We start from the raw sequence: 57,671 nt of genomic DNA on the forward strand, positions 1-57,671 counted from the left end.
TATGCGATGTTCATGCCAATCTCCTGCATGGTACGGCGCAGCGAGGGGATGCCGTACAGGTGCTGGATGAACACAATTTTGAACAATACCACCGGGTCAATGCTGGGACGGCCGTTGTCGCGGCTGTAAAGCGCATCCACCAAGTCGTACAGATGCGTAAAATCCACCGCGCTGTCAATCTGCCGCAGCAGATGCTCCGATGGAACCAGCTCCTCCAAACATAGGATTTCTACTACATTTCTGCGCAATTCCTGCTCTTTTGCTAGCACACGCCGTCCCTCCCCAGTCTTTTCTTATCTTTATTTTACCACACATACGCAAAAAAGCCCAGTGTATACTGGACTTTTTCGACAGGCTGTAACTTAAAATTGTTTTGAACAATTTTAAGTTATTTTATATAAAAACAGCTAGCGATGGAAACGTTCCTTTGCTATGCTGTTTTTTTTGGGGTAATCATTAGGGGGCCGAACCCCATATGGGGTTCGGCCCCCTAATGATTAAACAACTTTTTTATTGATGATACCTTGCAAACCGATGATTTCCGATATCCCTTACCACCGGAAGGGAATGCATAAATGCGTTGCTGGTCTTTTTCGGATTAAAAAAATAGACGCTTCCATAACAAGGATCCCAGCCGTTCATTGCATCTTTTGCCGCTTTTTTTGCGGAATCGGTAGGTTGCATGTTGATCTGCCCGTCCAAAACCGAAGAAAATGCGTAAGGCTGATAGATAACTCCCGCAATGGTATTTGGAAAAGAGGGATGCTTTACACGGTTTAAAATAACAGCAGCCACCGCAACTTGTCCCTCATAGGGTTCCCCCCTTGCCTCGGCGCTGACACATCTGGCCAGAATGTCCAAATCAGCTGTGCTGGAACCCGTGCCGGAGCTCGTATAAATTCCCAGCGCTTTTAGCGTTTCCGGCCCCGCTTTTCCATCTACCCTCAATTTTTTCTGCTGCTGGAACCGAATGACGGCTTTTTCTGTTTTTACTCCGTAGACACCATCAATTTTATCCCAGAAGAAGCCCAGTTCTGTCAGTTTTTGCTGAATCTTCCGAACCTCTTCCCCTTTCGAGCCATATTGTGAGAAGGTTTCCTCTGAAACCGGAGGATGAAAAGCGGAAAAAATGATTCCTGCGCTTAGAAGAAGGCAGCAAGCGATTGAAAAGAATCGAATTTGTTTTTTTCTCTTCTGCGCATATTCCTCTCTGATATCCTCTAAATACTTTTTATATTTCATCAAAAATCACCCTCTTTTCTTTGATGCTATTAGCTTCCGACAAAAGAGGGTGATTTATACATTCCTTTTTTATTATTCCATTAGAATGATGCCTTTTTTATTTCGTACAAATAAAGAAAAAAGCAAATTATTTGCATCGAAAACAGAAATATTTCAGAGACAAGCAACGCATGATAATAGACCTATGAAAAAACTCATTCAAGTTCCCTTTGTATCATATCCCGCAAAATACCTTTTGTATGAATCAAAGCAGTATTTACCCAATTGCGAAAACCAAAGCAATACATTTTTTGAGCTATATCAATTAATGCTGCACGGCCAATATTAGGAATGCAGGAGAGTTCGTTAAAACTGGTATAGCGCATATTTCACCGCATTTGAATATTCCTTCCGCTACAAGCGCGTTGTATGTCCGTGACGAGAAAGGTATTTCTACAATATTGAATGGAGTAGATTCGAAATCTTTTTTTGCTATGGAGACGTCTTTCCTCTGTGTCTCTTTCATTAAATTTTGCAATGAAGAAACTGGTTTTCTATTTTCATTCTTCATGGCTTCCATCATAGCGTCTTGTTCTTCAATCTTAGCTTTTTGATCCATAATGGTTTTTTTCTGTTCGTCAATGACAGCATTTTTTTCTTTCAGCATACTTCTGAGATTATCGCATTTTTCAACAATCTGTGAAACACTCATACAAATACTGGGCGATAAATGGCGCAGTTTTCGCATTGCCATCTGAATGATATACCGCGCCCTTTCCGTACAAACTCCGCCTATGTTTTGCCCCACCAATTTGTAAGTCATCCCTTCACGATAACGCAGTTCCAAAGCGAGCTGCTCCCGTTCAGACAAAGTATGCAAAGCCTCTTGTATGCCTGGTATATAAAGGTCACCGTTGTCATTATCAAGATTCCATGTGGCACAATAAACGCGGGACATATACTCCATATCCGTCATTAAAATCACTCCGTTTCCTTTATATGATTTTATTTATTTTGTTTTTATATGGAATTCATGGCGGTGCGTGTCATTTTATTTTGCCATGATTATCATTTATTGCAGATGAAACGGTCAAATTCTGTATGACTTTCTAACAACAAAGAATATTCTGAATTAACAATTTTCACAAACTATGTAACCAGAGAATATTAGTCTAAGCATTGACATAGCATAAATTCGTAGTTTTCATTGCCTTTGATTTTTATACAAATAAAAACTTTAGAAATCATAATTTTTCATTGTTTTTAAGTTTTCTAATAACATCTTTTTTTTATTATCGGTTATATTTTGTGTAAGCAAATTTAGTTGATTTAGAAAATCGTCCTCTGTATTCTTTGCATTGCCGATTAAATCATATAGCGTTATATCTAATGCAATCGCAATTTGAACATAGACATGTAAGCGTCCTTTATAATGATTATTTTCAAGGCGAGAAAGATATTTTGTTGATATGTGACTTTTTTCAGCTAACTGCGCTTGCGTAAGTTCCGCTTTTTCTCGATATTTTCTAATATTTGAATTAACAATAGAATAATCAACAAAATTGTCGTAATACTCATCTGCAATTATTGTTTTTTTCAAAAAAACCACCTGCTTTACTCGTCAGCTATTTGTTTTTTATTTTAGCAAAGTCTTTACCATAAATAAACTAAGCAGGCTATGAATATTTATCTGCGTATTGGCAGATAATAGGCAATAGTATGAAATAATACAAAGAGCAATTATAAAGACTAATTATTTTAGAACCAATATATAATTGATTATGCAGTTGTTAATGCAAACATTTAAAAAAATCTATTTCGCCTTGAAAATAATTATTATAACGGTCATTTGCATATCTATGTTCAAATTGCCGTGGCATTAAATATCACCATATACGATTTAATCGGGAATACAATTGATACAGAACATGATTTCGCAAATCAAATCGAATTACTTACGCGGGACATGACGGAAAATCAAAAAGATGCGATCTTTGAAAGTATTAAGTTGATAAAAAAATATAATTTTTAAATAAGAAACAAATAAAACCGTGATACAGCCTCCAAGTGAGTTGTATCACGGTTTTTCATTTTTCGTAACGATTAATTAGAGCAAATTTTGTTTTATCATATTGTCTACGGCCAGCATGACTCCCATCTTTCCATAGGTATATGTCACGCCGCCCTGCATATAGGCTACGTAAGGATCCTTCATCGGCGCATCCGCAGACAATTCAATTGATGAACCCTGCACAAAAGCGCCTGCCGCCATGATGACCGGATCACCATATCCCGGCATATCCCAAGGCTCCGGCACGACAAAGGAATCGATTGCGGCGCCTTTTTGGATTCCCTGGCAAAACGCTACCACCAATCTCGGATCGCCGAAACGAATCGCTTCAATAATACAGGAGCGTTTCTCACCGATTGCCGGTGACGTCTGAAAACCAAGTTCCGCAAAAACATAGGCAGCCAGAACAGCTGTTTTGACCGCTTGGCAAACAATGTGGGGTGCAAGATAAATTCCCTGGAACATACTGCGGTTCAAATCAAAAGTTGCGCCGCACTCCTTGCCAATTCCAACGGCATTGAGCTTATAGGAACACAGCTCTACGTATTCCCGCTTTCCGGCAATATAGCCGCCGGTCAACGCGAGAGAACCACCCGGATTTTTGATTAAGGAACCTGCCATTAAATCAGCCCCCACCTGGGTTGGCTCTATCACATCCACAAATTCGCCATAACAGTTGTCCACAATGACAATGACATCCTGCTTTTTCCGCTTTACCGCGGTGACAATATCGCCGATTTCCTCCACAGAAAGAGATTTCCGGAAATCGTAGCCCTTGGAGCGCTGAATGATAACCGCTTTCACACTTTCATCCAAGCAATTCAAAATGCCGTCTATATCCGGTTTATTGTCCCTTAAATCGACTTGACGGTATGAGATCCCAAAATCTTTCAGAGAACCATTTCCCTCTCCGCGGATTCCAATGGTTTCCTCCAGTGTATCATAGGGTTTTCCCGTTGCGGCAAGCAATGTATCTCCCGGACGCAGTACGCCGAACAGACAGAGGGAAAGCGCATGGGTTCCTGAAATGATATTATGCCGTACAAGCGCATCCTCGGCACCAAAAATATCGGCATAGAGCCGGTCGAGTGTCTCCCGTCCTGCGTCATCATAGCCATAACCGGTACTTCCTATGAAATGTGTTTCGGAAATTTTATTTTTCTGAAAGGCCTGAAGTACTTTCAGCTGATTGTATTCTGCAATCTCTTCCGCCTGTTTCATTTCATCTTTTGCTTTTTTTTCTGCCAGACATACCAAATCGACGGTCCTGCCGTCGATTTGGAACAGCTTTTTATATTCCTTTTTCATATCGCATAAAACTCTTCTTCTGATAATAGTTCAATTCCGCCGCCGCTTAATACCTTGCAGGCATTTTCGTGATCTTCTGTTCGCAGGACTAAAATGGCATTCAACCCTTTTTCCTTGTTTACGGCATATAAGTACTCTACAGACACTTCCGCGTCATTTAACAGTTGAAATGCCTGTGCCATAGCTCCCGGCTTATCCGCGATGCGCATGGCGATCACTTCCGTCAGCTCCACTACAAAACTGTTTTCCTTCAAAACCTTGACGGTTTCATACGGGTCGTTTACGATGAGCCTCAAAATACCAAAATCCGTTGTATCGGCAAGGGAAATTCCATTGATATTGATGCCGGTTTTTGCCAGTGTGTTGGAAACTTCAAAAAGCCTTCCTTTTGCATTTTCCAGAAATACAGATACCTGTTTTACCATCTTTCCGACCTCCTGATTTGATTATTTGTTTTTACAGCTTGTTTTCCTATTTATTTATGATGATAGCCCGCCTGGAAAGCTTTGATATTGATATCAACAAACTTTTCCGGCACAGTCTTTTTGATTGCTTCCGTCCATTCTTCCTCCGAAAATTCCATATCCTGCGCCATCACACCGATAAGCACCACGTTAACCGCTTTTGCATTTCCTGCTTCAACGGCAAGCTTTAAGGCGTCCAGTTCAATGAAGGAATCCGTGTATTTCTTTAGTTTGGCTGAAATATCAGCCGGATATTCCGCTGCGCCCGTGATAACCGGCATCGGCTCCATCCTCTGGCTGTTCATGATCATTTTTCCGTTTTCTTTTAAATAAGGTACCCAGCGGTATGCTTCCAGCTGTTCAAAGGCAAGAATAATATCCGCCTCGCCCATCGTGACAATTGGGGAGTGAACTTTTTCTCCGAATCTTACATAGGTAACAACACTGCCGCCTCGCTGCGCCATGCCGTGCACCTCAGAAACCTTTAAGTCATATCCTTTCGTAACGATCAGATTTCCAAGAATCCTGCTGGCAAGCAAGGTTCCCTGTCCGCCAACGCCAACTATCATAATTGATTTCGTCATAGCCATCCTCCTACTTCTCCACCTTAATTGCGCCGAACTTACAAACATTTGCACATAAGCCGCAATTATTGCACAAGGTCTTGTTGATTTCCATCTTTTTACCCTTCATCGTGATGGCAGGACAGCCCAGTCTCATACACATTTTACAGCCGGTACATTTATCCTGATCAACTGTGACATTCTGATCATACTTCACATTTTTCAGCAGAGCGCAGGGACGCCTTGCGATAATAACCGAAGGTTCATCGACCGCGGTTTCCTCTTTGACCGCTTTTTCGCATGCCTCCAAATCAAAGGGATCTACAACACGGATACGGTTGATCCCAACTGCCTGCACCAGCTTTTCCAAATTGACGCTGACGGTCGGATCTCCCTTTAACGTATAACCGGTTGTCGGGTTTTGCTGATGGCCCGTCATTCCCGTAATCGAATTATCCAGAATAATAACGGTGGAAGCCCCTTGATTATATGCGATATCAATCAAACCGGTTATCCCGGAATGAATGAAAGTGGAGTCGCCAATTACCGCAACCGTCTTTTTCGCCATTTCCTTGTTCGCCTTGTAAATGCCGTGGGAACCGCTGACAGACGCCCCCATACACACACAGATATCAATGGAAGAAAGGGGAGCCATAGCCCCCAACGTGTAACAGCCAATGTCTCCGCTGACATGCAGCTTCAGCCTGTTTAAAGTATAGAAGATTCCCCGATGCGGACATCCAGGGCAAAGGACTGGAGGACGGACCGGAATCGTTTCTTCCAGCAGTTTCAATTTAGGAGTAACTCCCAGGATCTTTTCCCGAATAATCGCTACATTTAACTCGCCTTGGAGGGAGAAGATATCTTTGCCATGAACGTTTAAAATACCGATTTTTTTCACAAACGTTTCAATAAAATCATCTAACTCTTCAATTACATACAACGTTTCCACATTTTCCGCAAATTCCCGAATCATTTTTTCCGGAAGAGGATGGATCATGCCGAGTTTTAAGAATGATGCATCCGGCAGCGCTTCCTTTGCGTATTCATAAGAGATACCGGAGGTGATCACTCCAATTTTCCTATCATTGTATTCAACGGTGTTCACTTTGGCTGTCTCTGCATACTCAGCCAGACTGGCCATTCTGTCCTCTACTACGATATGGCGCTTTTTGGCCATACCGGGCATCATGACATATTTATTTACATCTTTTTCATAGGGCTTGTTTTCCAGCTCATTTCTGTCACAAATTTCTACCAGACTCTGAGAATGGGAAACTCTTGTGGAAAGCCGCAGCAAAAACGGTGTATCGAACTGTTCCGAAAGCGCAAAGGCTAGCTTTGTAAAATCTTTTGCCTCCTGCGAATCGGAAGGTTCCAGCATTGGAACTTTCGAAGCCTTGGCATAATTTCTGGAATCCTGTTCATTCTGAGAGGAATGCATTCCCGGATCATCCGCAACTGCGATAACCATCCCCGCATTCACGCCTGTATAGGAAGCCGTAAACAATGGATCTGCGGCAACATTCAGACCGACATGCTTCATCGCTGTAAAGCTTCTGGCACCTGCAATACATGCACCTACCGCAACCTCTGTCGCAACCTTTTCATTGGATGCCCATTCTGCATCAATCTCGTTATACTTCGCGGCAAATTCCGTGATCTCCGTGCTCGGGGTTCCCGGATAACTGGATACCACTTTCACACCGGCCTCATAGAGCCCTCTGGCAACCGCCTCATTGCCTAACATTAATTTTTTCATACTTAAGATACCTCTATTATTTTCTTAATAAATATTTTATCATAATTTTACTGATTCCGCAAGTCGACAACCCTTTTTGCTTTTCCTTGGGAGCGCTCAATTGTGTTTGGGTTAACCAGCTTGATTTTTACATCGATCCCCACCACGGTCCGAATTTTATGTTTGATGCTGCGCTCCAATGCGACCAGTTCCTTATAGTTATTCAGAAGAGAACCGTCAACAAGCTCCAGAACAACCTCCAAAGCGTCAAAGTATCCTTCCTTGGTAACAATCAGCTGATAATGGGGACTGATGCCTGAAGTTCCGGTAATCGCGCTTTCAATCTGTGAGGGAAAGACATTCACGCCCTTGATGATCAGCATGTCATCACTTCTTCCCTGCATTTTGTGGAAACGCAGGGTCGTGCGTCCGCACTCGCAGGGTTCGTCGATAATATATGTAATATCCTTTGTACGGTAACGAAGCAGCGGGATCCCCTCCTTGCAGATGGTTGTCACAACAACTTCACCCTTTTCTCCGTAAGGAAGCACTTCCCCCGTTGCAGGATCAATAATCTCCGGAATAAAAAGCTCCTCATTGATATGCATCCCCTTTTTATAGATGCATTCACCAGCCACACCAGGACCGACAAGCTCACTCATGCCGTAATTTTCCGTTGCAAGGATACCCCACCGTTTTTCCAGTTCCGCACGCATCTCTTCCGTAGAAGCCTCGGCTCCAAAGAATCCAAGTCTCAGTTTCAAATCCTCTTTCTTTATTCCCATCTGCTCAGCCACTTCCGCCATATGGATCGCATAGGACGGCGTACCGACCAGCGCTGTCGTCCCGAAATCCTTCATCAGCATAATTTGTTTCTCCGTGTTGCCGCTTGAAGTCGGCACAACCGTAGCGCCCACATTTTCAATGCCATAATGCAGGCCAAATGCACCAGTAAACAGTCCGTAACCGAAAGAAACCTGAACAATATCTTCATCGGTAAGACCCGCAGCAACCAGCAGTCTTGCCATCGCCTCGGCCCACATATTCAAATCGTTTCTGGTATAACCTACCACAGTAGGCTTTCCCGTTGTTCCGCTGGATGCATGCAACCGCACGATCTCCTTCATCGGCGCAGCGAAAAGCCCATAGGGATAATGGTCGCGGATGTCCGCTTTCGTCGTAAAGGGAATTTCTTTCAAATCATCCAGTGAAGTAAATTTTTCCGGCGTCATTCCCACGCTGTCCAGTCTCTCTTTATAAAAAGGCACATTGTGGTAACAGCGCTCCACCGTTTTTTTCAGCCGTTCCAGCTGAATTTTCTTCAAATCCTCACGATCGATCCGTTCCATCTTCTCATTAAAATAATTCACTTTTCTTCCTCCTCATCCTACTTTGCCGGCGGCATACGTTTTTCTTTGATGTCCATGCCCCGGCTCCTTCTGTTTCTATTTTAACAATATTTGAATCATAAATCAATAGCTTTTCATCTGTTCAATCAACCTCAGATTTTCTCTGCTTTTCCACAAGAGATACTGCTCCATGTCCCGTCTGATAAACCAAATAAGCGGCATACAAAATAATAAACGGCATAATCGGATAGACATATCTTGCAAAGCAGTAAAACGGCAAATGGGATACATTAAAATATACAATGGAGAGGAACATCATCCAAAAATAAGGCTTCTTCTGTTTCCGGCGCAATACAGCAAACAGCAAAAATCCAACCGTACCCGCCAGCAGCAGAATCCAATGATAGACTACATTCTGCCGTAAGGTAAACCCAAAAAGTTCCTTCCACAAAAACGGCTGTTTGAAGTTTTCATATGTTTTTCCCAAAGTATACCATTTTATATATTTCCCTGGTTCTTTGGTCATTACCTCCCGGAAACGGATGTTTACCATTTCCCGCTCTACTGCGTCCGTGACAATCTCGTCCTTCCCAAATAGCTCCAAGTCGATATCCGGCCGTGTTTCCTTTATGATATTATGATAGTCGATTCCTTCGGTTTCCTTAACGCTTTGATCATAGTTGATAAAAGCGCCCTGCAGCATTGGATTTCCACTCGCCAGAGTAAGCGGGATAAAACGGTCGAACAGCATATAATTCCGTACCCACCACGGCGTCAGCATTGCGCAGACAATCAGAATGACAGGGATACCGAATCGAAACATTTCCTTTACTTTATATTTTTTCATCAGCCAGATGCAAAAAATGACTGCAGGAAACGGCAGTATAGTAGGCCGGAACAGAACCATAATCCCTAAAATAATACCTCCCCAGACATAATATCTCATCTGCTTTTTTTCGATGGCATACATTGCGATGTAAAACAACAGCATAAACATTGCAGCGAAAATCGTTTCTGTCATAAGCAGATTTGTCACATAAATATTGGGCAGATATAAAATCATCAGCACCAAGCCGATCAAGCCGACCTTTGCATTGAATATTTTCCGGGCAATTAAAAAGAAAACATACAGACTGAATGTCATGAGCAAGCCCTGAAAAATTTTGAAAGGCAGGATAGGATACTGACCGAAAAACTTTACAAATACAGCCAAAACAGCCGTTAAACCGGGCATGATAAAAACCGTATCCTTATCCGGATAACGGTAAGTGAAATGGCCTGTATCCAAAAGGGTCCAAGCGCTTCTCAAATATTTTACATCATCATTGTCCATCTTATCAAAGCTGCCCAACAGTGTACTGTCTCCATATATCAGATAGCTGGAGATACACATGGCAAAAAAGACTGCCAAAAGAACAATCAAAGTAATCTTTATCCATCTTTTTTCTTCTGTTATGCGAAACATTGTCTGCCTCCTTTTTATGAATGACTGCTGAACACCCCAAAAATTCTGCCGTTGTGCAATATCTGCGGCTGTTAAAAATCTCCAAGTTGTTCCGCCGCAAGAATGATTGCATGTTTTCACAAAGCCGTTTGTTCCATAGACATTATTTTAATGCCACAAATCCTGCGCCGATCACAATCAGACTGATTCCGATCCAGCGCGTAGGCGGTATGATTTCCTTAAAAATAAACATTCCCACAAATGCCGCCAAAACATAACAGAGGCTTTGGATGGGATAAGCCATGGAAAGATTAACGCGGGTCAGCACATAAAACCAGATCACGGTTGCCACAACATAGATAATCAGCCCAATAAAGACATAGGGCTGAAAGATTATTTTAAATATATTTTCCAGCGAAAAAGAAACTTTCGACAATCCTATTTTAAACAGGGTCTGCCCCGTCACCAGCAAAATGATGTTCGTAAAAATCAAGCCAAAATCAACGATCTTCATGCGAACGATCCTCCTCATATTTTTCAAGTTTTTCTTTCAGGATTGCAACCTCCTGATTCAAACGTGTCACCCGTTTCGTGATATTGGTGATAAAAACTGCAAGGTAGACAATCACGGAAAGAATGAATACCAGCGCAAAAGCAAACAGCAAAGCCGGCGCATAATAAACACCGAGCAGTTTTGCCGCTTCCTCCACCCAGTCCACATTAAAGCTGATAACCATCAGTACAACGCTCAGCAGGATAAAAAAGATACAATAACGGAAATCCAGCCTTCTGCTTTTAAAAAAATACAGTGTGATGATCAAGAATATAACCGAGACCAAAAAGGAAACCATATAAATTGACATCGTTTACACTCCTTTCAGATCCTGCAAAAGCAGGCAAAAGGTTACTTTTATCATATAGTAAACAGACTTCAGCGGGGTGATGGAAGATTTGCCCGTTTTCCTCTCATTCATCAGGGTGGGAATCTCTTTGATTTTCATTCCATGCCGTTTCAGATACACAATTGTTTCGGGTTCGGGATAGTCGCTTGGATAATACTTAGCGAACAGTTCCATCACCTTTCGGTTTACCGCCCGGTATCCCGATGTGGTATCCGTAAATTTTTCTCCGGTTAAAAGGGAAATCAGCTTTGAGAAAAAAAGGATTCCTAGTTTCCGAAAAAAGCTGGGCTTATAGTCTGACTTTTCCACAAAACGGGATCCAATTACCATATCGGCCTCCCCGTTCTGCAATTTACTTAGTAAATTAGGCAAATCAACCGGATCGTGCTGGCCGTCCCCATCAATCTGTACCACTGCGTCATACCCATGATATACTGCATAGAGATAACCAGTCTGGACTGCCCCTCCAATCCCTACATTCAGAGGCAGGTTGATAACAATCGCCCCGGCACGGCGCGCCTCTTCGCTGGTGCGGTCTTCCGAGCCGTCATTGACTACTACAACATCTATCTTCATTCCACAGTTTTGTACTCTTTTCACTACCTTATATATACTTTTTTCTTCATTATAAGCCGGTATTACTACCATTGACTTCATAAATTTCATTCTCCTTTGTATGTCACTAAATATATATATTATCATATTCCCAGTATTTTCTCAAGAAATTAATGATTTTTCTCGGATAAAATATTTTTTATTCCCCCTTGACGAATCTAATGTTTCGTACTATAATAAAGATATATTTGGAGGCATAGCTCAGCCGGTTAGAGCACTTGCTTCACATGTAAGGGGTCGTAGGTTCGAGTCCTACTGTCTCCACCAATTTAAAGCCTGCGACCATATAGGTTGCGGGCTTTTTATTTGTGCCAACGAAAAAACGCATTGCAGAATTGATACTGCAATGCGTTTTTTATAGCATAGGAAATAACATGTTTCAAAAAATAGCGTACGAATCAAGCTTGCTGTTTCTGAAAAGAAAACCTTTTTTATTATAATCTCGCTCGGCTTATTCGTTATAAAGACTCATTTTTATCATCCGGATTCAGATAAAATTTAATTTCTTTATCCCTCTCTTTGAAAGATATCTCATTTTCTTTCACTTCTATAGAACTGTCTGAATTACGTCTTAATTCCACTTCTATTAAAATATCAATTACTTTTCTGCTCTGCTTGTCCAGCTTTCTGTATTTTCTAATATGTTGCTGTTCTTTGAGCGTTAAATAAAAATTATATCCTCTTTCATCATTGTAGGAGGCATCTAAAAAATAGTCTGCAGATATATCGTATACATAACAAAGCTTTGATAATTTATCGATATCAGGCTTGCTTGCACCGTTTTCATAATTGTTGATTGTTTTATAGCCAATACCAGTTAAACTTGCCACTTGATGCTGCGTCAAATTCCGAAGAATACGAATTTTTCGTAATTTTTTGGCAATTTCCACACTCAACCCCCCTATATTCCCTTTCATTTTTATCCCCTTTCACTTGCTGGAAAAGGGATGTATATCTGTCTTTCATATTATAAACATTCCAAACGAGAAATGCAATATAAAATAAGGAAAATATAACATATTTTCTATTTTTATCCTATTTTCTTGGAATTATATTTTTGTTATTCCAAATAAATAGGATTGTATTCCTAAATTATAGTAATTCATTAAAATTTCTTGTTGATTCTCTTTGAAAGGACTAAAAATTTTATTTATGATGATAGTATTTACAAAAAACCTATTTGACACTCTGTTCAAATAGGTTTTTAATAACATATGAATAAAATTTTTAAAGCAGATGAAAAGATGCCTATCTTTTCAATTTGATTTTATTATACCACATTTCTTTATAAATTACTATTTATTTCAGAAAGGAAAGCTGTTCCTCCCCATAACCTTTCCGGTAGGCGCGTATAATATCTTCCATTCGATATAAAATTCCACTTCGCTCACATTCTCGCCGGAATAGATAGGAAAGTCTCTTTGCATTCGGAGAAGCACAGTAGTATCTGTCGTCATAATACCGCTCGAATTTTTCCCTTTGTTCCCTTGAAAAATTTTTTTCCAGGCAAGAGAGAAACCACTCCCGCTGTCCATTGCGCATTGTCACTCCGAAAGCCGGATAGATAAACTTCGCCCCGTTCTCTGCGGCAAGTTTTACAATGCGAAGGATATTCCCCTCCGAGTCGGTGAGAAACGGCAAAATAGGCATCAAAAGAATGCCGCAGAAAATACCGTTTTCACTCAGCTGTCTCACCGCGGAGAAGCGCTTGGAAGCCAGCGGGGCATTGGGCTCTATTTTTCGGCTGATTTCATCCTGCGCGGCTGTGATTGTCATTTTGCAGATAACCGGTGAATGCTTTTTTATTTCCCGGAAAATATCGATATCCCGGACAATCAAATCTCCCTTGGTGGCTACAGCCACACCGAATCCGTAAGTATCCAAAAGCTTCAGCGCTCCTTTTGTCAATTCCTCTTTCTCCTCAAAAGGATTGTAGGGATCCGACATAGAGCCGGTTGCCACGACTCCCTTTTTGCGTTTGCTGCGCAGATTTTCTTCTATCAAGCCCAGTGCGTTCTCCTTTTTGCATACCTCGTCAAACCGAATTATTCCATAGCAGCTGCTACGGCTGTCACAGTAAATACAGCCATGGCAGCAACCCTTGTATAGATTCATATTATAATCGCAGCCAAACCAGCCTTCCATATTGGTTTTCTGCACAATGGATTTTGCGGGAATGGTTTTCATTACAGGGCCCCGCCAAGTATACTTACCGCACGCTGCAGAGCAGCAATCTCATCTTTTCGGATGCATTCCAGAGAGCTCCCATAGTATTTGCACGGAAGACTGATGCCAAAAGTCAAAATGCCATCCTGAAGATACATCATTTGAGAATTATAAGCACCGCCCGAAGACAGAATTTCATACTGGAACGGAATTTTATGATCTTTGAGTATTTCTTCCAACTGTTCCCGGAAAGGGCGGTTCGCTATCATAACACTGTCCTTTATCTTGACCACCGCGCCGCCGTCCCATTTCAGGGTATCCTGCTTGCTGCAATCGGCATAGGAAAGAATGACAGCGGCGTCTGGACAGATGCTGTTCGCCGCTACCTTTGCCCCTTTGAAGCCAAGCTGATCCTGTACGGTAAAAGCAAAATAGAGATCGCTTTTTCTAGGCTGCCGGTAAAGGGCTTGAATGGTCTCAATCAAAATAGAAAGATTTGCTTTCACCGTTAAATTGGTTCCGAAAACAGATTCGTCATTCTCAAAAAACTCGTTTTTCAATGCAAAGACGGCTCCGGGTTTGATGCTATGGCTGCGCAGGCCCAGATCAATGTATAAGTCATTGATTTTAAGCTCATCCAGCTTTGCATCCTTCGGCGCGCGGATTGCCCCCATGATTTCCCCGGAAATACACATCTTCTCCACAAGTCCCTGTGCGGATAGATTTCCAATCGGCGAAAAGCGCAGAGTGCCATCATCCTCCACATAGGTGACAAGCAATCCGGCCGTGTCAATTGCCGTATTGAAAAGCACCTTTCTGCCCTCCCCTTTCAGGCGGACAATGATATTACCAAAGTTATCATAATAGCACTCATCACAGCAATTTTTCACCTCGTCTTTGATGAAATCACGCATTTTGTGCTCATTCCCGGAAACATGATACCGTTCAAACAATTTATTATTCATCCTTGAATCCTCCAATATTGTCAACAAATAAAGATACCAGCTTCAATCCTTCCTCATAATCCCTTAAATCCATCACACTGGCTGGAGAATGGATATACCTCACCGGCATGGAGACGACTGCCGTCTTCACACCAGTTCCATTCACCGCGATGGAACCGGCATCATTCCCCCCCATTGTGGTACGTTTAAACTGATATTTCACATCGTTCTCCTGTGCCAATTTCACCAGGAAATCATTCAGCGCCCGGTTGGAATAGGAAGTCCGGTCAACAATAGAGATAGCCGGCCCCTCTCCTTGGTTCGTCGACTGTTCATGCGGCTTTGTTCCCGGCACATCGGAGCAGGTGGTTCCCTCCAAGATCAATGCAATATCCGGCGACACACAGTATGCCGCAGTCTTGGAACCCTGCGTGCCAATCTCCTCGTTTACAACGAAAGCCGCCACGAAATCATAGGAAACCTCTTTTTTTATCATCTCAATCAGCATGCGGACGCCGACTCTGTCATCAATTGCTTTTGCTTTTATCTTATTTTCACCAAATTTCACGAATTCCGAATCAAATTTGACAGAATCGCCCTTTTCGACCAACTCTTCTATTTCCCGACGGGAATACACACCGGTGTCGATATAGAGTTTTTCCATTTTTATGGTTTTTTCGCGTTCCTCCTTCGTTGCCATGTGAACCGCTTTCACACCGACCACTCCCGGAATGTTGCTGTCGCCTATGCGCACTTTTTGTGAGAGGAGAATCCGTTCATCAATCCCGCCCACGGATTCAAACCGCAGATAGCCATCCTCTGTGATATCCTTGACCAGAAAACCGACTTCATCCATATGAGCGCAGAGCATCACTTTCTTGGGATTTCGCTGTCTTCCCTTTTTGTATGCAATGATATTGCCATCCTTCATCACTTCGATTTTTTCACAGAACGGCATAATTTCATCAATAATGATCTCTGCTACCCCGTCAGTATCACCGGATACACCATGAGCATTGCAGAGTCTTTCTAAAAGTTCCATTACAGCACCTCCTTGTCAGCCACTTCCGTCAGATAACCGGTCATCAAATCAATCAGCTGATTGACATTATCCAAGCTAACCACTTCGCTGGCAGTATGCATATATTTGAGGGGTATCGAAAGCATTACAGTAGGAACTGCCGTCTTGGCGGAATGGAGCGTCCATGCGTTCGTTCCAGTATTCCCGGGTTCCACCTCTATTTGCAGCGGGATTCCTTTTTGTTTTGCAAAATCAATGATACTTCGGTTTATTTTTTTATTCAGTGCAGGTCCCTTCGTGATGACAGGCCCCTTATCCAGATAAAAACTGCGCGCTTTTATTCCGTCCGGCGTAACCCCGTGCGTCACATCCACCACAATCGCGGCATCAAAATCCATCGAACTTCCAATCACGGAAGCTCCCTTTAAACCGATCTCCTCCCCCACGGTGGCAGTGCTTACCACATCGATATTCTGCAAGGAAAGTCTTTTTAAAACTTCCATGTTTACATAAACACCCAAACGGTCATCCAATGCACTGCGGCAGATGCAATTGTTTTGCAGGTAGGTGTTTCTGCTTTTGAAGGACACCACATCCCCCACCTTTACTATTGTCTCGAGTATTTCCCGGGAAAAGCCAGTGTCAATGAACAGCTCCTCTGTCTTATATGCCTTGTCATTGGACCCGCTCAGCAGATGAGGCGGCTTTGCGCCTATGATTCCAAGAATATCCTGCCTCCCGTGAACAATCACCTCCAGAGCGGGCAGAATACGCAGATCGACGCCGCCCACCGGCAGAAAGCGTAGAAAACCTCCCTCCAAAATTTCGGTCACCATCAATCCAATTTGATCCATATGGGCATCCAGAACAATCCTCTTTTTTCCGTTCACCGATTTTTTTATGGAAATGACATTCCCCAGGGTATCCATATAAGATTCATCACAGAATTCCGAAAACATCCGGTTGAGCTGTTGGGAAGCAGCCTGCTCGTATCCCGAAACACTCACCAGATTTAAAATGTCTTCCAGCATTCTCTCACTCCATTCTTTTTTCAATCGATTCGTTTCGGCTTTCCGCCGCCGAATAAAAGATTTCCATCTCGTTCAATAAGGACTTGCCCCGTCATTCAACGAGGACAAGGGCACTGCATAGTAGTGCCGCGCTCAGCGGGAGTGCAATCTCCCGCTGAGCGCGGATATGGAACCCGCCGCCTTTAAGAGGCAGGGGACATCTTGCCCGCAGTTATAAAGCATTCACCAGCTGTTTAAAGGTGTTCCCTCTCACCTCAAAATTGGGAAACAAATCAAAGCTGGCACACGCAGGGCAAAGCGCCACAACGTCACCTTTTGTCGAGAAAGCACAGCTGGCGCGGACTGCCTCCTCAAGGCTTTGACAAAATTCGATAGGGAAATTTGGATCATTTTGCAGAACAGCGTCTGCAATTTTTTTCGACGTATTTCCAACCAGAAACAGTTTTTTGACCTTTTTGGTGATTTCTTTTCCCAAATTGTCGAAAGGAATTTTTTTGTCATATCCTCCCGCAATCATAACAATTTTGGTTCCCTTCTCATAGAAAGCATTCAGACATGCCATCGCGCGTGTTGGACTGGAAGCGATGGAATCGTTGTAAAAGCGCACTCCGTTTCTCTCTCTTACAAATTCAATCCGATGTGGAATTCCCGCAAAATGTTTTGCGACATCCTCTATGGTATCCAGCGGAACAAGCCCCCAGACAGCAGCAATTGCCGTCATATAATTTTCCACGTTATGCATGCCGGGCAGACGGATATCCTCTGTATTCAATATCTTTTCCCCATCTTTATAAATATAACCATCCCGATAGCAAACTCCCTTGTCAAGCCAGCTATATCTGGAAAAACAGGTTACCTGAGCCGCCGCTTTCTCACCGGTTTCCCTGGTGATATCATTGCTGAAATTGACAACAAGACGATCCGTTTTCTCCTGAAAACGGCAAATGTTTTGCTTTGCTTCAATATACTCTTCCATGGATTTATGTACATCCAGGTGATTTGGTTCAATATTGGTGATAACAGCAATCTGCGGAGATATTTTCATGGTGTGAAGCTGGAAGGAGGAAAGCTCCAGTATGGCATAATCGCTCGCTTTTATGGTCTCAATCTCAGGCAGGAGCGGTTTTCCGATATTCCCGCCCAGATGACAGATATATCCAGCTCTTGACATCATTTCAAAAATGAGTGAGGTTGTGGTCGTTTTTCCATCGCTCCCGGTAACCGCAATTTTTTTACAGGGACAAATCTCAAAAAATACTTCCATCTCCGAAAGCACTTCCCCTCCTTCTTTTTCAAAGGCGAGCAGCTCCGGTAAATCATAACGCATCCCTGGTGTTTTAAAAAGATAATCTCCTTTTAAATCTTCCAGATAATTTTCCCCTAAACACAGCCTTACTCCCAATTGTTCCAATTCTTCCGCGCGCTCCCCAAGCTGTTCCCTGAGCTTTTTATCGCAGGCGGTGACAGAAGCGCCGTATTTCACCAGAAGCCGTATAAGCGGCGTGTTGCTGACGCCGATTCCCACCACGGCAACCTCTTTTCCTTTCATTTTTTGTTTGAAGTCATTCAGATCACAAAACATAATACTCTCCTAAAACACATTTATTTTAACTTAAATATAGAAAAAGGTCGAATTTTCAGTTGATTTGTCTTTTATTATACTACAAAATACAAAGATATCCAATATCTATTTTATGTTTTTAATATTTGTAAGCATACCGTTTTTTATGAATGATACTCCTCGTTCTTCCAAACCTCCGGAAAGCATTTATCATTTTTCTTGTGAAAGCGGTCAGGTATCAGCTTCAATAAGGGCTTGTCCCGTCATTCAACGAGGACAAGGACGCTGCATAGCAGTGCCGCGCTCAATGGGAGTGTAATCTCCCATTGAGCGCGGATATGGAACCCGCCGCATTAAGAGGCGAGGGACATCTTGCCCACAGTTATAAGAAGATTGCGTTATCTGTCCCCCTCTTTGGAGAGTGGAAACACGAAAAAGGTGACTTTTGCCTTGCAAAAGCGGTTTTATCTTGCTATAATCGAGATATGAATTCTAAAAAAATGACAGGATGTTTTACTTCATGGATAAATATAAAAAATTAGCCTCCAATACGTTTATCTTTGCACTGGGCACTTTCAGTTCGAAAGTCCTGGTGTTTCTTATGATGCCCTTTTACACAAGAGTTATGTCCAGCGAAAGCTATGGCATCGTTGATATCATCGTACAAACCTGCACCTTGCTTATTCCCCTCGCAAGCATTGGGATCAACAACGGCGTGATCCGTTTTGGTCTGGAGCGGAAGCTCAATCAGAAAAGTGTTTTTACTTTTGGTTTTCTTACCATCATGGTCGGCTTCGGCATTATGCTTCTGTGCCGCCCTTTGCTGCTTTCTATCACCGTCACGTCTCAATATACGGATTTGATGATTTTCTATGTGCTGATGTCCTGTCTGCAGGGATTATGCTCCCAATTTGCAAGGGCAAGGGGCTATATCCGCCTGTATGCGATTGACGGAATTTTCCGCACCCTGATGACAATCCTTCTGAATGTTATATTTCTTGTCGGCTTTCAGATGGGTATCGTGGGCTATATTCTGTCCACCATTTTAACGGATGCCCTATCCACTGTTTTTATTTTTCTGATTGCACGGCTTCACCGCTATTTCAGCCTTGTGAGTCTGAAGCGTAGTATTGCGCTGGGAATGCTGAAATATTCGATTCCTTTGATTCCGAATACAGTTTGCAGCTGGATTATCAGTATTTCCGACCGCTATCTAATCACCTATCTGATCGGGAGCAGTGCAAACGGCATTTATGCGATCGCCAACAAAATTCCCACTATTTTGATGATTGTGGCGAACATTTTCAGCGAAGCCTGGCAGATTTCCGCAGTGGGCGAGGAAGGACAGGCAGCCAGAGAACGCTTTTTTTCCAAGGTTCTGAATGTATACCAGTCCGTTGCATTTCTCACGGCAGCTATCCTGATTGCCACCGCAAAGATAACCACTTTTCTTTTGGCATCACCGGAATTTTATGAAGCATGGCAGTATATTCCCTTCCTGGTGCTTGCAACTACATTTTCCTGTCTGGCATCTTTTTTGTCCAGTGTCTATATGGTAGAAAAAAAGAGCATTCATACCTTGATTACCACCTTTCTGAGCGCTCTTTTAAATATTGGCTTAAACATTTTGTGGATTCCAAAATACGGAATCTTTGGCGCTGCTTTTGCAACCTTCCTGAGTTATCTTGTAATGTTCTTCATTCGTGCCATCCATACCCGTAAATATATTAAAATCAGATGGAATTTTGGTAAATTCCTGTTAAATTTCATCCTTGTAATCATTCAAAGTACTTTGATGATGAACGAAGTTCCCGGCTGGATTTTTTACGAGATCTTTTTGGCTCTGTTTGTGGTGATTATCAATATGAAACCTGTCATGCAGTCACTGCGCAGAATATTAAAATTTTAATGATTCCATTGAAACAAAAAAGAATGCCGGTATGACGAACCATACCAGCATTCTTTTTATATAACATAGAAAATCGCGCAGGCTCATGCGCAATTGCTTATTTCAAAAAACAGTGCGTGAAACAGGCTTTCCGTTTTTCGTTCCGAAAGACTTTTTACTTCAGCAGCGACTCTTCCCATTCCTTTTGCCGAAAACCAATCAGAACAAAATTCTCGCCGACAATCAGGGGACGCTTGACCAGCATTCCGTTTTCAGACAAAAGTTCAAGCTGCTCTTCCTCTGTCATCCCTGGCAGACAATTCTTTAAATCTTTCTCTTTATACAAAAGCCCGCTGGTATTAAAAAAGCGCTTTAAAGGAAGCTTGCTTTTCCTGTACCATTCACCAAGTTCTTCTCTTGTTGGCTTTTCTTCCACAATGTGCCGGGCTGTGTAAGACACATTGTGCTCATCAAGCCATCTTTTCGCCTTTTGACACGTACTGCATTTTGGATACTGTAAAAAGAATACTTCTTTCATTTTTCCTCCTTCAATCGAACCGTTTTTTAGAATATGCTTATTTATTATAACAAGTTAAAAACGCTTTTGCAAGATAAAAGCCCTACCGTCTCGACAGCGACGGTATTTTCTAATTTGTCTGTATATATAAGTCCCCCTCATGTCACCCATCAAAAAATTATAGGTTGACATATTCGAAAATCCGTATTATAATACTACGCAGATAATTCACCGCCTGCGCTGTAACATATAGATAATCCCATATTGCCGTAAAACGCAATCCTGGGGTGTCGATTGATTATGTTCCAAATAACCTTATCAAAATATTAGGAGTAAAAAATGAAAAAAACAAACATTCGCGAATTAACCAAAATATCTATTTGTATTGCTCTGCTCTGCATCTCTTCCTACATATCCTTTCCGATTCCCTTCAGTGCTGCTCCCATTACCGCACAGACAATTATTATTAATATGATAGCTCTTATTCTAACACCCAGACAATCTATTGTTTCCGTAGCGATCTATATCCTTCTTGGAATCTGCGGCCTGCCAGTCTTTTCGGGCGGAACGGCAGGAATCGGAAGACTTTTAGGGCCAACCGGAGGATTTATTATTGGATTTTTGATATCGGCTCCTCTCATCAGCCTCTTAAAAGGAAAAAAAGATAGTATTCTCCGTTACCTTCTTGCTACAATCTTTGTTGGGATGCCAGTTCTCTATGCTTTCGGAACTGCATTTATGTGTATCACGCAAAAAATGAACGTCATTGCGGCTTTGAGCGCAGCAGTGATTCCTTTCATCTTTGGCGATGTGTTAAAATGCATTGCGGGTTCCTATCTGGCGCTGGCCTTGAACAAAGTGTTAAAAAAATCTGTCTGAGAACTTCTTTTGATCAAAAGGATTCGAGTTCTTAACACAATATCAAATTTCACTTAAATAATTTTTTATAAAAAAAGTTTTTCTTTCCGAAAAACGCAGCTGCGCTTCGCACGCTGTTTTTTGAAACATGCAATTGCGCACGATTCCGCGCAATTTCCTATGTTATGAAAAAAGCAGGAAGCTTTGCTTCCTGCTACAATATTATTATGTATTTTTCATGATAATACTACTCATCACATGAGCCACATGCTCGCAGGCATCACAGCATTTTTCAAAGCGATCAAACATAGCCGTCCAAGCAATGATTTCAATCGGATCGCCATGCTCTACATAAAGCCGGTGCATCGCCTTGGAATAGAGGCTATCCCCTACTTCCTCCAGCCTGTCCACCTCAATCAGGCTTTCTGTGATCGTTTTGCTCTTCTTAAAATTATGGAAATCCTCCATCGCTTTTTTCAAGGCCTTACAGCAATTTAAAATCACCTCGGAAAATTCAAGCGCTTCTGTGCGTAAAGAAGTAATATGAAACATATAAAACCGAATCAGCACATCCTCCACTGCATCCGTTACATCATCGATCTCCTGTGACAGGCTCATAATATCTTCCCTTTCAATGGGGGCGATAAATTCCCTTGCCAGAACATTGCGCATTTCATGCTGTTCCATATCCGCTTTATGCTCAATCTCATGCATTTCCTGCATTTTGTCTTCCAGTCGATCAAATGCGAATGTCTTCAGTGTCGCATGCAGAATCTCCGCCGATTGACAACTGTAATCCACCATTTTTACAAACGTATCAAAATAGTTATAATTTTTTTTCATTTTTCTTTTCCTTCCTTAAAATATCCACATAAACAGTTTCGCCATCAGATAACCGATCAAACCACACCCTGGGAAAGTCAGTATCCAGGTCAGAACCATCTCTTTGACCACGCCCCAATTGACAGAAGAGAGACGTTTTGCAGCGCCGACCCCCATGATTGCAGTCGTCTTGGTATGCGTTGTGCTGACCGGTATTCCTGTCAGCGATGAAAGAAGAAGGCAGCCCGCAGCAGCCAAATCGGCTGAGAAGCCTTGATATTTTTCCAGCTTCACCATATCGATCCCCACTGATTTGATAATCCGGTATCCGCCAATAGAGGTACCAATCCCCATTACAGCAGAACATAAAATCATCATCCAAAGAGGAATGGTAAAGCTTTCAACGTTTGCTTGTCCTTTTGCCAAAAAGATTCCTAGAAGAAAAATCCCCATGAACTTTTGACCATCCTGAGCGCCGTGCATAAACGCCATAGCCGCCCCGCCGCCAATCTGAGCATTCTTGAAAAATCCATTGGTTTTTCGCCTATCCATCCCTCTGCAGCATAGTCCGGTTATCTTCACAGTAAACCATCCAGATCCAAACCCTAGAAGGGTGGAGAGCACAAGGCCGTAGATTACTTTTATCCACTCAGCCCCGTTGATTCCGGAAAGGCCTCCGTGCATGGCAATCGCCGCACCCGACACCCCTGCAATCAATGCATGGCTCTCACTGGTTGGGATCCCGAAAATCCAAGCCAGAACAGCCCAGGTTACAATGGCAAACATGGCTGCACACAGGGCAATCAAAGCTTCGTGTGCCTCGGATCCGAAGTCCACCATATTATAGATGGTTTCGGCAACCGTGGCATTGATCGCAGTCATCACCAGCACACCCAGAAAATTAAACACGGCAGCCATCAGGATAGCACTGCGAGGCCCCATAGAACGCGTAGAAACACAGGTGGCAATCGCGTTTGGGGCATCGGTCCAGCCGTTGACCAGTATCACGCCCAACGTCAAAAGAACTGTGATAAACAAGGAAGGATTCGTTAAAAGTTGACTGATAAATTCCGATAGACTGATTGTCATAATCGATTCTCCTTATTTTTTATAGACCCTCATCCGCCAAAATAAACGAGTTTTCAGCACTTTTTTCACACGAATTTAATATCAGTTTAACATAAACAAGCTCATTGTTCAATCATAATCTATCATTTTTTCATCAGCAATTCCAACAAAAATAATTCGTATACATTTGCTGTAATCTGGCTTTTTGGTTAAATATAAAAAAGGTGTTGGTTCTGAAAAACACAAAAATGATTTTAATGAAACCAAAATACTGCCACGCTGTCAATAGTAACATCGGCACGGAAGTTCTGCGCGTACTCAAAACTTCGTTTTGACGGCAGATTTATGATATAATAACCTCACGAACCTCTAAGGCATTAAAAATGCCAAGAGTTTCGGAGAACGATTGAATCACAATACTGCGGCGACATTCCGCCGCCTTCGTTGTTGTGGTATAATAACCTCACGAACCTCTAAGGCATTAAAAATGCTAAGAGTTTCGGAGAACGATTGAATCATACCACTCGCCACAATGCGGCTTGTGACTATGGTATAATAAAAACACGCCGTAAGCGGAAGCAATCTTCCGACGGCTGAGTCTTTATTGAATCATCAATTTGTTTTGTTACACAAAACCCGGCTGTTGCCGGATTTTACTTGTGTAAAATAAATTGTGGTATAACAAATGCCCGTCACTCACATTTTCTTATAAGTGACGGGCATTTTATACAGTATCTGTTTTTTATCTTATCCTTAGATTCTGGCTACGCCGGTATCTCTGGCAGCCTGTGCAACTGCTTCCGCAACTGCTTTGCCGACTCTTTCATCAAATGCATCCGGAATGATATAATCGGGTTCCAGTTCTTCCTCCGTGATCACGCCTGCGATCGCTTTTGCAGCGGCAATTTTCATTTCATCATTGATATCGCTTGCGCGAACATCCAAAGCACCGCGGAAAATGCCCGGGAATGCGAGGACATTGTTGATCTGGTTCGGGAAATCGGAACGTCCTGTTCCCATAATTTTTACGCCTGCTTCTTTTGCCAGGTCAGGCATAATTTCCGGAACCGGATTTGCCATTGCCAATACAATCGGATCTTTCGCCATTGTTTTTACCATTTCAGGAGTCAGCACGCCCGGAGCAGATACACCGATAAATACGTCTGCGCCTTTGATAACATCTTCCAAATTGCCTTTTTTCAGCTGGAGATTCGAAATTTCAGCCATCTCTGTTTTGATTGCATTCAGATTGTCACGCCCTTTATAGATAGCACCCTTTGTGTCACAGAGCACAGCATTTTTCAGTCCCATTTTCATCAGAAGCTTTGTGATTGCAATCCCGGCTGCACCGGAACCATTCACTACAACTTCAATCTCATTGATGTTTTTACCAACAATTTTTAATGCATTCAACATCCCTGCCAATGTGACGACAGCGGTACCATGCTGATCGTCATGGAAAATCGGAATGTCACAGCATTCTTTCAATTTCTTTTCGATTTCAAAGCAGCGGGGAGCTGAAATATCCTCCAGATTTACGCCGCCGAAAGAACCGGCCAGTAATTTTACCGTGTTAACGATGTCGTCAACTTCTTTGGACCGAACGCAGAGCGGGAAAGCGTCAACATCTCCAAATTGCTTAAACAGTACGCATTTTCCTTCCATAACAGGCATGCCTGCTTCCGGACCGATATCCCCCAGCCCCAACACGGCAGTACCGTCGGTTACAACAGCAACCAGATTGTTTCTTCTTGTGTACTTGTAAGAAAGATCAACATCCTCACTGATTTTCAGACAGGGTTCTGCAACCCCAGGAGTGTAAGCAACAGCCAGATCGTCGCGGTTGTTCAGTTCCGCTCTGCTGACTACTTCGATTTTGCCATTCCACTCCTCATGTTTTTTTAGTGCAAATTCTTTCTTGTCCATTATTAAGCCCTCCAACTTTTTATAATAAATTATGAATCACTTTTTTGATCGCCTCGGCGGATGCGTTTAATTTTTCTCTTTCGTCATCAGACAGTTCCGAGACAATAATATTTTCAACACCCGAACGCCCTACAATAGACGGCATGCTCAGGCAGACATCATACAAATCAAAACGGCCTTCCATTAACGAGGATACATTCAGTACGGAACGCTGATCCTTTAAAACCACTTCGGAAGCCTTTGCAATCACCGAAGCAATTGCATAGTAGGTTGCCCCTTTTCGCTTGATAACCTCTGAGCCTGCAGATTTCACTTCCTGTTCAATCTGACTCTTATCTATTTGTATTTTTGCCTCTTTACAGTAATCATCCAATGTCATTCCTGCGATTCTGACAGAACTCCAAAGAGGAAACTGCGTTTCTCCGTGTTCTCCCGCAATCGATGCATGAATATTCCGCACATCCACACCCACTACTTCTGACAAAAGATAGCGGAATCTGGCTGTATCCAACGCTGTTCCGGTTCCAAAAACCCGGCCTGTCGGAAGTCCGGATTCCTTTTGAATCACATAAGTTATTACATCCAGCGGGTTCGCCACCACAAGGATAACCCCCGTATTGTAATACTTCATCACATTTTTCGTGATATCCTTTGCGATAACCGCATTCTTTTGCGCAAGTTCCATGCGCGTTTCTCCCGGTTTTCTGTTTGCACCGGCTGTGACGATGATGATATCGCAGTCCCTGACCTGCTCATAGCCGCCGGAATGAATGTACATTTCCCCCATAAAGCTGAGACCATGAGCGATATCCATTGCCTCACCTTCGGCTTTGGGTGCATTGGCGTCGATCAGTACAATTTCAGATACTAATTTTTTCATGGCGAGGGCATACGCTGCTGCCGCCCCTACAAAACCAGCACCGATAATCGCGATCTTAGACCTATTTGTGATCATCCGATTCACTCCTATCATACCATATTTTGTTCTTATCCTCATCCTCACCGTACTCCATTATACTCTATCTGCCCCGCGAAGTCCATCTTATTTTTTTGAATTTTGGACCTTTTTGTTATTTCTTTCACATTTCCTCTTTTTTCGATAATTCATGCAGAATATTTTGAAGCGTTTTTGTCTATTTTGTACAGCACTGCGCGTTTCTTTTTTAGTATGATAGTTTTTTAAACTTCTATTCGAAAGCAAACGCTCTCATATTTCAAAAATGTTCTTCATATCCTGTGGAAGCTCCGCCTCAAAGAATAATTTTTTGCCTGAAATAGGATGATAAAACGCCAGCTTCCAGGCATGCAGCGCCTGCCTTTCAATTGGCACTCCCTGCTCTCTGCCGTATAGCCAGTCCCCCAGAAGCGGACAACCGATATGAGCGAAATGTACCCGGATTTGATGGGTTCTTCCGGTCTCCAGGCGGATTTCAGCAAGCGCAAACCCACCCGACTGCTTTAAAACCCGATAATGGGTAACTGCTTCCTTTCCATCCGGTGCCACAACTCGTTTCAGAACACTGTCATCCGCGCGTTTAATGGGAAAACGCATTGTCCCCTCCGACGGGTTTGGAATACCGTCCGTGATGGCCAAATAAGTTTTCTCAATTTGTTTTTCTTTCATCTGACGAACCAGCAAAGCATTGGCATGCTCGTTCTTTGCCAGAATCATAAGCCCCGAGGTCTGCCTGTCCAGGCGGTTGACAGCCCGGAACATATGATATTCCCCTTTTTGTCTGAAATAGTAAGCAAGTGCGTTTGCAAGGGAGTGCAGATCGCTTTTTCGAGAGGAATGAACCGCCATGCCCGCCGGTTTACTGACCACAATCAAATCCGCATCCTCATAGACGATTTTAAATTCGGACTTTACCGGAATCACATGGGCGGATCCCTCCCGCTCTGTCAGCACAATTTTCAGCAGGTCACCGGTCTTTACCGGATCCACTGTCCGCGCCGGACAGCCGTTTAACAGAATACCCTGCGTGTGCTTCAACCGTTTGATCAGAGTGCCGGAAACCCGCAGTTCTTCCCGCAGTACCTTAAGCACCTTTCCGCCGTCATATCTTGCAGGGACAATAACTTGCAGGCTTCTTTTACCATCTGTCATAGCGGATTCTGTCCTCGTCAAAACGTTCCTCCTGCACCTTCTCCTCTGCCGGATAACCGACAGAAACCAGGGTGAGCGGAACAATATAATCCGGAAGCCCCGTCAGCTCAGAAATTGCTTTCATCCGTTCCTGCCGTGGATAAATTCCCAGCCAGCAGGCACCGAGCCCCAGACTGACTGCCTCCAGCAACATGTTTTCCGTTGCCGCCGCTCCGTTTATTGCAAGATAGCCCAGCTGATCTTCCAGGCGGTAATCCCCGCAGATCAGAATGGCACAATCCGCTCCGGTGAGCATGGAAGCATACGGATGAAATGCTGCAATCTTTTCAAGCATCTCCCTTTCTCTTATGACAATAAAATGCCATGGCTTCTTATTTCTCGCACTGGGCGCAGCCATAGCCGCCCGCAGCAACTGTTTCGTTTTTTCCTTTTCCACCGGCTTTCCGCTGTATTTTCGGATACTTGCCCGCTTAAAAATCTCTTTCATATGACGTTATCCATCCTTTCACCGTTTGGCAATAATAGTATAAGTATACCACAAATTTTTACGAAAGTCGATCTTTTCGAGCTTTCAAATTTTCAAACCATTTGACAGAAAAATGGCAGTTTGATAAAATAAAAAGAAAGCATTCTATTTACTGAGGTGTTTTCATTGAAAAAATATTTCAAAAAATATATATGGCTTTTCCTGCTCTGCCTTGCCTTTCTGACCGGCGAAGCGCTCTGTGATCTCCTGCAGCCCCGCTTTATGGCCAATATCGTGGATGACGGAATCGCCCAAAATGACATGTCCGCGGTTTTCAGGCTTGGCGGCTTTATGCTTCTGATCGCCGGAGTCGGCGCGGTCTGCGCTTTAAGCCGCAATTATCTGGCCAGCACGGTCTCCCAGAAATTTGCCAGCGCTCTCCGTTCGGATTTGTTTCAAAAAATCATCCATCTTTCTCTTTCAGACATCGATCGCTTTGACCGCGGCTCTCTCATTACCCGGCTGACCAACGACGTTACACAGATTCAGCAGTTCGCCAACGGATTGATGCGTATCTTTTTCAAGGCGCCTGTTATGTGTATCGGTTCCATTGTCATGATGATAACCCTCTATCCGTCCGTCTCCACGGTCATCCTTGTGATGGTGCCGGTGATTCTTTTTCTGATCTATCTGAGCATTAAAATAGGATATCGTTATTTTTACCGTGTCCAGCTCGCGGTGGACCGTATGAACAGCGTTGTGCGGGAATTTCTGTCCGGTATACGCGTTGTCCGCGCGTTTCATAACGTTTCCGCAGAGAAAAAACGTTTTCTGGCCGCAAATGAGGAGATGGCAGATTCCCAGACCAAAGCGATGCAGGTGATGGCTTTCTTTTCCCCGGCGATCGCGCTGACCGTCAACCTTTCCATCGTTGCCATTCTTTGGCTCAGCGGTTTCCGTTTTCAAGCTGTCGAGGTCGGAAAAGTCATGGCGGCAGTCAATTATATGACCCAGATGCTGCATGCTTTCGGCATGATCTCAAACATCTTCAATATTTTTGTACGCGCCAATGCGTCCTATACCAGAATACAGGAGGTTTTGACAACCGGCGATGCCATCTGCGCAAATCAAAAAGACGCTGTTTTCTCCATTGAAAAAGGAGGAATTGCTTTTCAAAACGTATCCTTTTCCTATCACAAAAAAGCACAGCGAAAAGCCCTTGACCACATCAGCTTTACCGCAAATCCCGGTGAGACAATCGGGATCATCGGTTCAACCGGTTCCGGAAAAACAACGCTTGCCAATTTGATGATGGGCTTCTATCAACCGGATGAAGGGGATATCCGGATCGGCGGGCAAAGCCAAAAGGAAATTTCCCAAAGGCTTCTTCGTGAAAACATCTCCTTTGTCCCCCAAAAGAATCTGCTTTTCACCGGCACAATAGCGGAAAACATCCGATGGGGCAAGGAGAATGCCTCCGAGGAGGGACTGAAAACAGCTGCCCGGATTGCCTGTGCAGATTCCTTCATTGAAAAACAGCCTAGAGGTTATGGCACCATGATTGGTCAGGGCGGCGTCAATCTGTCCGGCGGGCAGAAACAACGTCTGGCAATCGCGCGGGCGGTGATCCGAAACACAGATATCCTGATTCTGGACGACTGCACCAGCGCAGTGGATGCGAATACGGAAAAGAAAATCCGGCGTTCTATTCGGGAATATCAAAAGGATGCAATCCGTTTTATCATCTCGCAAAGGATCATTTCAGTGATGAATGCAGATAAAATACTTGTATTGCATGACGGAAAGATAGCCGGTCAGGGAACGCATGCCAATCTGCTTGCATCCTGCGAAATCTATCAGGCAATTTACCATTCACAGATTTGACGGGAAAGGAGGAAATGCCGTGCCGAACAGCAAATCAACTGAAACCTTTTCCAGAATGCAGCAGATGAACCGCCCGGGAAGAGGCGGACGGAACCGGATTGTGGAAAAGCCCAAAAATATGAAGGGAACCTTAAAGCGAATTTGGGAATACTTCGGGTCAGAACGCAAAAAGCTTCTTCTGCTTTTTGCACTGGTTATCTTAACCGCTCTGATCGCTCTCAGCGTTCCGTATCTGATTGGGAAAAGCGTGGATACCATTCCGGCTTTTCAAAACCAAAGTCAGCTTCTCATCCTGCTTCTAATTTTATTAGCCTCCGCCTACGTTTTGGATTTTGCCCTTAATTTTTTCCAGAACTATATGATCGCGGCAATCTCGCAGAAAATTGTGAAGCAGATGCGAAAAGCGCTGTTTGACAAGTTTCAGCTGCTGCCAGTCTCTTTTTTTGATACCCGCTCCCACGGTGAGATTATGAGCCGTGTGACCAATGATATCGACAATATCTCCAGCACGATCAGCCAGTCTACTATTCAGCTGATGTCCATTGCGATTACAGTGACCGGTTCTCTTTTCATGATGCTTGTCTTAAATCCCGTTCTGACAGCGGCCGGTCTCATCACGCTGCCGCTTGTTATTCTGCTCACCAAAGCGGTGACAAAACGCACAAGTGTACTGTTTAGGGAGCAGCAAAAATTCCTTGGGATCATCAACGGGCAAATGGAGGAAAGCATTTCAGGCATCCATGTGGTAAAGGCTTTCAACCGGGAAGAACATATTATACAGGATTTTGAAGAAAAGAATGAACGTTTGCGGAAGGTGTCCACAAAAGCTTTGCTTTGGACCGGCTATATGATGCCCATGATGAACGTCATCAACAATCTGGGCTTTATTGCCGTATCCGTGACTGGCGGCGCCTTGGCGGTTGCCGGAAGGATCACACCCGGCGTGATCTCCAGTTTTCTGACCTATACGAAGCAGTTTACCCGTCCTATTAACGAGATCGCCAATGTATATAACACGCTCCAGACTGCCGTAGCGGGAGCGGAACGCGTATTTGAAATTATGGATGAGGACGAGGAGACGAAGGATGCCCCGGATGCAAAAGAGCTGAAAGACATCCAGGGGGATATTGTCTTTGAAAAGGTCTGTTTCGGCTACAACAAGGAAAAGCAGATTCTAAAGGAAATATCACTGCATGCTTTGCCGGGCTCCACGGTTGCCCTGGTTGGACCTACAGGAGCCGGGAAAACTACTATCATCAACCTGTTAACGCGGTTTTACGACATTCAAAGCGGCTCCATCCGCATCGATGGAATCGACATCCGGCATTTTACCCGGACCAGTCTGCGCAGGGCTTTCAGTATTGTTTTGCAGGACACTTACTTATTCACAGGAACTATCCTGGAAAATATTTCATACGGTAGCAGCGGCAAAAGCAAGGAGGAAATCATGGCGGCGGCCAGACTGGCGATGGCGGATGAATTTATCGAGAAGCTCCCGGACGGATACAATACCCGGCTGAAAGAGAGCGGAAACAATCTGAGCGAAGGTCAGCGCCAGCTGATTGCCATTGCAAGAGCCGTGCTGTTAAACGCTCCGATTCTAATTCTTGACGAGGCAACCAGCAATGTGGATACCATGACGGAACTGAAAATCCGCAAAGCAATGAAGAACCTCTCCAGCGGAAAAACCAGCTTTGTTATCGCACACCGTTTAAGCACCATTATTGATGCGGATCTCATTCTGGTGATCGATGACGGCCGTATTATGGAACAGGGAACCCATGACGAACTGCTTGCCAAAAAGGGTGCGTACTACAAAATGTATTCCAATCAAATCAGCAACATTCAATAAGGCATTTTTCTTGTGAAACAGAAGAGCGAAATGGTTCCCGCTGCAGAATTTTGCTTTTCTGTATATGAAAAGAAAGCTGTCCCTGTCATCATACCAGACAGGGACAGCTTTATTTCATCAATTCCTCATTTTCTTTTGTCAGAAGTTTTATCCGATGCACCGATTTATAATCCATTCGGAATCCGGGGATCTCTTTTTCAAAGGCTTTCAGCAGCAAATCCGGATTCAGATTTCTCTCACTGCCCGATGCCAGCTTCAGCCTCAGCATAAGGCTTTCCGCTTCCTCTTCGATCGAAAAATCAAAGAGAAGCGGTTTGATATTAATTTCCTTCAGGCCCTTTTTGGTTTTCTTTTCCACAGGAATTACTTCTCTGTTCAGTACGTTAAGGAGTGCTTCTTTGGGCTGATTACACTGCAGCGTTACTTCATAAGCCGCCGCATACAATTCCTTGAATTTCGGCGCAAGCTCATCTGTCACTTTTAAAATTTCAATGCCCTCTGGAGCAGCCGCGTTCAGTTTATCCTTTATTTCATCAAATGTACACTGCTCCTCCATCTGAAATTCCGCATACTCGCCGTCGGAGGTCACCCCCACCGACAAGGGCTGTGCAAAAGTCAAAATGATATGCGGGTTAAACCCCTGCGTATAGGAAACCGGTAATCCGCTCCGCATCAGCATTCGGTTAAAGGTGCGCATCAAATCCAGATGGGAGACATACTTTGCCTCGTAGCCTTTGGAAAACTGTATTCTGACATTCATCATTGTTTTTTTCCTCCCTCATCACAGAAGGCAAATTTCGTCATTCCGCATCCGCTGCATTTTTCCCGGCAGTTCGGAGTAACCGCTGCCTGTTTTGCCTTTTCATTCTCCTTTTTTAAAAATTCTTTTGTAACGCCGACATCAATGAAATCCCACGGCAAATTCTCATCATAGGAACGCTGCCGATGATTATAAAAGGTGTAGTCGACACCGTTTTCTTCAAATGCTTCCATCCATTTATCATATTTAAAATGCTCATGCCAGCCGTCCAGCCTGCACCCCTTTTGGTATGCGGACAGAAGCACTTTTCCAAGCCGCCGATCCCCTCTGGCAAAGACCCCCTCCAAAATGGAGAGATTGGAATCATGCCAGTTGTACACAATTTTTTTGGATCGCATTTCATTTCGCAGCAGTTCCTGTTTCTCTGTCAATTCTTCCATAGTGTCCTGCCTTGCCCACATAAACGGTGTGAATGGTTTCGGAACAAATGAGGAGGTACTCACGGTGATACGCAGGCCGCGGGGACGTTTTTCCGGAGGCACTTTATAATACTGATCCTGTGTTTTATAGGCCAGATCCTTGATACCCAGCACATCCTCGTTTGTCTCATAGGGGAGCCCGATCATAAAATACAGCTTGATGGTACTCCAGCCATTGGAAAATGCCAGATACGAGGTGTTGAGCAAATCTTCCTCTTGAACATTTTTATTGATAACGTCTCTTAAGCGCTGTGTTCCGGCTTCCGGCGCAAACGTAAGTCCGCTTTTTCGAACCGCCTGTGCTTTTTTTGCCAGCTCCAAATCAAAATTGTCCACCCGAAGAGAGGGCAGGGAAAAATTAATTTTATTCTTCTGCGTATAGTCCATAAGCTTGTCCGTCAGTTCTTTTAACTCTTTATAATCGCTGGTGCTCAGCGACGCTAAGGAAATTTCATCGTATCCCGTACAGCTGAGGGAATGCTTGGCGATATCCACCAGATGGTCTGCACTCCGTTCTCTTACCGGACGGTAAATAAATCCGGCTTGGCAAAAGCGGCATCCCCGGATACAGCCCCGGAAAATCTCCAATGCCACCCTGTCATGTACGATTTCCGTATATGGCACCATGATCTTTTCCGGATGCACCACTTTATCCAAATCAGCGATCAGCCGTTTTCTCACAATTTCCGGTGCTCCGTCTTTTGCAATGCGCCTTTTGATCGTGTTGTCCTCATTGTACTCCACCTCATAAAAGGCAGGCACGTAAACGCCTTCAATTTTTGTCAGCGCTCTTAAGTATTCGATGCGCGGAAGAGCCGCTTTTTTCCAGTCACGGTAAGCCGCCATGACCTCACAGATCACTTCCTCCCCCTCGCCTACCATAAAGAAATCAATAAAATCAGCAAGCGGTTCCGGGTTCACCGCACAGGGACCCCCGGCACAGACAAAGGGATCTCCGTCTCCGCGCGCTTCTCTGGTCAAAGGTACCTTTGCCATATCCAGCATGGCGAGGATGTTGGTATAACTCATCTCATATTGCAGGGTAAAACCCAGAATATCAAAGCAAGCGAGAGAATCTTGCGATTCCAGTGCAAAAAGAGGAATGTTCCGTTCTTTCAAAATGGCTTCCATGTCTACCCAGGGCATAAAGCTCCGTTCGCACCACACATAATCCAAATCATTCAGCACCTGATATAAAACACGCAGTCCAAGATGGGACATACCTATCTCATACGTATCGGGAAAGCAGAAGCAAAAACGAACGTCTGTTGTATTCTTATCTTTCTTTACGCTGTGAAGCTCATTGCCCGTATACCGTGCCGGCTTCTCCACATTGCAAAGTATTTTCTCTATGGAAAGGTTTTTCATCCAATACCTCCAAAATTTCATAATATATTTATTTTATAATATTTTTGACTCTTATGCAACTGTTTTCCTGATAAAACAATATCAATAAAATATGGCAGGGAATTTTTTGTTCCCTGCCATTGTTTTATGCACTTTTCACTTTTACTTTTTTATAGACCTCCTGAACCGCGCGGGCAGCAATAAACAAGAGAATGCTTTCAAACGGCCATAAAATCAGATTTTTCCAAGCCCGTACGGGCAAAAGCGCCATAATAGCGTCTCCTTGAAGGATGGACAGCCACAAAGTATTTAGACAGATATTACAGATAAAATTCACCAGGCCTTTGGCAAGAAAAGCACGGGGAAGGCTTACTTTTCTCTGATAAAAGACCATACCGTAAATCAATCCGGCAACCATGGCGGTCAGTGTAAACCCTGGGAAATATGCACCACGCGGGTTAAACAGATAGGACACCACTTCCGTCACAAGGCCTGCTGAAACGCCCATCACAGGGCCGAACAGCATGCCAATCAGCGCGGAAGTAAGAAAACCGATTCCAATCCGAAGCTGAGGCATCAGCTGAATGCTAAAGCGATCCAAAACCAAGTTCAGTCCAATTAGCATGGCGGTCAGCATAAGGGCTCTTAATGTTTTACTTTCTTTTGCAGAGTCAGAAAAACATGCAATTATTTTTTGCATAAAAAAAACACCTCCTAAAATATTTGTTGCTACATTTTAAGAGGAGTCCTCTTTCGATGCAGCAGCGGGATGCGACATTTGCACCGCAAACCGTTTTTGAAAACCGTTCTTCGTTCAGCGGCAACTCCCCGTCCGACTGACACTTTACGCGCAAACATCTACTCTGCTTTGAATATTCAATTCTTTTTTATTATATCATCTTTTTCCGATATTGCAATAGGCAAATTACACAGTTTTTAATCTGTCAATCTCAGTCTGTTCTTCTGTTTTTCCAGAATACCGATAAGGGGGATTCCTAAAACATAGGTCACAGCCATTTCCGTAAAACCGATAGAGCCAATGGAAAACAGTAAAGTTGCTTCCGACGGCGCAAGCAAATACAGATATGTGCCCACGATCAAGGCGTTGAAAATGACCGGCGGCAACGGCACCAGCCACTTATGTTTTCTTAAAAGATAAGAACATACCGCTGCAAGCAGGGTCGCCAACGTTCCGAATATGATATCTACCAATCCAAACCCTCCGATACAGTTTGCAAGCAGGCATCCGGCAGCTAATCCAGGCACAGCACTTAGAGTAAACATAGGCAAAATAGTCAGAACCTCCGAAATACGGAATTGTACAATACCAAAACTAATCGGCGCCATCAGCAGAGTCAGAGCGGCATACAATGCTGCGATCAAAGCGGTTTTTGTGATAAATCTAATTTTTTTGTTTTGCATGATATCTCGTCTCCTTGTTTTTTAACAGTATCCGTAAATCCTTCCAGCAAAAAACCTCCGCCATACAGGCAGAGGTTTTCATATACAATAAAATAACATATCGAAAAATTCGAAAAATGAAAAATATGTCAAAGCCCGTAGTTTTGTTTTGAGACAGGATGGTCACGAACTGTCTGTTATTCTTTTCCCAGAAATTATACAATAAATTGTTTTCCTTGTCAAGAAATTTCTGATGCATCCTGACACAAAAAAGAAGAGAGGAATTCTCTCTTCTTTCTATAACCGCAATTTATACCTTTATTTTATATTCATACTATTGTCTTTCAGAACGACATCATGCGAACCGCCTTCCACGATACTGGTGGAGGATACACGGGTAATCTTTGCTTTTTTCTGAAGCTCCGGGATCGAGAGCGCGCCGCAGTTGCACATTGTAGAACGCACTTTATTCAACGATTGCGTAACATTGTCTTTCAAGCTTCCCGCATAGGGCACATAAGAGTCAACTCCCTCTTCAAAAGACAGCTTTTTCGCTCCGCCCATGTCATAGCGCTGCCAGTTTCTTGCACGGTTGGAGCCCTCGCCCCAATACTCTTTCATATAATTTCCGTTGATATTCACTTTATTGGTTGGGCTCTCATCAAACCGCGCGAAATATCTGCCCAGCATTACAAAATCCGCTCCCATTGCCAGAGCAAGTGTAATGTGATAATCATGTACAATTCCTCCGTCGGAACAGATTGGAATGTAGACACCGGTTTCCTCAAAATATTCGTCACGCGCTTTTGCCACCTCGATCACCGCTGTAGCTTGTCCTCGTCCAATTCCTTTTTGCTCTCTGGTAATGCAGATAGAACCGCCGCCGATGCCGATTTTAATGAAATCCGCCCCTGCTTCTGCCAGAAAACGGAATCCTTCTCTGTCCACAACATTCCCGGCGCCAACCTTAACGGTATCGCCATAATTTTTGCGGATATAGTCGATGGTTATTTTCTGCCATTCGGAAAAACCTTCCGAAGAGTCAATACAGAGCACATCAGCCCCGGCTGCTACCAAAGCGGGAACTCTTTCAGCGTAATCGCGGGTATTGATGCCGGCGCCAACTACATAACGCTTTGAACTGTCAAGCAATTCATTTTCATTTTCTTTATGGGAATCGTAGTCTTTGCGGAAAACCATGTATTTCAATTTCTGTTCTTTATCAATCAAAGGCAGGCAATTTAACTTGTGATCCCAGATAATATCATTTGCTTCCTTCAATGTAGTGGTATCACTTGCACAGATTAAATCTTCAAATTCCGTCATGAAATCTTTTACTTTTGTATGTAAAGGCATTCTGGTGATACGGTAATCCCTGCTTGTCACAATTCCCAGAAGCTTTCCGTTTGCTGTGCCATCCTCCGTTACTGCCACGGTGGAATGCCCTGTTTTCTCTTTTAAAGCTAAAATATCCGCCAAGGTATCCTCTGGTTGAATGTTGGAGTCACTGGTGACAAAACCCGCTTTATATCCTTTTACCTTAGCAACCATCTGCGCTTCGCTTTCCACAGACTGGGAACCATAGATAAACGATATCCCTCCTTCTTTCGCCAAAGCAATCGCCATTTTATCTCCGGAAACCGACTGCATAATAGCGGAAACCATCGGAATATTCATAGTGATTGCACTCTGTTCCCCTTTTTTAAATTTTACAACAGGGGTTTTTAAATCTACGTTAGCGGGAATACATTCCGAAGAAGAATAACCGGGCACCAACAAATATTCGCCAAACGTATGAGAAGCGCCTTCAAAAAAATACGCCATATTCAACTCTCCTTATTAGATATTTTCCTATTATAATATCATAACAAACGGCCAAAAGCAAGTAATTTTGTATTTTTTAATTCATCCAAAAACCTGTTTCCAAAAGCAAAGATTACAAATTCATCAGATCTCATTTTCAAGGAAGCCGCTTACACAAAGCGTCCGGGGATTAATCAATATCACTTTGCAGCCACGTTCAGCCGCGAACTCAATTGCTTGTTTGTTTTCATCCGGTATCGTTTCATCAAAAAAAGCTACTACATATTTCGTCCGCTTCACGATATATTCATTGCATTCTAAATAAGAGCATTTACACTTTTCTTTGTGAACAAGCTCTCTTGTATTACATCGTTTCAGGATATAATGATATTCCCTGCGTTCTGCTTCTGTCCATTTCTTTTCATGATCGGGATAAGGAAGCACGGCAGTCAAATTGAATACATATTGGCTGCACAGATCATGTACGCTCTCAGCAGCCCACAAGCTGACTCCTTGGTTCATGCATATATAATAATTTGATACCTCATATTGAATGGCCAAATGATCAACTATCTTTTCCAACACCTTTTTGACTTTTTTGATATATCTATGGTTTGCACTCTCCTTTGGCGGTTGGTACCCTAAAAAAGAACAGGAGTAATCTTTGTTACCCAGCCTATTGCTTACCAAATGGATCGTCTTTACAATGTTATGATTTTTTCGCAGCATTCGTGCCCCTCCGTCAATCGGCATGTTCTTTATTTTTTCTGTTTCTGCTTATACACAATGAAATTAATTATACTTCAATATTTTTCTAAAATCAAGATATTTTTTCCATGCAATTCTTTTTTATTTTATTATATTTCAATCAGTTAAATAATGTATGTTTTTCTGGTTTGCAAAAGTAATATAATACCGCACGCCTCATGCGAGGCGTGACCAAGCGGCAACGATCAAAGATTTTGATTACGCTAAATTTCAATCCACACGCCTCATGCGAGGCGTGACCAGAAGGAGGTGGTGTCATGTGTTGTTATAAACAGATTTCAATCCACACGCCTCATGCGAGGCGTGACATAATAACAGACAAGCCCCTGTACCGTCAAAAGATATTTCAATCCACACGCCTCATGCGAGGCGTGACAAAATCGGTTTCGGAGGATATGATAATTCCTCCATTTCAATCCACACGCCTCATGCGAGGCGTGACATGTTTCTCCGATGTATGACAGCAAATCTCCATCAATTTCAATCCACACGCCTCATGCGAGGCGTGACGCAAATCATTTATTTTTCGGATTTTAACTATGGATTTCAATCCACACGCCTCATGCGAGGCGTGACCGGTATCCCGCTCGATTCGGACGATTTGCTTGTATTTCAATCCACACGCCTCATGCGAGGCGTGACCTCCATCCGCGCTATGATCAAAAAGATGTGTGGAAATTTCAATCCACACGCCTCATGCGAGGCGTGACGCATTGCAGAATTCCGGGTTTGGCATAAAGCGCATCATTTCAATCCACACGCCTCATGCGAGGCGTGACATCAACTTTCCCGTTGTTTCCTTTTTGCAAAAATATTTCAATCCACACGCCTCATGCGAGGCGTGACCAACAAATCACAGTATGAGCATTGAGGACGTTTTGATTTCAATCCACACGCCTCATGCGAGGCGTGACTAAGACAGTTTGTGTTGCAAAATCTGTAACCATCGATTTCAATCCACACGCCTCATGCGAGGCGTGACCACATTTAGCGATGTCAGACGCATTATAACTCATAACATTTCAATCCACACGCCTCATGCGAGGCGTGACACTTGTACTCTTGCTCCGTCTTAGATATCTCTTTCTATTTCAATCCACACGCCTCATGCGAGGCGTGACATAATAGCAAGTTTTCCTCCATATTTATCTTCTGATTTCAATCCACACGCCTCATGCGAGGCGTGACGAAACTCTTTCATGCCAATCATACAATCTTCATTGTATTTCAATCCACACGCCTCATGCGAGGCGTGACATGTGATAGACCCCTTTGACATACCGGACGACTGATTTCAATCCACACGCCTCATGCGAGGCGTGACTTATTTTCCGTTCGATGGCGAATACATTCCTTGCAATTTCAATCCACACGCCTCATGCGAGGCGTGACGAAGGCATGCGTGTCACTCATTGGATACCCATACCATTTCAATCCACACGCCTCATGCGAGGCGTGACTTTACTTTTTTCGAGATATTTTTCATTGGTTTCTCTATTTCAATCCACACGCCTCATGCGAGGCGTGACCTTTGGAGAAACAGAGATTGGGAAGGTACAAGGCAATTTCAATCCACACGCCTCATGCGAGGCGTGACCTTGTAAGCGATTATTGCTGTTATTAGAGCTAACAGCATTTCAATCCACACGCCTCATGCGAGGCGTGACATATACGCAAGATACTCATCCGACAACCAGACAGAGATTTCAATCCACACGCCTCATGCGAGGCGTGACTTGGAAAATCCTCTTTTAATGCCATCCTTAAAAATATTTCAATCCACACGCCTCATGCGAGGCGTGACTCATGGCTTGCTTTTTCTGTTCCTCCAAATCCGGTATTTCAATCCACACGCCTCATGCGAGGCGTGACGCCCGGAGTAAGCAAAGTGACGTCCTTTAAACTTTTTCAATCCACACGCCTCATGCGAGGCGTGACTGAATTAACACAAATAGAAGCCGATAAACATTGTTTTCAATCCACACGCCTCATGCGAGGCGTGACTCTCACGGTTTTGCAACACAAGCAAAAGCGGAGGTTTTCAATCCACACGCCTCATGCGAGGCGTGACACGGGAAGGATGACCGCCTGTATAATCTGTCAAGGATTTTCAATCCACACGCCTCATGCGAGGCGTGACGCAAATCGTCAACATTGATTGCTTATCGCTTGCAGTTTTCAATCCACACGCCTCATGCGAGGCGTGACCCTCACAGTTTTATAGCTGTGGGGGCTTTTTCTATTGTTTTCAATCCACACGCCTCATGCGAGGCGTGACTAAATCACCTCGATTAATTATACCAAAAACAACCATTTTCAATCCACACGCCTCATGCGAGGCGTGACTTGGATAATGAGACTTGTTCCCTAAGTAAAGTTTTTTCAATCCACACGCCTCATGCGAGGCGTGACAATGATGGATGAAACAACCTATATGACGGCAGATTTTTCAATCCACACGCCTCATGCGAGGCGTGACGCATACACAAGGCATTGATTTATCGTATCGGTCTTTTTCAATCCACACGCCTCATGCGAGGCGTGACTGCATCAAAGCGTTTGCCCGGTTCTGCCCGATTTTTTTCAATCCACACGCCTCATGCGAGGCGTGACATATCAGGCTGATATATGTTTTACCAGAACGAACCTTTTCAATCCACACGCCTCATGCGAGGCGTGACCATTTTATACCAAAGCAATTGTGATGACGCGGGCATTTTCAATCCACACGCCTCATGCGAGGCGTGACTTTGATGGTAGTACAATATCTATCCACAAAAAAGTTTTCAATCCACACGCCTCATGCGAGGCGTGACTCATAACTGTAAAATAACAGATAAGTGTTTTCATTTTTTCAATCCACACGCCTCATGCGAGGCGTGACTTTAATGTAAGTGTTGATTATCTCTTAGGGAGATTTTCAATCCACACGCCTCATGCGAGGCGTGACCCGGTATAAATCATAATAAGGATATACCCGGAAAAATTTTCAATCCACACGCCTCATGCGAGGCGTGACCCAATTCAGATAAATAAATTAATACTATCTCTGATTTTTCAATCCACACGCCTCATGCGAGGCGTGACTCGCACATCATTGTTTTCCAATCGGCAGATTTCCTTTTCAATCCACACGCCTCATGCGAGGCGTGACCGGCTTGCATGTGGATTTGGATGAGACTGACGATTTTCAATCCACACGCCTCATGCGAGGCGTGACAAATTGAAATCAACTGGCCGGAATATGTCAGAACTTTTCAATCCACACGCCTCATGCGAGGCGTGACAAAGCAAATCTGGATTATGAAACAAAAGAATATTTTTCAATCCACACGCCTCATGCGAGGCGTGACCTGATGTGGCGGAGGTTGTACATGGGGAGTGGCTATTTTCAATCCACACGCCTCATGCGAGGCGTGACTAATCCACCGCATAGCTTCCGGGGGACACAGGCATTTTCAATCCACACGCCTCATGCGAGGCGTGACAGCAAATATATACAAATTTCACCCTGATTTTTATTGAAAATATATAAAAATCAATTTGTAAATATTTCAATATGTTATTTTATTGCATTTTTTGAACCATAAGTATGCGATTTTCTGCGTTTTTCTTTTCATTTTCGGTGCGAAACCTCCGGCATTTTTCTGTGTGCTTCCGGTTCGCACAATCATACAAGGGTTTTCTCGGAGTGTGTTAAGTGAATTGGATAAAATCAGTCGACAGTCAGTTTTGCCATATTTTTCATAGAAAACGTTTCAATATGGAGGATTTCCCCTCACCATTCCATGTTTTGAAAAGGTAGAATGCGCCGCCGTAGGATGTCCGTGATCTTTTCCTTCAAGTTCCCATCGGACACTACCGTTTCTTTAAAGTATCAACGGATCCGTTACATCAAAGGAAGGTTTGCTGCCAATATGCTCCACCTTCGTCTGGTACCGGTTTCCGAGATAATAAAAGCGAAGACTATCCGACTGCGGATCGATCAACTGCTCCAGCTTATGCTTCACCATTTTGCACTGTGCCGCATCCAAAACACATTCAAAAACAGAATTTTGCACCCTCTGACCGTAATTGACACACTGTTTTGCGACTTTTCGCAGTCGTTTTCTTCCCTCCGGCGTCTGCGTGTTGACGTCATAGGTGATAACTACAAGCATTGTTTCCTCCTATTTCCACAAAAAAGGCGGATAGCCGTCCAGATCGCCGCGCAAGCTTCTTGCAAGAAGCTGTGCCTGAATATACGGCACCAAGCCCCAGGAAATCTTCTGCTTTAAAAACGGATGTGTCAAAGTCTCATTCTTTCGTTCCTGCCAGAGGGAAAGAATCTTTTTTCTCGTCTCATCCTCCATCATGACGGCTCCATTTTCCTGCTTTCGGAACCCCGCCGGCTTTATCTGCTGTTTGTTGATAAGCGACAGCACAAATCGATCTGCATAAACCGGCCGCAGTTCCTCCATCAAATCCAAAGCAAGGGAAATCCTGCCCGGCCTGTCCCGATGGAGAAAACCCACATAGGAATCCAGCCCTACGGTTTCCAATGCAGATGCCGTGTCATGAGCCAGCAACGTATAAACAAAAGATAACAGGGCATTCACCGGATCCGTGGGCGGTCTGCGGTTTCTTGTCTGAAAACAAAAGAATTCCTTCTGCTGGAGGATCATCTGGTCAAGCACGCCAAAGTACACCGAAGCCGCTTCGCCTTCCACTCCCCTCAGTTGTTCCGGATCAGCACATGAATCCACAAGGAAAAAAGAATTCTGCAGGAAAGAGGAAGCTTTCGTCAAGGGTTCTGTATCAAGCCGCATGGCATAGTCCCTCTTGGTGCGCTCTATGCTCCAGCGGGCATTGAACAACTTGCCTTTGATAAAATGTTTTGCATACCGTAAACTCTCTTCTTCCTTGTCGGAAGCCCGGTACTGCTCCTTTCGGAGCAGTACATTTCCATTGGTCTCCCCAGTTGCACGCGCCAAAAAACGTCCATGCATGGTCAGAAAGGTTAAAGCGATATTCCTCTTGACACAAGCACCCATCAAGGCGGGACTGGCGCCCACATAACCAAAAGCCACGATGCCCTGCAAATTGTGAAGCGGAATCCGCCCAAGCGTTTCCTCCTTTTTAGAAACGACAACGTTCTCCCCATCCAAAGAAAGATAGGCATCCGGTGTGGTGACATAGAGAATATTTAAAAGCTGTCTCATCTACCTGCCTCCTTTATGTACTGTTCCACGGAACCCGCGCTGTACAGCCACGGCATGCAGATATCCTCCAGAGAACAGGCTTTACACTGCTTTCCGGGCTTACTTTTCGGGGTATGGCCTCTTCGGAAATAGCCATGCATTTCCTCCAGCATGGAGCATACCTGCATCCGCAGAGTTTCATCCAGCTTCACTTCCTGCCGCCGCTTCGGCTCGCCGTAATACAGATATCCGATTTGAATTTCTTCACAGAGCAGCATTTCTTCCAGACACATTGCCTGACAGCAGAGCTGAAGCTCGTCCGCACGGTGTTCCTTGGGCTTTCCCCTCTTGTATTCCACCGGAACCGGGCGATAGCGCTCTTCCCTGCCGAAAAGCGAGACCCCGTCGGCGCTGCGGTGAAATTCAACCACGTCGCAGGCACCGCTGACGCCCAGTATTCTTGAAAAGACCGGAAGACCGCGCGCAATCAAAAGATTTCCCCGTTTCTCGATGAAGAAGGCGTCGTGCGCTTTTTCGTGCAGGATATGCCCCTCCACCGTGCGAAGATTTTCCTGCCATTGCTGTTCCAGATGGATCAGCGCCCACTGCCGGCGGCAGAAAGCGAAATGCTGAATCCCGGATAACTGCAGAAAATCCTCTTCCCTATATTCCATCGTATATTTCCGGCTCCAAGCCCTCCAGAGAAGCAAGGCTCATTTCCGCTTCCATTCCGTTCTGCCTTACAGTCAAACTCCGGTGTACCTTTGCCGAGGAATACTGCCCCAATTTGGAATTATGCCGCCACCAGTAAACTTTTAAGACCTCCATACTGCCGTCCGGACGCGCGGAGGAACAATCATTTTCAAACAGTGAGATCAGCGCTTCCCGGATCTTCTCCGCATCCTCCTCCGAGAAGCCGGTTTTCTCCGCCAGCTGGCAGTTGATGCTGCCAAAGGTTTTATAAATGCCGTATTCCACCCGATATTTTCTTCCCATGGTATCGGATGATTTTTTCTCTCCCGGCTCACTGTTGACGCTCTTGGTAATCTGCATGCTTGTGATATCCACCGGTTCCACACTCACCGCGGTCTGTATGGTGACAGGACCGCGCACGCCGACCGAAACCCCGTCTCCCTTTTTTCCTTTCGTGAAGGCAAACACCTGCCCAAAGGCGCGCACATCCATCCATTTTTCACAGGCCGCTTTGGCGTAAGCTTCTTTATCTTTTCCGGCAGCTTTCAGCTCCTCCGCCTTGGATGCACGTTCACTCAAGCTTTTGAAGCCGTCGTCCGCCCGTTCGTCCGACTGGACAAAAATGCTGCATCCCATATCCTGCAAACGGTTCCGCAGTTTCCGCTTCAGGCAGACATCGGATACCTCGCCATATCCCTCATAGGTCTCTCTGGGACGGTTTCCATTCAGCGGATCCCCGTTGGGGTTCGCCTTTTCCACACGAAAAACAACAGCAAAATCGATTTTGTTTTCTAAAACGCTCATTCTTCTATACTCCCTTTCTTCTCTTTATTTTCTTGTTTGTTTTGCATTCTGGCTTCCTTAAACGCTCTGCGCTGGCAGTGATAGCCGAGGAACACCAGTTCATCCAGCGGCGCTTTGCTCTCAAAATCCCCCGGCTGGAATAGATCGATGATCTCGTCCAGCTTATCTGTGTAAAGCGAATTGCCTGTTGCTTTTTGGTAAGAGAGATAGGGGCTAAGACAGTCTTCTATCACGCCCCAGGTCTTTACAGGCTTTCTGCGGAAAATTTCACGGAATCGTTCCGCCGCCGTGTCCCTCTGATTTTTCTGATTTTCCTGATTTTTCTGATGATACAGCGCATTTTCTTCCAGTTCCTGTGCCACTGCCAAAAGCCTGCCGAACAGATAACTTCGATCGGTTCTTCGTTCCTCCAACGCCATATTCCATTCCTCCTTATATTTATCAAATCTGAATTTTCGTATCATCGCACATGTGATACTCAAAGCTTTCTGAAACTTATTTTTCGCCTCTTCCTTTTTCTTGCCAAAAACACCTAGTCGGAAAATACGATTCACTGCCATCCGAAGGATATCTTCCGGCAAAGGTTTCCGGTCGGTTACACAGGGTAATAAACGTTCTATTTGAGATTTCAAAAGTTTCTTCATACTTTCCCCATGTTCATCTCCATACGCTGTCACACAGATGTCCCTTAAAGAAGGCGCGCCGACAAAGAAATATCCTTTGCTGTTTTCGTCCCCCTGCTTTTCCGACTTGTATTCAAGATACCAGCTGCAGGTATTATGCCAGTGCTCAATGTTATCCAAATAATCGGAGCCCTTCATCTTTTTATAGAATACTATGGAAAGCCGTCCCGTTGTCGCGGCCTCCAGAGCCATCACAACCACATCCGAGTGAATATCCAGTTCCTTGCGGTACCCTTTCACTGCCTTTTTCAGCTTTTTGCTGAATTCCCATCCGGTCTGAACAATCTCATGGAGTTCTTCCTCTGCATCCTTCTCCCATTCCTCCATTGCAACCTCCGCAGTTCCTTGAAAGGGAGAGGGAATCTTTCTTCCCTGCAGTTCCCATGCGACGATCACTTGTTCGCCGCAGTGAAACCCCTGGTTTTCCACCAGCCACCGAAGCGCCAAATGGGCTTTCTGCGAGGTTTCATAACCAATCGAAGCCACTTCCCTACTGTTTGAAAATCTTCCGTGGTAAGTAAACCCGGTGGGTTCATTAGAAGATATCAATTTTGCCTTATCTCCGATATGCCTTATTTTTGCTAGATGTTTGTCCGAACAGGGCATCCATTTTCCCGTCGCATAGCACAAATCTTTCTTCTGAACTGCTTTTTTTGATGTGTAGTAGGAAAGAAAACTCTCATAAACCATTGAATCCCGGTAAACTCTTGCCTCCCGATCCTCCGCCTTGCCGCTGTCGATCTCTACCCGAAAACGCACAAAGCTGTCCTTTTGGGAGATTTCCTCAATCTTATCATCCTTTAGTTTTCCATTTTCTCCAATCTGTAAAATTCCTGCTTCCAACAAATCGGTAATCACCCGTCCCTTTTTCAGATAGGTGTATATCGCTTGCACTTTCTGACAGGAGTAAGGAGATTCTGCCCAGTCTTTCAACTGTTCCAAGTAGGCATTATATTTTTTTGCATTGTCTTCTTTGGTATAGACCGCGTAATCCGCCGCAATATATTTTAGTTTGTCACAAAGAGGATGGGGAGAATCTCCGCTTGTTTTGCCTGCAGAATCCTCCGTCACCGGTATTACCGTCACAGCGTCATCTTTTGGGACAATCTCCGCGTTCCGGAACAATCCATCCCCATTCAGAACAATTTCAATCTGTGCATTCTGGGTGGAATGACCCATATGTAACAATTCGGTGCGGGGCTGAAACGTCAGTTTCTTCCCGAAACAGGCGTCATAGGTTTGACAGAGATCACTCATCCAGCTCAAAGTCATCACCTCCAAATTCTGCAAGACCGCTGAAATTCCCCAGTACTTCCCCAAACGGTTTCATTTCCATCTTGAAAAGCGGCCTGACAATCGTGCACTCCTCCGGGCGCGGAAAACGAATGACACCGTCCTTCATCACCGGCGTCCAGAACCGGGCGCTGAGCATTCCCTTTTCCTCCTCTTGTTTGACATCGCCGGGATAGGTAAAACCGTGAAACATAACGCCCAAGGGGATTTCTCCGCTTCCGTCATAACAGCTTTCCGCTTCTCCGAAGGTGCAAGGCTCCACATAGCCCTGACATTCCCGGGTTCCCAGATAGATGTCCCGCCGTCCTCCTTTTTGCAAGGAACGCTTTGCCATAAAATAGTGTTTGTTTTCGTTTCGGTCATGCGCCAGGTTCGGGCGGTTCTCATTCCACTCAAAATGAGCCTGCACTTCATAAGTCACATTGACTAAATAAGTATAAATAGATAAAGTGTTCGGTGTATCACTTTTCTTGTAAACCAAAGGCCGTATCCCCTTGGATTCTGATCGGATGGGATTCAACACCCGAACTTTGTCAACAACCCAGCGGAATGTCGGCTTCCAGTAGATGGACTCCGCAATGCCGACCAGAGCCTGATAAGTGGGAACCTGATAGGTAAATTTTTCTCCCCCCATCCGGTTTAACGGATCGGAAAACAGGGCGTAACGCCCTTCCAGCCGGAATGTAATGCTGTTCGCTTTTTCCATCGTCTTTCTCCTCCTTTTAATGAAGTAGTGCTTTTGCTTGTGATTCAGTCACCACCCCTTTCGTTTCATCGTAAAAGGTATCTTTCAGAATATAGATATCCAAATCCTCCAAGTATCGTATGCCGTCACCAATCGCTTGGAAATCGCTCGGTGAGAGATTAACCGTATACTGCTGTGCCTCCCGGAGAAGCTTCTTCAAATCTCCCAGTTCCTCCGTACTGCAAAGAGCCGCAATGATCTCCCGCCCTCTTTCGTAAGGGACAATCACCGGCTTGCCGTACTCCTCAATCGCGGCAAAAGCATCCCCGGCCGATTGGAAGGATTGCCTCATAAACATAGAAAACGGTTCTCCCTGCTGCGCCGCATAAGCCGCATAGCTGCCTGCATTGGCTCCCAGCAACTCTGAAAAGGTCTTGCCAGATGCTTCATAATCCAGCTTTTTCTGCTGTTCGGAAAAGTAATACAAAAAATATTTCTCCACCGCTTCCCGACAGAGCAGTTCTCCGCCGTATTTTTCCGGCGCGGCTTTTACCTCGTCAATCACACGTCTGGTCTGCTGTGCACCGATCTTGATATCCAGTAGCCCGTTCTCCAAATGTTCAAAATCCGGATTGACGATGTAAACAGGTTTGCGCTCTGTCTCCTGCCCATGACGGTTACATCGTCCCGCCGCCTGCACAATGGAATCCATCCCAGCAATGGCACGGAACACACATGGAAAGCTGATATCCACACCGGCCTCAATCAGCGCGGTGCTGACCACAATCAGCTTTTCTCCACTCTGAAGCTTTTGGCGAATCTCCTCAAATAACTTCCGACGATGCGCCGCACAGAGATAGGTGGTCAGACAATACAATTTATATTCCTCTGTGCTTTCCTTTAAGGCTTCATACAACAAGTGCACACTTTTTTTGGTATTCAGAACGATTAAGACGTTCTCAGCCTTCTCTTGCAGGACTCTTTCCGCCAAGACTTCCGGCGAATAGCCGTTTTTTCTTCTTTCGTCAATCAGTTTGGTGCGTTCAAACGCCTTGAAAATTTCCGCGTTCACGGTGCAGAGCTCCGGTTTTTCCGCTATGCGAAGCTTTTCCTCCGTTCCAATCCGATCCAGCATGGGCTGTGTCGCCGTGCAGAGAACCGATGTGGAATCACAGACGTTATGTAAAAAGTTCAATGTTCGAATGAACGGGTATACGGTGTGAAGAGGAACCTTCTGCACCTCGTCAAAAAGAATCACTGAATCGGCGAACTGGTGCGCCAAACGGTTATGTTTGGTGTTTTCCCCATAAAAAATATGGAGAAAGCCTACCATTGTGGTCAGAATAATCGGGGCATCCATCCGCTCGGAAATCAGCTCATAAAGCTTTTCTTCCTCATCGTCTTTCGCCTTCTTCTCCGTCATACTGCTGTGAATTTCCAACAGCATGCTGTCATCCCATCCCTCCGCGCCGGCTAATGCGTTTCGGATTTCCGACGCGGTCTGATCCAAAATGGACAGGTAGGGGATGATATAAAAGATATGCTTTTTCCTCTTCTGTCTGGTATGTTCCAGCGCAAACCGGAGGGAGGCAAGGGTTTTCCCCGAACCGGTGGGACAGCTCAAAGAATAAATTCCGGTTTCCCGGAAGGCCGCCTTCCAGCATTCCTCCGAAATAACGCCGCGCAGCTGGTAGATCTCCTGTTCTTTTTCACTTGCTCCGTCTCTAAGCGAAAAATCTTTTATATGTTCCTCCAGCCTTTCGGAAAGCGTGCTCCACAGCGCCTGATAATCCTCCTTCACGCTTGGCGTCCGCTCCATGTCAAAACAGGCGGCGTCCAGCCGGTCCGCGTCCAGCAGACAGCTGTGCAGTAATTTTTCAATCAGTCCACAATGAAACGCATTCTTTTTCACCTTCGGATAAACCCTTTTGAATTCTTCATATGCCTTTTCGTACAAAGCTTTAATCTCTGCTTCCGCTTTACAGAGAGCATGAAAATTTTCTTTTGCTTCCGCATAGAACAATTCCTCGTTGGGATAAAGACGCCCGCGGATGCCATCGTTCCCTTCCGGCGTCAGATAGTCCGGCAGTCCGCCGTGGTGTCCACAGAGAATCCCCGTAAGCATGTCCGCCGGAAGCGTGTGGATAGGACGCAATTTCTCCCACACATATCTTGCCCCAAGTGCAGAATGATTTCTCTTTTTGACTTTTCCATTGTTTTGGAATGATTCCAACAGGTATTCCTGCCACGCTTCGGTATACTTTCCCATGTCGTGAAGCAAGCCCAACAGTTCACCGCAGTGCTGCATACCGATTTTCGAGGCAAGCTGTCCGCACAGAACAGAAACCGAGCAGGAGTGCTTCTCCAAATACTGTTTTGAGCCATCCTTTGATATCCGTGCAAAAAATTTTTCTCTTTTTGATTCACCCATTTTTTTACCTCTTAAGCAAAAATACTATATATTACAATTATATCAAAAAAACCATAATATTCAATTGTAACCAGTTAGTTTCTTCCAGACATTTTTCGACATTTCTTTGCTTTTTGTCTTGTTATCAGCAATGCTTAAGTTTTTTTAATTTTCCTCCCACTGTGTTGACATACCAATTTATCTGCTTTACAATCGAAGGGAAAGGAGTTTTGTAATATGAAATGGAAAAGAAGTATTGCAGCGTTTTTGACACTGGCTTTGCTTACCTCCGTCCTGCCGGCAGCTTTTGCTTCCGACAGAAACGCGACACGCGGCGAGGTTGTGCAGGCCCTTTTAACAGCGGCAGACGACTACAATCCGTCGGTAAAGAAAACCGACATTATAAAAGGATACGGAGACGGTGAACTCCATGAGGAACGCCCGGTCACCCGCGCCGAAGCGCTTGTCATGCTGAAACGGGCATTCGGAGAATTGCCAGAACCCACCGGTCACAATGCCCGTGTAGCAATTCCCGCCGGCAGCTTTACCGATATACCAGACTGGGCGCAAACAGAACTTTCCGATGTCTTTGACGCCGGAATCGTTGCAGGAACGGCAGAAGGAATTTTTTCTCCTGATGAACCGGTGACAATCGAGCAGATGAATTTATTTATCAAGCGTGTTTATGCCCTGTTCGGCACAAATGAAAAAGACGATTTTTATGCAGCGGTAAACAGGAATGCTTTAAACGCCCTCACGATAAAACCGGGACGTACCATAGCAGGTACGTTATATGATTTAAATGACAATTCTGCCGCCCAGGTAAGCGAAATCATAAAGGAGGTTACGTCATCCGCTCACCCCAAAGGAACAAAGGAGCAGAAGATCGCAGACTTTTATAAAAACGTAAAAAACATGGATGCGAGAAACAAAGCGGGCATTACACCGATTAAAGAATATCTGGAGTTGATTGACACCGCAAAATCCGTCGGCGATCTGATTGATATTCAGAGCACTTTATCGGATGAAATCGGAGTCAACCCTTTTCTGTATTTCAGTCTTTCCATTGATATGAAAGACAGCACCAAATATATGCTGACCTTCGGAACAAGCAGTCCCTCTCTTCAAAAGGAGGTTTACATCGACAAGAATTCCTCTCAGACAAAAGCCTACATAAAATATATGGAAAAGCTGTTTGTTCTGGGCGGTGAAACAGCAGAGAACGCGGCTGTCCTGGCTGATAAATGCTTCGATATGGAAACCGTTTTGGCCGCTGCTATGATGAACCGGGAAGACTACGGCAATGTGGATAAGCTATATAATCTTTTCACCATGCAGCAGATTCAGGAGCTATTTCCGGAAATCGATATCGGCAAGGTATTCGGAAATTCGGGACTGTCAAAGACAGATCATATTGTTATTGCTGATGTGGGACTCACAAAAGCCTTCGCGGAATATTTCACCAATGAAAATACCGACAGTTTAAAGGCATATGCCAAACTAAGCCTGCTTGCCGGATGGGGCGGCGCCCTCAATCAGGAATTTATTGACGCTTCCGAGAAATTCAACAAAGAATTTCTCGGCACGGAAGGCAGTTATACGGAAGAGGAGCGTGCCGCTTTGACCGTGCAGAATACGATGCCGGATTATATTGGAGAAATCTATGCGCAAAAATATTTCACGGAAGAAGCAAAAAAAGACGTTGAAAAAATGGTGAAGGATATCGTTGCCGTTTACCGCAGAAGGATACAAAATATCCCTTGGATGAGCGATACAACCAAAGAAAAAGCAATCAACAAGCTGGATCATTTGGGGATAAAGATCGGATATCCTGACCATTGGGAGACCTATCTTGATTATGCTGACATAAAATCCGCAGAGGAAGGCGGTAGTTATTTTGAAAATATGCTCAGCATCCTTGCCGCTCAAAAGCAGGAAATCATCAACCTGCAAAACAAACCGGTAGATAAAACAAAATGGGCGATGTATCCGTTTACCGTAAACGCCTGCTATGTTGCCACTTCCAATGATATCACCTTTCCAGCGGCAATCTTACAGCCGCCCATGTATGATGTAAACGCCTCCTATGAACAGAATCTTGGTGCAATCGGCTATATCATCGCCCACGAAATCACCCATGCTTTCGACAACAACGGTGCGAAGTTTGATGAAAACGGCAATGCGGCGGATTGGTGGACGGAAGAAGACTATGAGGCATTTCAGCAGCTCTGCGATAAAATGGCTGCATTCTATGAGGGACAGGAAGGCGTTCCCGGTATCCTGATGAACGGCAGCCTTACCTTGAGTGAAAACGTAGCGGATCAGGGAGCCGCGGCATGCGTCACTGAAATCGCCGCCGGTCTTGAAAATCCTGATTTCAAAACATTATACAGAAGTATGGCAAAATGCTGGGCATCCACCGCATCCCGCGCGTACTATCAATACGCCTCCCAAATAGATGTGCACAGCGTCGATAAACTGCGCGTCAACCGGGTGGTTGTAAACTTTGATGAGTTCTATAAAGCCTTCGGCATCGGGGAAAACGACGGTATGTATGTAAAGCCGGAGGACAGAGTGAAAATCTGGTAACCTGCTTCGGTTCTCAATAAGGGACTTTATCCGTTTATACAACAAAGAGAGAGCGTACTCCCGCTGAAAAAAGAAGCGGTTCCTGCCGCCAGAAGAGGCGGGAATATCTTATTTTTCATTATATGTTTTCATGCGGGCAGGGATAAAACCTGTCCGCATCATTTACTCATCTAGAAAGGAGCCTTTATGGGAACAGGCATTCTTGTGTGCGGCTGCAACGGCAGCGGCAAAAGCACGCTCGGAAAACAATTGGCAAAGGAACTCCATTATCATTTTATCGATATTGAAACCTTATATTTTCCGAAAATAAATGCGGACTATGTATACGGTTGCCCCCGCTCCGCAGTGAAGTGGAAAAACGGCTGCTGGATGAAGTGCAAAAGTATGAAAATTTTGTACTTGCAGCTGTGAAAGGAAATTTGGGAGAAAAAATTTTGACACTTTACAAATATGTGATCGTTCTCAGCGCTCCGAAGAAAGTAAGATTACAGCGAGTGAGGAACCGTTCCTTTCAGAAGTTTGGAGACAGAATACTGCCGGGCGGAGATTTGTATGAACGGGAAACAGAGTTTTTCGATATGGCAGCAAAAAAATCAGAGCAAGATATTGAAACATGGACAAATTCTTTAAACTGCCCCATCATACGAATAGACGGAACAAGAAATATTGCCGAAAATGTGGAATTGATCAAAAAAATGATTCGTTGAGTGAAAGGAAGCGAAGTATACATCAGATTCGCACAGAAAATATTCCATAAAAAAACGACATTGTTTGACAAAGAACAATGTCGTTTTTTTGTTTTTTGGTCTGAGTGGCGGGACTTGAACCCACGGCCTCTACCACCCCAAGGTAGCGCGCTACCATCTGCGCCACACCCAGATTTAACTATTTAATTATAACACACATTTCAAAAAAATCAAGTGATTTTTTCTTCTTTTTATCATTTTTTTAATTTTCATGCAAGAAAAGAAAAATAATATTGACAAAATGTCAATATTGTATATAATGGATATATACAATATTTCGAGGAGGCGATTGTTTGAATATTATTATAAGCAATCAGTGCGGGCAGCCAATTTATGAACAGATCGGTTCCCAAATAAAAAATATGATTATTTCCGGTCAACTCGCTGCTGGAGATCCGCTCCCCTCTATGCGGTTTCTAGCCAAAGAGCTGCGCATCAGCGTCATCACGACAAAACGCGCTTACGAGGAATTGGAACGCGATGGATTTATTGTATCAATCACTGGAAAAGGCAGTTTTGTAGCAGACAAAAATACGGAACTTATCAAAGAACAGCAATTGAGAACGATTGAATCTCAGATGCAGGAAATCATAAAATCCGCGATGCTCTGCGGCTTAACCCTTCCGGATTTAATCGATATGTTAACTTTGATCTACGAGGAGGAATAGCATATGACGAATGCCATTGAGGTCATCAACGTTTCAAAAAAATATCAGGAATTCACGCTGGACAACGTAAGCTTTCAGTTGCCCTGCGGATGCATTATGGGACTTATCGGAGAAAATGGCGCCGGAAAAAGCACAACAATCAAGTTGATTCTGGACTTAATTCGGAAAGACAGCGGTGAAATCTTTGTTATGGGCAATGAACCGGTAAAATCCAGCAAACGAGGGAAAGAAGATATCGGTGTTGTGATGGACGAATGCTGCTTTCCGGAGAATTTAACCCTAAAAGATATCAACAAAATAATGAGCTATACTTATCTGAATTGGAGCGAGGAAACCTTTTTGAAATTTGCCGGCCAATTTTCTCTTTCTGAAAAAAAACAGGTGAAAGATTACTCCCGAGGTATGAAAATGAAGCTTTCTATCGCGGCGGCACTGTCCCACACTCCGAAATTGTTGATTCTGGATGAAGCAACCAGCGGCCTTGATCCGATTGTACGGGATGAAATTCTGGATGTATTTTTGGAATTCATTCAAAATGACGATCACTCTATTCTGATTTCCTCCCATATCATCAGTGATCTGGAAAAAATTTGTGATTATATTACATTTATTCATAGAGGAAAATTGGTGTTCAGTGAATCCAAAGATAAATTGCTGGAAAAATACGGCCTTTTAAAATGCTCCGTCGAGCAGTTTGATGCCCTTGATAAAGCCGCGGTGAAAGGCTTCCGGAAAAACAGCTTCGGGGTAGAAGCATTGGTTTTAAAAGATAAAATCAGAGGCGATGCTTTGATAGACAGGGCAACGATGGAGGAAATTATGCTGTATCATATTAAGGAGGGTGTCAGATGAAAGGACTTCTTTTAAAGGATTTGATCAATCTAAAAAAACAGGCGTTTATCTATCTGGTTTTTATTCTTTTTTATGGAGTGGTTTCTGTCAGCAGCAACAATGTTTCCTTTATTGGCGGCATGATATGTGTAGTCAGTGCAATGATGCCAATTACCGCACTCTCCTTTGACGAACGTGCAAACTGGGATAAATATGCATTAACCATGCCGGTGTCCCGCCGAGATATGGTATTGGAAAAATATATTCTCGGACTGTTGTGTGCAACCGGCGGTCTTGCTGTTCTACTGCTGTTTCAATGGATCATTCCAGTCAAAGAGGAGGGAGAGCTGATTTCTATTTTTATCCTCTACGCTGTCAGCATTCTTTATCTCTCTCTCCTGCTGCCTGTATTATTTAAACTGGGCGTAGAAAAAGGACGAATTCTAATGATGTTGTTCTTTGTAATCCCTTTTGCCGCTGTTTTTATCGTATCAAAACTAGACCTGCAGATGCCGGACATCCAAACGCTGAAATCGCTCCTGTATGGGTTTCCTGCGTTTGTTGCCGCCGCATATATTCTTTCCTTTTTCCTTTCTTTCCTCATTTACCGGAAAAAGGAGCTTTGATATCGCCCCACCCGCAGGGCATAGGAGAAGGTATTCCCATAAGATGCTTTGCACCGGAATACGCCAGCGGGAGAATGTATCCTCGTAAAAAAATGCTGAGAGCTTTCGAATGCATTCCATCTCAATACTGCATTAGGCGAATAGAATCATGTTTTCACAAACTTCATTTTCAGAGAGAATAAGGGCCGGAGGCCAAATGGCTTCCAGCCCCTTTTATGTAAAAAATGAATGCCTTAAGATAACCTTGTTTTCATCTACAGATACAGGTACACATTTCAATAAGGAGCGCAGCCACGTCATACAGCGTTTTAACGGTGAATATCCATAATCTCATAGAAATAATAGGAACCATAAAAACTGTCAAGTTTTTTTAAATTCCGGGCGGCTAATCTCTGCTGGTTCCCACTCCCGTTCATAACCCACAGTTCCCATCGATCTTCATATGCGCGGATATAAGCTATTTTTCTTCCTTTATCCAGGTAAACCGGATTAAGCTGTATACTGTCCGTATGGTTCGTCAACTGCTTCAATTCCCGTTTATTCACACTGGCCTGATAAATTTGCAGAGCCCCGTTTTTGCCAAACTCCTTCCAATCTTCCTGCACTTTTCCGGCACTGAAAATTACCTTCTGCCCTGAGATATCAGGTGTCATAGAAACCATATTCTCTGGAATCAGGGGACGGAAAGTTCCATCCTCAATAAGAAAAGTTCCTACTGTTTTATGAAAATTCATATGTCGGTTTTCCCCGCTGTTGATAGCGATTAAGTTGTCTTCGCTGTTCAAGGCCAGATTTTGATTGTAGGGTAGGGTTACCAACGGTTTTTCATATTGTTTTATCCGTTGGTTTTCCACATCATAAACCTGCATTTCCACTCCATCTGTATTCTGCCCGCCCTGAGACCCGCATTGAAACAGAAAAAGGTATTCGCCTTTTTTGGAGACACCGCTCAAAATGGGATACATTCCCCTTTTCTGTGCTGGAATCAAGAGTTTTTCCTGATTGGTCTGCATGTGGAAGCTCCAGATTCCCCCAGGCGTATTTTCACCATCCATCAACAGAGATTTGTTATAATACAGAGTTTCGCCGGTAGGAATAATATTGGAATAAATCGTGTTATCGCCGCCTGTGATGGTCCGCACGGCAACCATCTTTTTCTCAAAATCCAAGGATACAAGAGTTCCATCCTGACAGGAGGTATATAAAATATCCTTTTTCGGATCCCAATTATAATAATTTAAACTCTTATCATACTGATATACAAGCTGCCGCTTCTCCATGTGATATATGGCCAAAACATCGTTTTCGACTACAGCTGTATATTTTCCAGAAGGTGAAACCTCCGGGCGTTCAAAGGAATCCCCCGCCGCTATCCGAACTTCCCGATTCTTAGAAAAGCTGCAGTGCTCCGCATACAAACCATCCTCTTTGATAAGCACAATATAATCATCCGACCACATCCCCAAAGTCACTGCTGTAAACAAAAAAGCGAGGAACAAAATGGTCAGTATCACCACAGACAGAATTTTTTTCACAAGAATGCCTCCCATTTTTGTCAAATCGGCTCCGTCTCGGCAACGGTTTCCGCTTTCATGCAAGACCGTATTCACCGCCGTCAAAATCCTCGACTTTTCCCCTCCGACGGAGCCTTTATTAATATATATTCCACAAAAGCAAATTATATTAATGTTTCTTCTTGAAATAGCCGGGTAGTTGTGCTATGATAACTAAACTGACATCGGCATTGGAGAGAAGGGATTTTTATGGTTACTGGCCTTCTGCTGTGCGGGTTTATCGGCGTGCTTTCCACACTGTATCCCATGTTTATGAAACTTGCCACAGGACATAAAGCACATCCGATTGAATACGGATTTTGGGCCAACTTTTTTGCAACTGTTATGATTGGGATAATAATGGTTGTAAAAGCGTTTTCATTGGGTAGTGCAGAGGCTGTCATGGAAACGGATTTTTTGAAAATTTTAATTGTGATGTTTACGGCTGCGTTTTTTTCTTCAGCGAACTCCGTTTTGAACATGAATGCAATGAGGCTGGGACATTCCGGACTGACCACCGCAATCAACCAATCCTCAATGGTGCTGAATTTTCTTCTGGTCAT

At 44.1% G+C, this 57,671-nt stretch carries 51 protein-coding genes, 2 tRNA genes, 1 CRISPR repeat array and 1 riboswitch (1 of these 55 running past the window's edge); of the genes, 12 read left to right on the forward strand and 41 right to left on the reverse strand.

What is annotated here, in order from left to right; all coding sequences use genetic code 11:
- The 13 genes from KQI32_RS00005 to KQI32_RS00065 form a co-directional block, all read right to left on the reverse strand.
- Positions 1-269, reverse strand: a 269-nt coding sequence (locus KQI32_RS00005; RefSeq protein WP_216423449.1) for a transposase, incomplete at its 3' end; no start/stop codon positions are given.
- Positions 270-510: 241 nt separating this feature from the next.
- A complete protein-coding gene (gene sleB, locus KQI32_RS00010) occupies positions 511-1,242 on the reverse strand; it encodes a spore cortex-lytic enzyme (RefSeq protein ID WP_177691620.1) in 732 nt (243 codons plus the stop codon).
- 304 nt (positions 1,243-1,546) lie between these two features.
- Positions 1,547-2,197, reverse strand: a complete 651-nt coding sequence (locus KQI32_RS00015; RefSeq protein ID WP_216423450.1) for a sigma factor-like helix-turn-helix DNA-binding protein — start codon at positions 2,195-2,197, stop codon at positions 1,547-1,549.
- A gap of 261 nt (positions 2,198-2,458) precedes the next feature.
- Entirely contained in the window at positions 2,459-2,821 is a 363-nt protein-coding gene (locus KQI32_RS00020) for a helix-turn-helix domain-containing protein (protein WP_177691622.1), read from the reverse strand.
- Between the two features lie 507 nt (positions 2,822-3,328).
- Entirely contained in the window at positions 3,329-4,600 is a 1,272-nt protein-coding gene (locus KQI32_RS00025; protein ID WP_216423451.1) for a methionine gamma-lyase family protein, read from the reverse strand.
- On the reverse strand, positions 4,597-5,025 hold the full coding sequence (locus tag KQI32_RS00030) for an ACT domain-containing protein (RefSeq protein ID WP_177691624.1): 429 nt from the start codon (positions 5,023-5,025) through the stop codon (positions 4,597-4,599). Before KQI32_RS00030 ends, KQI32_RS00025 begins: the two co-directional genes overlap by 4 nt.
- Positions 5,026-5,075: 50 nt before the next feature.
- Positions 5,076-5,654, reverse strand: coding sequence for an indolepyruvate oxidoreductase subunit beta (locus KQI32_RS00035; protein WP_374197049.1), 579 nt, complete (start codon positions 5,652-5,654; stop codon positions 5,076-5,078).
- 4 nt (positions 5,655-5,658) lie between these two features.
- Positions 5,659-7,389, reverse strand: a complete 1,731-nt coding sequence (gene iorA / locus KQI32_RS00040; protein WP_216423452.1) for an indolepyruvate ferredoxin oxidoreductase subunit alpha — start codon at positions 7,387-7,389, stop codon at positions 5,659-5,661.
- A gap of 47 nt (positions 7,390-7,436) precedes the next feature.
- Positions 7,437-8,717 carry a phenylacetate--CoA ligase family protein gene (locus KQI32_RS00045; protein WP_216423599.1) on the reverse strand — a complete coding sequence of 427 codons (1,281 nt, stop codon included), beginning with the start codon at positions 8,715-8,717 and terminating at the stop codon, positions 7,437-7,439.
- A gap of 142 nt (positions 8,718-8,859) precedes the next feature.
- The gene (locus KQI32_RS00050; RefSeq protein ID WP_216423453.1) at positions 8,860-10,182 is read right to left on the reverse strand and encodes a glycosyltransferase family 39 protein; all 1,323 of its coding nucleotides are present in this window, start codon (positions 10,180-10,182) and stop codon (positions 8,860-8,862) included.
- Between the two features lie 142 nt (positions 10,183-10,324).
- Positions 10,325-10,675, reverse strand: a complete 351-nt coding sequence (locus tag KQI32_RS00055; protein ID WP_177691628.1) for an EamA family transporter — start codon at positions 10,673-10,675, stop codon at positions 10,325-10,327.
- On the reverse strand, positions 10,662-11,024 hold the full coding sequence (locus KQI32_RS00060) for a DUF2304 domain-containing protein (RefSeq protein ID WP_177691629.1): 363 nt from the start codon (positions 11,022-11,024) through the stop codon (positions 10,662-10,664). Before KQI32_RS00060 ends, KQI32_RS00055 begins: the two co-directional genes overlap by 14 nt.
- 3 nt (positions 11,025-11,027) lie before the next feature.
- The gene (locus tag KQI32_RS00065) at positions 11,028-11,720 is read right to left on the reverse strand and encodes a glycosyltransferase family 2 protein (protein ID WP_177691630.1); all 693 of its coding nucleotides are present in this window, start codon (positions 11,718-11,720) and stop codon (positions 11,028-11,030) included.
- Between the two features lie 148 nt (positions 11,721-11,868).
- On the opposite strand from KQI32_RS00065, the gene KQI32_RS00070 reads away from it, so the two are divergent.
- A tRNA-Val gene (locus tag KQI32_RS00070) sits at positions 11,869-11,945 on the forward strand.
- Positions 11,946-12,136: 191 nt separating this feature from the next.
- Here the strand turns inward: KQI32_RS00070 and KQI32_RS00075 are convergent.
- From KQI32_RS00075 to murD, 6 genes are all read right to left on the reverse strand, one after another.
- The gene (locus KQI32_RS00075) at positions 12,137-12,568 is read right to left on the reverse strand and encodes a helix-turn-helix domain-containing protein (RefSeq protein ID WP_216423454.1); all 432 of its coding nucleotides are present in this window, start codon (positions 12,566-12,568) and stop codon (positions 12,137-12,139) included.
- Positions 12,569-12,977: 409 nt separating this feature from the next.
- Positions 12,978-13,865 carry a radical SAM protein gene (locus KQI32_RS00080; protein ID WP_216423455.1) on the reverse strand — a complete coding sequence of 296 codons (888 nt, stop codon included), beginning with the start codon at positions 13,863-13,865 and terminating at the stop codon, positions 12,978-12,980.
- On the reverse strand, positions 13,865-14,809 hold the full coding sequence (locus KQI32_RS00085) for a hypothetical protein (protein WP_216423456.1): 945 nt from the start codon (positions 14,807-14,809) through the stop codon (positions 13,865-13,867). Before KQI32_RS00085 ends, KQI32_RS00080 begins: the two co-directional genes overlap by 1 nt.
- Entirely contained in the window at positions 14,802-15,830 is a 1,029-nt protein-coding gene (locus KQI32_RS00090; RefSeq protein ID WP_177691634.1) for a M42 family metallopeptidase, read from the reverse strand. The genes KQI32_RS00085 and KQI32_RS00090 overlap by 8 nt, the downstream gene beginning before the upstream one ends.
- Positions 15,830-16,840: a M42 family metallopeptidase gene (locus tag KQI32_RS00095; protein ID WP_177691635.1), complete on the reverse strand. Its 1,011-nt coding sequence runs from the start codon at positions 16,838-16,840 to the stop codon at positions 15,830-15,832. Before KQI32_RS00095 ends, KQI32_RS00090 begins: the two co-directional genes overlap by 1 nt.
- Before the next feature lie 211 nt (positions 16,841-17,051).
- Complete coding sequence (murD, locus tag KQI32_RS00100; protein WP_216423457.1) at positions 17,052-18,422, reverse strand: UDP-N-acetylmuramoyl-L-alanine--D-glutamate ligase; 1,371 nt, start codon at positions 18,420-18,422, stop codon at positions 17,052-17,054.
- Between the two features lie 499 nt (positions 18,423-18,921).
- Here murD and KQI32_RS00105 point away from each other — a divergent pair, with 499 nt between their 5' ends.
- Positions 18,922-20,310, forward strand: coding sequence for a lipopolysaccharide biosynthesis protein (locus KQI32_RS00105; protein WP_177690658.1), 1,389 nt, complete (start codon positions 18,922-18,924; stop codon positions 20,308-20,310).
- A 154-nt stretch (positions 20,311-20,464) separates the two neighbouring features.
- Here the strand turns inward: KQI32_RS00105 and KQI32_RS00110 are convergent, their stop codons facing one another.
- Positions 20,465-20,827 (reverse strand): arsenate reductase family protein, encoded by a 363-nt coding sequence (locus tag KQI32_RS00110; protein ID WP_216423458.1) that lies wholly within the window; start codon positions 20,825-20,827, stop codon positions 20,465-20,467.
- 318 nt (positions 20,828-21,145) lie between these two features.
- On the opposite strand from KQI32_RS00110, the gene KQI32_RS00115 reads away from it, so the two are divergent.
- Complete coding sequence (locus tag KQI32_RS00115) at positions 21,146-21,685, forward strand: biotin transporter BioY (protein ID WP_177690662.1); 540 nt, start codon at positions 21,146-21,148, stop codon at positions 21,683-21,685.
- Positions 21,686-21,889: 204 nt separating this feature from the next.
- On the opposite strand, the gene KQI32_RS00120 is transcribed toward KQI32_RS00115, so the two are convergent.
- The 6 genes from KQI32_RS00120 to KQI32_RS00145 form a co-directional block, all read right to left on the reverse strand.
- Complete coding sequence (locus KQI32_RS00120; RefSeq protein WP_177690664.1) at positions 21,890-22,507, reverse strand: DUF47 domain-containing protein; 618 nt, start codon at positions 22,505-22,507, stop codon at positions 21,890-21,892.
- A 15-nt stretch (positions 22,508-22,522) separates the two neighbouring features.
- Positions 22,523-23,575: an inorganic phosphate transporter gene (locus KQI32_RS00125; RefSeq protein ID WP_216423459.1), complete on the reverse strand. Its 1,053-nt coding sequence runs from the start codon at positions 23,573-23,575 to the stop codon at positions 22,523-22,525.
- Positions 23,576-24,307: 732 nt separating this feature from the next.
- Positions 24,308-25,480, reverse strand: a complete 1,173-nt coding sequence (locus KQI32_RS00130) for an NADP-dependent malic enzyme (RefSeq protein ID WP_216423460.1) — start codon at positions 25,478-25,480, stop codon at positions 24,308-24,310.
- A 19-nt stretch (positions 25,481-25,499) separates the two neighbouring features.
- Positions 25,500-26,435 (reverse strand): L-lactate dehydrogenase, encoded by a 936-nt coding sequence (locus tag KQI32_RS00135; RefSeq protein WP_177690670.1) that lies wholly within the window; start codon positions 26,433-26,435, stop codon positions 25,500-25,502.
- Positions 26,436-26,687: 252 nt separating this feature from the next.
- Entirely contained in the window at positions 26,688-27,608 is a 921-nt protein-coding gene (locus tag KQI32_RS00140; protein ID WP_177690672.1) for an RluA family pseudouridine synthase, read from the reverse strand.
- The gene (locus KQI32_RS00145; RefSeq protein WP_216423461.1) at positions 27,574-28,074 is read right to left on the reverse strand and encodes a nitroreductase family protein; all 501 of its coding nucleotides are present in this window, start codon (positions 28,072-28,074) and stop codon (positions 27,574-27,576) included. Before KQI32_RS00145 ends, KQI32_RS00140 begins: the two co-directional genes overlap by 35 nt.
- A gap of 156 nt (positions 28,075-28,230) precedes the next feature.
- Here KQI32_RS00145 and KQI32_RS00150 point away from each other — a divergent pair, with 156 nt between their 5' ends.
- Both KQI32_RS00150 and KQI32_RS00155 read left to right on the forward strand, forming a co-directional pair.
- On the forward strand, positions 28,231-29,937 hold the full coding sequence (locus KQI32_RS00150; protein ID WP_177690675.1) for an ABC transporter ATP-binding protein: 1,707 nt from the start codon (positions 28,231-28,233) through the stop codon (positions 29,935-29,937).
- Positions 29,938-29,956: 19 nt separating this feature from the next.
- On the forward strand, positions 29,957-31,789 hold the full coding sequence (locus KQI32_RS00155; protein WP_308167023.1) for an ABC transporter ATP-binding protein: 1,833 nt from the start codon (positions 29,957-29,959) through the stop codon (positions 31,787-31,789).
- 109 nt (positions 31,790-31,898) lie between these two features.
- Here KQI32_RS00155 and KQI32_RS00160 read toward each other — a convergent pair whose 3' ends face one another.
- From KQI32_RS00160 to cas3, 13 genes are all read right to left on the reverse strand, one after another.
- Positions 31,899-32,552: a TIGR03936 family radical SAM-associated protein gene (locus KQI32_RS00160; protein WP_216423462.1), complete on the reverse strand. Its 654-nt coding sequence runs from the start codon at positions 32,550-32,552 to the stop codon at positions 31,899-31,901.
- Positions 32,549-34,396, reverse strand: a complete 1,848-nt coding sequence (locus KQI32_RS00165; protein ID WP_216423463.1) for a TIGR03960 family B12-binding radical SAM protein — start codon at positions 34,394-34,396, stop codon at positions 32,549-32,551. The genes KQI32_RS00160 and KQI32_RS00165 overlap by 4 nt, the downstream gene beginning before the upstream one ends.
- A 124-nt stretch (positions 34,397-34,520) precedes the next feature.
- Positions 34,521-35,075 (reverse strand): folate family ECF transporter S component, encoded by a 555-nt coding sequence (locus KQI32_RS00170; protein ID WP_216423464.1) that lies wholly within the window; start codon positions 35,073-35,075, stop codon positions 34,521-34,523.
- Between the two features lie 60 nt (positions 35,076-35,135).
- Positions 35,136-35,243: riboswitch (THF riboswitch) on the reverse strand.
- A gap of 68 nt (positions 35,244-35,311) precedes the next feature.
- Positions 35,312-35,797 carry a QueT transporter family protein gene (locus tag KQI32_RS00175; protein WP_177690683.1) on the reverse strand — a complete coding sequence of 162 codons (486 nt, stop codon included), beginning with the start codon at positions 35,795-35,797 and terminating at the stop codon, positions 35,312-35,314.
- 297 nt (positions 35,798-36,094) lie between these two features.
- Positions 36,095-37,600 carry an IMP dehydrogenase gene (locus KQI32_RS00180; RefSeq protein ID WP_216423465.1) on the reverse strand — a complete coding sequence of 502 codons (1,506 nt, stop codon included), beginning with the start codon at positions 37,598-37,600 and terminating at the stop codon, positions 36,095-36,097.
- Positions 37,601-37,723: 123 nt separating this feature from the next.
- Positions 37,724-38,308, reverse strand: coding sequence for an SLOG family protein (locus KQI32_RS00185; protein WP_216423466.1), 585 nt, complete (start codon positions 38,306-38,308; stop codon positions 37,724-37,726).
- A gap of 179 nt (positions 38,309-38,487) precedes the next feature.
- Positions 38,488-41,835: a CRISPR direct-repeat array (repeat unit 32 nt; unit sequence TTTCAATCCACACGCCTCATGCGAGGCGTGAC).
- A gap of 381 nt (positions 41,836-42,216) precedes the next feature.
- Entirely contained in the window at positions 42,217-42,507 is a 291-nt protein-coding gene (gene cas2, locus KQI32_RS00190; protein WP_216423467.1) for a CRISPR-associated endonuclease Cas2, read from the reverse strand.
- Positions 42,508-42,516: 9 nt separating this feature from the next.
- Positions 42,517-43,548, reverse strand: a complete 1,032-nt coding sequence (cas1c, locus tag KQI32_RS00195) for a type I-C CRISPR-associated endonuclease Cas1c (protein ID WP_216423468.1) — start codon at positions 43,546-43,548, stop codon at positions 42,517-42,519.
- A complete protein-coding gene (gene cas4, locus KQI32_RS00200) occupies positions 43,545-44,201 on the reverse strand; it encodes a CRISPR-associated protein Cas4 (RefSeq protein ID WP_216423469.1) in 657 nt (218 codons plus the stop codon). Before cas4 ends, cas1c begins: the two co-directional genes overlap by 4 nt.
- A complete protein-coding gene (cas7c, locus tag KQI32_RS00205) occupies positions 44,191-45,024 on the reverse strand; it encodes a type I-C CRISPR-associated protein Cas7/Csd2 (protein ID WP_216423470.1) in 834 nt (277 codons plus the stop codon). The genes cas4 and cas7c overlap by 11 nt, the downstream gene beginning before the upstream one ends.
- Positions 45,021-46,964, reverse strand: coding sequence for a type I-C CRISPR-associated protein Cas8c/Csd1 (gene cas8c, locus KQI32_RS00210; RefSeq protein WP_253290965.1), 1,944 nt, complete (start codon positions 46,962-46,964; stop codon positions 45,021-45,023). The genes cas7c and cas8c overlap by 4 nt, the downstream gene beginning before the upstream one ends.
- Complete coding sequence (gene cas5c / locus KQI32_RS00215) at positions 46,957-47,706, reverse strand: type I-C CRISPR-associated protein Cas5c (RefSeq protein WP_216423472.1); 750 nt, start codon at positions 47,704-47,706, stop codon at positions 46,957-46,959. The genes cas8c and cas5c overlap by 8 nt, the downstream gene beginning before the upstream one ends.
- A gap of 16 nt (positions 47,707-47,722) precedes the next feature.
- The gene (cas3, locus tag KQI32_RS00220; RefSeq protein WP_216423473.1) at positions 47,723-50,116 is read right to left on the reverse strand and encodes a CRISPR-associated helicase Cas3'; all 2,394 of its coding nucleotides are present in this window, start codon (positions 50,114-50,116) and stop codon (positions 47,723-47,725) included.
- Between the two features lie 216 nt (positions 50,117-50,332).
- On the opposite strand from cas3, the gene KQI32_RS00225 reads away from it, so the two are divergent.
- From KQI32_RS00225 to KQI32_RS13325, 3 genes are all read left to right on the forward strand, one after another.
- Positions 50,333-52,684, forward strand: a complete 2,352-nt coding sequence (locus KQI32_RS00225) for a M13-type metalloendopeptidase (RefSeq protein ID WP_216423474.1) — start codon at positions 50,333-50,335, stop codon at positions 52,682-52,684.
- 186 nt (positions 52,685-52,870) lie between these two features.
- The gene (locus KQI32_RS13320; RefSeq protein ID WP_253290943.1) at positions 52,871-53,095 is read left to right on the forward strand and encodes a shikimate kinase; all 225 of its coding nucleotides are present in this window, start codon (positions 52,871-52,873) and stop codon (positions 53,093-53,095) included.
- A gap of 23 nt (positions 53,096-53,118) precedes the next feature.
- Positions 53,119-53,391 (forward strand): hypothetical protein, encoded by a 273-nt coding sequence (locus KQI32_RS13325; protein WP_253290945.1) that lies wholly within the window; start codon positions 53,119-53,121, stop codon positions 53,389-53,391.
- 96 nt (positions 53,392-53,487) lie between these two features.
- Here KQI32_RS13325 and KQI32_RS00235 read toward each other — a convergent pair.
- A tRNA-Pro gene (locus KQI32_RS00235) sits at positions 53,488-53,563 on the reverse strand.
- A gap of 160 nt (positions 53,564-53,723) precedes the next feature.
- Between KQI32_RS00235 and KQI32_RS00240 the strand changes: the two genes are divergently transcribed.
- From KQI32_RS00240 to KQI32_RS00250, 3 genes are read left to right on the forward strand one after another with little or no spacing between them, the layout of a single operon-like run.
- Complete coding sequence (locus KQI32_RS00240) at positions 53,724-54,098, forward strand: GntR family transcriptional regulator (RefSeq protein WP_177690414.1); 375 nt, start codon at positions 53,724-53,726, stop codon at positions 54,096-54,098.
- 3 nt (positions 54,099-54,101) lie between these two features.
- Positions 54,102-54,950 carry an ABC transporter ATP-binding protein gene (locus KQI32_RS00245; RefSeq protein WP_177690416.1) on the forward strand — a complete coding sequence of 283 codons (849 nt, stop codon included), beginning with the start codon at positions 54,102-54,104 and terminating at the stop codon, positions 54,948-54,950.
- Positions 54,947-55,555: an ABC-2 transporter permease gene (locus tag KQI32_RS00250; RefSeq protein WP_216423475.1), complete on the forward strand. Its 609-nt coding sequence runs from the start codon at positions 54,947-54,949 to the stop codon at positions 55,553-55,555. The genes KQI32_RS00245 and KQI32_RS00250 overlap by 4 nt, the downstream gene beginning before the upstream one ends.
- Positions 55,556-55,863: 308 nt before the next feature.
- Here the strand turns inward: KQI32_RS00250 and KQI32_RS00255 are convergent, their stop codons facing one another.
- Entirely contained in the window at positions 55,864-57,090 is a 1,227-nt protein-coding gene (locus KQI32_RS00255; RefSeq protein WP_216423476.1) for a hypothetical protein, read from the reverse strand.
- 228 nt (positions 57,091-57,318) lie between these two features.
- On the opposite strand from KQI32_RS00255, the gene KQI32_RS00260 reads away from it, so the two are divergent.
- Positions 57,319-57,671 carry the start of a hypothetical protein gene (locus tag KQI32_RS00260; protein ID WP_216423477.1) on the forward strand. Its footprint extends 535 nt past the window's final position, so the window shows 353 of its 888 coding nt (coding positions 1-353); its start codon is at positions 57,319-57,321; the stop codon falls past the right edge of the window.

Origin of the sequence: Acetivibrio sp. MSJd-27 (assembly GCF_018918095.1) — a bacterium.
Taxonomy (GTDB): domain Bacteria; phylum Bacillota; class Clostridia; order UMGS1840; family HGM11507; genus HGM11507.

What these genes read in the sequence shown, in the direction of transcription:
- KQI32_RS00110 (WP_216423458.1), bottom strand. Translation starts at nt 20,827, where the DNA reads ATGAAAGAAGTATTCTTTTTACAGTATCCAAAATGCAGTACGTGTCAA.
- KQI32_RS00175 (WP_177690683.1), bottom strand. Translation starts at nt 35,797, where the DNA reads ATGCAAAACAAAAAAATTAGATTTATCACAAAAACCGCTTTGATCGCA.
- cas4 (WP_216423469.1), bottom strand. Translation starts at nt 44,201, where the DNA reads ATGGAATATAGGGAAGAGGATTTTCTGCAGTTATCCGGGATTCAGCAT.
- KQI32_RS00045 (WP_216423599.1), bottom strand. Translation starts at nt 8,717, where the DNA reads ATGGAACGGATCGATCGTGAGGATTTGAAGAAAATTCAGCTGGAACGG.
- iorA (WP_216423452.1), bottom strand. Translation starts at nt 7,389, where the DNA reads ATGAAAAAATTAATGTTAGGCAATGAGGCGGTTGCCAGAGGGCTCTAT.
- KQI32_RS00250 (WP_216423475.1), top strand. Translation starts at nt 54,947, where the DNA reads ATGAAAGGACTTCTTTTAAAGGATTTGATCAATCTAAAAAAACAGGCG.
- KQI32_RS00055 (WP_177691628.1), bottom strand. Translation starts at nt 10,675, where the DNA reads ATGAAGATCGTTGATTTTGGCTTGATTTTTACGAACATCATTTTGCTG.
- KQI32_RS00080 (WP_216423455.1), bottom strand. Translation starts at nt 13,865, where the DNA reads ATGAAAACCATTCCCGCAAAATCCATTGTGCAGAAAACCAATATGGAA.
- KQI32_RS00125 (WP_216423459.1), bottom strand. Translation starts at nt 23,575, where the DNA reads ATGACAATCAGTCTATCGGAATTTATCAGTCAACTTTTAACGAATCCT.
- KQI32_RS00065 (WP_177691630.1), bottom strand. Translation starts at nt 11,720, where the DNA reads ATGAAGTCAATGGTAGTAATACCGGCTTATAATGAAGAAAAAAGTATA.
- KQI32_RS00165 (WP_216423463.1), bottom strand. Translation starts at nt 34,396, where the DNA reads ATGAAAAACCTTTCCATAGAGAAAATACTTTGCAATGTGGAGAAGCCG.
- KQI32_RS00115 (WP_177690662.1), top strand. Translation starts at nt 21,146, where the DNA reads ATGAAAAAAACAAACATTCGCGAATTAACCAAAATATCTATTTGTATT.
- KQI32_RS00060 (WP_177691629.1), bottom strand. Translation starts at nt 11,024, where the DNA reads ATGTCAATTTATATGGTTTCCTTTTTGGTCTCGGTTATATTCTTGATC.
- KQI32_RS00170 (WP_216423464.1), bottom strand. Translation starts at nt 35,075, where the DNA reads ATGCAAAAAATAATTGCATGTTTTTCTGACTCTGCAAAAGAAAGTAAA.
- murD (WP_216423457.1), bottom strand. Translation starts at nt 18,422, where the DNA reads ATGTTTTGTGATCTGAATGACTTCAAACAAAAAATGAAAGGAAAAGAG.
- cas1c (WP_216423468.1), bottom strand. Translation starts at nt 43,548, where the DNA reads ATGAGACAGCTTTTAAATATTCTCTATGTCACCACACCGGATGCCTAT.
- KQI32_RS00025 (WP_216423451.1), bottom strand. Translation starts at nt 4,600, where the DNA reads ATGAAAAAGGAATATAAAAAGCTGTTCCAAATCGACGGCAGGACCGTC.
- KQI32_RS00145 (WP_216423461.1), bottom strand. Translation starts at nt 28,074, where the DNA reads ATGAAAGAGATTTTTAAGCGGGCAAGTATCCGAAAATACAGCGGAAAG.
- sleB (WP_177691620.1), bottom strand. Translation starts at nt 1,242, where the DNA reads ATGAAATATAAAAAGTATTTAGAGGATATCAGAGAGGAATATGCGCAG.
- KQI32_RS00030 (WP_177691624.1), bottom strand. Translation starts at nt 5,025, where the DNA reads ATGGTAAAACAGGTATCTGTATTTCTGGAAAATGCAAAAGGAAGGCTT.
- KQI32_RS00180 (WP_216423465.1), bottom strand. Translation starts at nt 37,600, where the DNA reads ATGGCGTATTTTTTTGAAGGCGCTTCTCATACGTTTGGCGAATATTTG.
- cas3 (WP_216423473.1), bottom strand. Translation starts at nt 50,116, where the DNA reads ATGGGTGAATCAAAAAGAGAAAAATTTTTTGCACGGATATCAAAGGAT.
- KQI32_RS00015 (WP_216423450.1), bottom strand. Translation starts at nt 2,197, where the DNA reads ATGACGGATATGGAGTATATGTCCCGCGTTTATTGTGCCACATGGAAT.
- KQI32_RS00035 (WP_374197049.1), bottom strand. Translation starts at nt 5,654, where the DNA reads ATGGCTATGACGAAATCAATTATGATAGTTGGCGTTGGCGGACAGGGA.
- KQI32_RS00085 (WP_216423456.1), bottom strand. Translation starts at nt 14,809, where the DNA reads ATGAATAATAAATTGTTTGAACGGTATCATGTTTCCGGGAATGAGCAC.
- cas5c (WP_216423472.1), bottom strand. Translation starts at nt 47,706, where the DNA reads ATGGAAAAAGCGAACAGCATTACATTCCGGCTGGAAGGGCGTTACGCC.
- KQI32_RS00050 (WP_216423453.1), bottom strand. Translation starts at nt 10,182, where the DNA reads ATGTTTCGCATAACAGAAGAAAAAAGATGGATAAAGATTACTTTGATT.
- KQI32_RS00105 (WP_177690658.1), top strand. Translation starts at nt 18,922, where the DNA reads ATGGATAAATATAAAAAATTAGCCTCCAATACGTTTATCTTTGCACTG.
- KQI32_RS00225 (WP_216423474.1), top strand. Translation starts at nt 50,333, where the DNA reads ATGAAATGGAAAAGAAGTATTGCAGCGTTTTTGACACTGGCTTTGCTT.
- cas7c (WP_216423470.1), bottom strand. Translation starts at nt 45,024, where the DNA reads ATGAGCGTTTTAGAAAACAAAATCGATTTTGCTGTTGTTTTTCGTGTG.
- KQI32_RS00095 (WP_177691635.1), bottom strand. Translation starts at nt 16,840, where the DNA reads ATGCTGGAAGACATTTTAAATCTGGTGAGTGTTTCGGGATACGAGCAG.
- KQI32_RS00185 (WP_216423466.1), bottom strand. Translation starts at nt 38,308, where the DNA reads ATGCTGCGAAAAAATCATAACATTGTAAAGACGATCCATTTGGTAAGC.
- KQI32_RS00160 (WP_216423462.1), bottom strand. Translation starts at nt 32,552, where the DNA reads ATGATGAATGTCAGAATACAGTTTTCCAAAGGCTACGAGGCAAAGTAT.
- KQI32_RS00135 (WP_177690670.1), bottom strand. Translation starts at nt 26,435, where the DNA reads ATGATCACAAATAGGTCTAAGATCGCGATTATCGGTGCTGGTTTTGTA.
- KQI32_RS13320 (WP_253290943.1), top strand. Translation starts at nt 52,871, where the DNA reads ATGGGAACAGGCATTCTTGTGTGCGGCTGCAACGGCAGCGGCAAAAGC.
- KQI32_RS00245 (WP_177690416.1), top strand. Translation starts at nt 54,102, where the DNA reads ATGACGAATGCCATTGAGGTCATCAACGTTTCAAAAAAATATCAGGAA.
- cas2 (WP_216423467.1), bottom strand. Translation starts at nt 42,507, where the DNA reads ATGCTTGTAGTTATCACCTATGACGTCAACACGCAGACGCCGGAGGGA.
- KQI32_RS00090 (WP_177691634.1), bottom strand. Translation starts at nt 15,830, where the DNA reads ATGGAACTTTTAGAAAGACTCTGCAATGCTCATGGTGTATCCGGTGAT.
- cas8c (WP_253290965.1), bottom strand. Translation starts at nt 46,964, where the DNA reads ATGAGTGATCTCTGTCAAACCTATGACGCCTGTTTCGGGAAGAAACTG.
- KQI32_RS00130 (WP_216423460.1), bottom strand. Translation starts at nt 25,480, where the DNA reads ATGGACAAGAAAGAATTTGCACTAAAAAAACATGAGGAGTGGAATGGC.
- KQI32_RS00120 (WP_177690664.1), bottom strand. Translation starts at nt 22,507, where the DNA reads ATGAAAAAAAATTATAACTATTTTGATACGTTTGTAAAAATGGTGGAT.